Annotated in this window: 53 protein-coding genes and 3 pseudogenes (2 of these 56 cut by a window edge); 8 read left to right on the top strand and 48 right to left on the bottom strand. The window is 39.6% G+C overall.

Annotated elements, in window-relative coordinates; all coding sequences use genetic code 11:
- A protein-coding gene (locus MKY17_RS12415; protein ID WP_339201998.1) for a LysR family transcriptional regulator crosses the window boundary here: on the top strand, positions 1-703 show its 3' portion. It extends 206 nt beyond the left edge of the window; only the last 703 of its 909 coding nucleotides appear in the window; its start codon lies off the left edge, out of view; the stop codon is at positions 701-703.
- Positions 704-921: 218 nt separating this feature from the next.
- Complete coding sequence (locus MKY17_RS12410) at positions 922-1,239, top strand: iron-sulfur cluster biosynthesis family protein (RefSeq protein ID WP_098371958.1); 318 nt, start codon at positions 922-924, stop codon at positions 1,237-1,239.
- A 612-nt stretch (positions 1,240-1,851) separates the two neighbouring features.
- Here MKY17_RS12410 and MKY17_RS12405 read toward each other — a convergent pair.
- Positions 1,852-2,349 carry an LURP-one-related family protein gene (locus tag MKY17_RS12405; RefSeq protein ID WP_098371957.1) on the bottom strand — a complete coding sequence of 166 codons (498 nt, stop codon included), beginning with the start codon at positions 2,347-2,349 and terminating at the stop codon, positions 1,852-1,854.
- Positions 2,350-2,447: 98 nt separating this feature from the next.
- Between MKY17_RS12405 and MKY17_RS12400 the strand changes: the two are divergent.
- Positions 2,448-3,068: pseudogene (locus tag MKY17_RS12400) on the top strand (AraC family transcriptional regulator); the annotation flags it as partial.
- Positions 3,069-3,621: 553 nt separating this feature from the next.
- Here the strand turns inward: MKY17_RS12400 and MKY17_RS12395 are convergent.
- The 11 genes and pseudogenes from MKY17_RS12395 to MKY17_RS12345 form a co-directional block, all read right to left on the bottom strand.
- On the bottom strand, positions 3,622-3,999 hold the full coding sequence (locus MKY17_RS12395; protein WP_098371956.1) for a hypothetical protein: 378 nt from the start codon (positions 3,997-3,999) through the stop codon (positions 3,622-3,624).
- Between the two features lie 53 nt (positions 4,000-4,052).
- Entirely contained in the window at positions 4,053-4,535 is a 483-nt protein-coding gene (locus tag MKY17_RS12390) for a hypothetical protein (protein ID WP_098371955.1), read from the bottom strand.
- 98 nt (positions 4,536-4,633) lie between these two features.
- Positions 4,634-4,780 (bottom strand): hypothetical protein, encoded by a 147-nt coding sequence (locus tag MKY17_RS12385; RefSeq protein WP_179891085.1) that lies wholly within the window; start codon positions 4,778-4,780, stop codon positions 4,634-4,636.
- Between the two features lie 22 nt (positions 4,781-4,802).
- Complete coding sequence (locus tag MKY17_RS12380; protein WP_098371954.1) at positions 4,803-5,102, bottom strand: hypothetical protein; 300 nt, start codon at positions 5,100-5,102, stop codon at positions 4,803-4,805.
- A gap of 35 nt (positions 5,103-5,137) precedes the next feature.
- Positions 5,138-5,230, bottom strand: a pseudogene (locus MKY17_RS12375) (helix-turn-helix domain-containing protein); the annotation flags it as partial.
- Positions 5,231-7,009: 1,779 nt separating this feature from the next.
- Positions 7,010-7,195 carry a hypothetical protein gene (locus tag MKY17_RS12370; RefSeq protein ID WP_098371951.1) on the bottom strand — a complete coding sequence of 62 codons (186 nt, stop codon included), beginning with the start codon at positions 7,193-7,195 and terminating at the stop codon, positions 7,010-7,012.
- A gap of 184 nt (positions 7,196-7,379) precedes the next feature.
- Positions 7,380-8,447, bottom strand: a complete 1,068-nt coding sequence (locus MKY17_RS12365) for a tachylectin-related carbohydrate-binding protein (protein WP_098371950.1) — start codon at positions 8,445-8,447, stop codon at positions 7,380-7,382.
- 314 nt (positions 8,448-8,761) lie between these two features.
- Positions 8,762-9,048 (bottom strand): annotated as a pseudogene (locus MKY17_RS12360) (cupin domain-containing protein).
- A gap of 375 nt (positions 9,049-9,423) precedes the next feature.
- Positions 9,424-10,275: an aldo/keto reductase gene (locus MKY17_RS12355; RefSeq protein WP_098371949.1), complete on the bottom strand. Its 852-nt coding sequence runs from the start codon at positions 10,273-10,275 to the stop codon at positions 9,424-9,426.
- A 70-nt stretch (positions 10,276-10,345) separates the two neighbouring features.
- A complete protein-coding gene (locus MKY17_RS12350) occupies positions 10,346-11,086 on the bottom strand; it encodes an SDR family oxidoreductase (protein ID WP_098372018.1) in 741 nt (246 codons plus the stop codon).
- A 98-nt stretch (positions 11,087-11,184) separates the two neighbouring features.
- Positions 11,185-12,357: an MFS transporter gene (locus MKY17_RS12345; RefSeq protein ID WP_098371948.1), complete on the bottom strand. Its 1,173-nt coding sequence runs from the start codon at positions 12,355-12,357 to the stop codon at positions 11,185-11,187.
- Positions 12,358-12,751: 394 nt separating this feature from the next.
- Between MKY17_RS12345 and MKY17_RS12340 the strand changes: the two genes are divergently transcribed.
- On the top strand, positions 12,752-13,669 hold the full coding sequence (locus MKY17_RS12340) for an AraC family transcriptional regulator (RefSeq protein WP_098371947.1): 918 nt from the start codon (positions 12,752-12,754) through the stop codon (positions 13,667-13,669).
- A 115-nt stretch (positions 13,670-13,784) separates the two neighbouring features.
- Here MKY17_RS12340 and MKY17_RS12335 read toward each other — a convergent pair whose 3' ends face one another.
- The 5 genes from MKY17_RS12335 to MKY17_RS12315 all read right to left on the bottom strand — a co-directional run bounded on the left by MKY17_RS12335 (position 13,785) and on the right by MKY17_RS12315 (position 19,074).
- The gene (locus MKY17_RS12335) at positions 13,785-14,474 is read right to left on the bottom strand and encodes a DUF4405 domain-containing protein (protein ID WP_098371946.1); all 690 of its coding nucleotides are present in this window, start codon (positions 14,472-14,474) and stop codon (positions 13,785-13,787) included.
- A gap of 104 nt (positions 14,475-14,578) precedes the next feature.
- Positions 14,579-15,304: a cytochrome P460 family protein gene (locus MKY17_RS12330; RefSeq protein WP_098371945.1), complete on the bottom strand. Its 726-nt coding sequence runs from the start codon at positions 15,302-15,304 to the stop codon at positions 14,579-14,581.
- Positions 15,305-16,174: 870 nt separating this feature from the next.
- Positions 16,175-16,825, bottom strand: coding sequence for an RNA polymerase sporulation sigma factor SigH (gene sigH, locus MKY17_RS12325; protein WP_098371944.1), 651 nt, complete (start codon positions 16,823-16,825; stop codon positions 16,175-16,177).
- A 637-nt stretch (positions 16,826-17,462) separates the two neighbouring features.
- Entirely contained in the window at positions 17,463-17,966 is a 504-nt protein-coding gene (locus tag MKY17_RS12320; RefSeq protein ID WP_098371943.1) for a DinB family protein, read from the bottom strand.
- 109 nt (positions 17,967-18,075) lie between these two features.
- Positions 18,076-19,074, bottom strand: a complete 999-nt coding sequence (locus MKY17_RS12315) for a D-cysteine desulfhydrase (protein ID WP_098371942.1) — start codon at positions 19,072-19,074, stop codon at positions 18,076-18,078.
- A gap of 542 nt (positions 19,075-19,616) precedes the next feature.
- Between MKY17_RS12315 and MKY17_RS12310 the strand changes: the two genes are divergently transcribed.
- Positions 19,617-20,330: a GntR family transcriptional regulator gene (locus MKY17_RS12310; protein WP_098371941.1), complete on the top strand. Its 714-nt coding sequence runs from the start codon at positions 19,617-19,619 to the stop codon at positions 20,328-20,330.
- A 191-nt stretch (positions 20,331-20,521) separates the two neighbouring features.
- Here the strand turns inward: MKY17_RS12310 and MKY17_RS12305 are convergent, their stop codons facing one another.
- The 19 genes from MKY17_RS12305 to MKY17_RS12215 all read right to left on the bottom strand — a co-directional run bounded on the left by MKY17_RS12305 (position 20,522) and on the right by MKY17_RS12215 (position 40,375).
- Positions 20,522-21,130: a nucleotidyltransferase family protein gene (locus tag MKY17_RS12305; protein ID WP_098371940.1), complete on the bottom strand. Its 609-nt coding sequence runs from the start codon at positions 21,128-21,130 to the stop codon at positions 20,522-20,524.
- The gene (locus tag MKY17_RS12300) at positions 21,123-22,172 is read right to left on the bottom strand and encodes an XdhC family protein (RefSeq protein ID WP_098371939.1); all 1,050 of its coding nucleotides are present in this window, start codon (positions 22,170-22,172) and stop codon (positions 21,123-21,125) included. Before MKY17_RS12300 ends, MKY17_RS12305 begins: the two co-directional genes overlap by 8 nt.
- Positions 22,173-22,295: 123 nt before the next feature.
- Positions 22,296-23,570, bottom strand: a complete 1,275-nt coding sequence (locus MKY17_RS12295) for an MFS transporter (protein ID WP_098371938.1) — start codon at positions 23,568-23,570, stop codon at positions 22,296-22,298.
- Positions 23,571-23,714: 144 nt separating this feature from the next.
- Complete coding sequence (locus MKY17_RS12290; protein WP_098371937.1) at positions 23,715-26,093, bottom strand: xanthine dehydrogenase family protein molybdopterin-binding subunit; 2,379 nt, start codon at positions 26,091-26,093, stop codon at positions 23,715-23,717.
- 13 nt (positions 26,094-26,106) lie between these two features.
- The gene (locus tag MKY17_RS12285; RefSeq protein WP_098371936.1) at positions 26,107-26,583 is read right to left on the bottom strand and encodes a (2Fe-2S)-binding protein; all 477 of its coding nucleotides are present in this window, start codon (positions 26,581-26,583) and stop codon (positions 26,107-26,109) included.
- Positions 26,583-27,464 (bottom strand): xanthine dehydrogenase family protein subunit M, encoded by an 882-nt coding sequence (locus tag MKY17_RS12280; RefSeq protein ID WP_098371935.1) that lies wholly within the window; start codon positions 27,462-27,464, stop codon positions 26,583-26,585. Before MKY17_RS12280 ends, MKY17_RS12285 begins: the two co-directional genes overlap by 1 nt.
- 51 nt (positions 27,465-27,515) lie before the next feature.
- The gene (locus MKY17_RS12275) at positions 27,516-27,965 is read right to left on the bottom strand and encodes a carbon monoxide dehydrogenase subunit G (RefSeq protein WP_179891084.1); all 450 of its coding nucleotides are present in this window, start codon (positions 27,963-27,965) and stop codon (positions 27,516-27,518) included.
- A 402-nt stretch (positions 27,966-28,367) separates the two neighbouring features.
- A complete protein-coding gene (locus MKY17_RS12270) occupies positions 28,368-29,327 on the bottom strand; it encodes a VOC family protein (protein ID WP_098371933.1) in 960 nt (319 codons plus the stop codon).
- A gap of 40 nt (positions 29,328-29,367) precedes the next feature.
- Positions 29,368-30,156 carry an SDR family NAD(P)-dependent oxidoreductase gene (locus tag MKY17_RS12265; protein WP_241588720.1) on the bottom strand — a complete coding sequence of 263 codons (789 nt, stop codon included), beginning with the start codon at positions 30,154-30,156 and terminating at the stop codon, positions 29,368-29,370.
- 43 nt (positions 30,157-30,199) lie between these two features.
- Positions 30,200-30,709, bottom strand: coding sequence for an aromatic-ring-hydroxylating dioxygenase subunit beta (locus MKY17_RS12260; protein ID WP_098371932.1), 510 nt, complete (start codon positions 30,707-30,709; stop codon positions 30,200-30,202).
- A 21-nt stretch (positions 30,710-30,730) separates the two neighbouring features.
- The gene (locus tag MKY17_RS12255) at positions 30,731-32,032 is read right to left on the bottom strand and encodes an aromatic ring-hydroxylating dioxygenase subunit alpha (protein WP_098371931.1); all 1,302 of its coding nucleotides are present in this window, start codon (positions 32,030-32,032) and stop codon (positions 30,731-30,733) included.
- A gap of 37 nt (positions 32,033-32,069) precedes the next feature.
- Entirely contained in the window at positions 32,070-32,855 is a 786-nt protein-coding gene (nadX, locus tag MKY17_RS12250) for an aspartate dehydrogenase (protein ID WP_098371930.1), read from the bottom strand.
- Positions 32,856-32,871: 16 nt separating this feature from the next.
- Positions 32,872-34,317, bottom strand: a complete 1,446-nt coding sequence (locus tag MKY17_RS12245) for an aldehyde dehydrogenase family protein (RefSeq protein ID WP_098371929.1) — start codon at positions 34,315-34,317, stop codon at positions 32,872-32,874.
- A gap of 12 nt (positions 34,318-34,329) precedes the next feature.
- A complete protein-coding gene (locus tag MKY17_RS12240) occupies positions 34,330-36,018 on the bottom strand; it encodes a thiamine pyrophosphate-binding protein (RefSeq protein ID WP_098371928.1) in 1,689 nt (562 codons plus the stop codon).
- A 30-nt stretch (positions 36,019-36,048) separates the two neighbouring features.
- On the bottom strand, positions 36,049-36,840 hold the full coding sequence (locus tag MKY17_RS12235) for an SDR family oxidoreductase (RefSeq protein ID WP_098371927.1): 792 nt from the start codon (positions 36,838-36,840) through the stop codon (positions 36,049-36,051).
- A gap of 84 nt (positions 36,841-36,924) precedes the next feature.
- Positions 36,925-37,863, bottom strand: a complete 939-nt coding sequence (locus tag MKY17_RS12230; protein WP_098371926.1) for a VOC family protein — start codon at positions 37,861-37,863, stop codon at positions 36,925-36,927.
- Between the two features lie 123 nt (positions 37,864-37,986).
- Complete coding sequence (locus MKY17_RS12225; RefSeq protein ID WP_098371925.1) at positions 37,987-38,520, bottom strand: cupin domain-containing protein; 534 nt, start codon at positions 38,518-38,520, stop codon at positions 37,987-37,989.
- 291 nt (positions 38,521-38,811) lie between these two features.
- Positions 38,812-39,627, bottom strand: a complete 816-nt coding sequence (locus MKY17_RS12220; RefSeq protein ID WP_076371338.1) for an IclR family transcriptional regulator — start codon at positions 39,625-39,627, stop codon at positions 38,812-38,814.
- Between the two features lie 490 nt (positions 39,628-40,117).
- Positions 40,118-40,375, bottom strand: a complete 258-nt coding sequence (locus tag MKY17_RS12215; protein WP_098371924.1) for a hypothetical protein — start codon at positions 40,373-40,375, stop codon at positions 40,118-40,120.
- 717 nt (positions 40,376-41,092) lie between these two features.
- Here MKY17_RS12215 and MKY17_RS12210 point away from each other — a divergent pair.
- On the top strand, positions 41,093-42,382 hold the full coding sequence (locus MKY17_RS12210; protein WP_098371923.1) for an MFS transporter: 1,290 nt from the start codon (positions 41,093-41,095) through the stop codon (positions 42,380-42,382).
- A gap of 323 nt (positions 42,383-42,705) precedes the next feature.
- Positions 42,706-42,888: a YppF family protein gene (gene yppF / locus MKY17_RS12205; RefSeq protein WP_081112928.1), complete on the top strand. Its 183-nt coding sequence runs from the start codon at positions 42,706-42,708 to the stop codon at positions 42,886-42,888.
- Between the two features lie 198 nt (positions 42,889-43,086).
- Here the strand turns inward: yppF and MKY17_RS12200 are convergent, their stop codons facing one another.
- The 8 genes from MKY17_RS12200 to MKY17_RS12165 all read right to left on the bottom strand — a co-directional run bounded on the left by MKY17_RS12200 (position 43,087) and on the right by MKY17_RS12165 (position 52,208).
- On the bottom strand, positions 43,087-44,412 hold the full coding sequence (locus tag MKY17_RS12200) for a gluconate:H+ symporter (protein ID WP_098371922.1): 1,326 nt from the start codon (positions 44,410-44,412) through the stop codon (positions 43,087-43,089).
- A 55-nt stretch (positions 44,413-44,467) separates the two neighbouring features.
- Positions 44,468-45,190 carry a GntR family transcriptional regulator gene (locus MKY17_RS12195; protein ID WP_098371921.1) on the bottom strand — a complete coding sequence of 241 codons (723 nt, stop codon included), beginning with the start codon at positions 45,188-45,190 and terminating at the stop codon, positions 44,468-44,470.
- Positions 45,191-45,207: 17 nt separating this feature from the next.
- Positions 45,208-46,221, bottom strand: a complete 1,014-nt coding sequence (locus MKY17_RS12190; protein ID WP_098372016.1) for a sugar kinase — start codon at positions 46,219-46,221, stop codon at positions 45,208-45,210.
- Entirely contained in the window at positions 46,214-46,969 is a 756-nt protein-coding gene (locus MKY17_RS12185; RefSeq protein WP_098371920.1) for a KDGP aldolase family protein, read from the bottom strand. The genes MKY17_RS12190 and MKY17_RS12185 overlap by 8 nt, the downstream gene beginning before the upstream one ends.
- Positions 46,966-48,075, bottom strand: coding sequence for a DgaE family pyridoxal phosphate-dependent ammonia lyase (locus MKY17_RS12180; RefSeq protein ID WP_098371919.1), 1,110 nt, complete (start codon positions 48,073-48,075; stop codon positions 46,966-46,968). The genes MKY17_RS12185 and MKY17_RS12180 overlap by 4 nt, the downstream gene beginning before the upstream one ends.
- Positions 48,053-49,156: an amidohydrolase/deacetylase family metallohydrolase gene (locus MKY17_RS12175; protein ID WP_098372015.1), complete on the bottom strand. Its 1,104-nt coding sequence runs from the start codon at positions 49,154-49,156 to the stop codon at positions 48,053-48,055. The genes MKY17_RS12180 and MKY17_RS12175 overlap by 23 nt, the downstream gene beginning before the upstream one ends.
- Before the next feature lie 702 nt (positions 49,157-49,858).
- Entirely contained in the window at positions 49,859-51,448 is a 1,590-nt protein-coding gene (locus tag MKY17_RS12170; RefSeq protein WP_098371918.1) for a long-chain-fatty-acid--CoA ligase, read from the bottom strand.
- A 313-nt stretch (positions 51,449-51,761) separates the two neighbouring features.
- Positions 51,762-52,208, bottom strand: a complete 447-nt coding sequence (locus tag MKY17_RS12165) for a MarR family transcriptional regulator (protein ID WP_098371917.1) — start codon at positions 52,206-52,208, stop codon at positions 51,762-51,764.
- A gap of 121 nt (positions 52,209-52,329) precedes the next feature.
- Between MKY17_RS12165 and MKY17_RS12160 the strand changes: the two genes are divergently transcribed.
- Complete coding sequence (locus MKY17_RS12160) at positions 52,330-53,517, top strand: MFS transporter (protein ID WP_098371916.1); 1,188 nt, start codon at positions 52,330-52,332, stop codon at positions 53,515-53,517.
- 590 nt (positions 53,518-54,107) lie between these two features.
- Here MKY17_RS12160 and MKY17_RS12155 read toward each other — a convergent pair.
- From MKY17_RS12155 to MKY17_RS12140, 4 genes are all read right to left on the bottom strand, one after another.
- Positions 54,108-55,151, bottom strand: coding sequence for an oxidoreductase (locus tag MKY17_RS12155; protein WP_098372014.1), 1,044 nt, complete (start codon positions 55,149-55,151; stop codon positions 54,108-54,110).
- 59 nt (positions 55,152-55,210) lie between these two features.
- On the bottom strand, positions 55,211-55,639 hold the full coding sequence (locus tag MKY17_RS12150; protein WP_098371915.1) for a DUF1801 domain-containing protein: 429 nt from the start codon (positions 55,637-55,639) through the stop codon (positions 55,211-55,213).
- Positions 55,640-55,994: 355 nt separating this feature from the next.
- Entirely contained in the window at positions 55,995-57,470 is a 1,476-nt protein-coding gene (nagE, locus tag MKY17_RS12145) for an N-acetylglucosamine-specific PTS transporter subunit IIBC (RefSeq protein ID WP_098371914.1), read from the bottom strand.
- Positions 57,471-57,660: 190 nt separating this feature from the next.
- Positions 57,661-57,671, bottom strand: partial view of a DUF1343 domain-containing protein gene (locus tag MKY17_RS12140; RefSeq protein WP_098372013.1) — the end only. The gene runs 1,219 nt beyond the window's last position; the window shows 11 of its 1,230 coding nt (coding positions 1,220-1,230); its start codon lies beyond the right edge, outside the window; its stop codon occupies positions 57,661-57,663.

Genomic DNA, 57,671 nt, shown 5'->3' with positions numbered 1-57,671 from the left:
GCAAATGATCACAATCTATGAACAGACCAGACAAGACATTCAGGAACACGATAGGTCCATCAAGGGCGAATTGAAGATAGGAGCAAGTTTTACAATTGGAGAGTATATCCTTCCTTCTTTACTCATCGACCTTCAAGAGGAATATCCTGAACTTGAACTTCAAGTCGTAATCGGAAACACGGAAGAAATCGTTCAAGCCGTTCGGCTATACAAAGTGGATATTGGTTTAATCGAAGGTCAAACTAATGAAAAAGAGCTTTCAGTTCACCCATTCATGCAAGATGAGCTATTCATTGTGTCTTCCAACAATCATGAACTCGCTAATAAAGACGAAGTCGAGATTACTGATTTACATGACCAAGCATGGGTAACAAGGGAAGTTGGATCTGGAACACGTGAATACCTTAATCACGTCATACGTTCAAATGGATTGAAAATTAAATCGATACTCACGATAAGCAGTAATCAAGGGATTAAAGAAACACTTATAAAAAACGGCTTAGGACTGGCCCTTCTTTCCCAAAGTGTAATTGAAAGGGATGTACAAAATAAAATCCTTTCTATTATTCAGGTGAAAAAAGAATCCTTTAACAGAACACTTTCGTACGTCTATTCCCCAATTATGGAAGATAAAAAGAATGTCAAAACTTTCATAACTGAATTAAACAAAAAATGGCCTTTGAAAGCAAAGCCGATAGGATGATCATTTGGGAGGACTATGTTCTAAAATCGATTAATTGGAGCTTATTTATTTTGGGAAAGCCCCTTTTTTTGAAACTCTATTATATCGCTAGGAAAGGTATAACACATTAACTTATAAACAATTGGGTATACGAATAAATAGAGGATTCTTCATAGATTGATTTTTGTTTTCCTTGTATGGATAAAAAATAATATCATTTTTTTATGGGAGCGGGTTTTATGAATATTGAGATTAAAGAAGCAGCGATTGAACAACTAAAAAAAGTGGATTATAAAGAGAATGAAGGTGTTCGTATCGAAGCCATTTTTGTTGGAAGCTGTTCGATTTATGTGGAGCACGAATTGAAAATTGATAACAAGAATGAAGATGATGAGAGCTTCATAATTGATGGGGTTCCCCTATTAATATCAAGTGAGTCCAAAAAGCATCTTCCAGATAAAGTCTTTCTTAACTACAGTGATGGACTTGGATACAAATTATATTCAGACGAAGAAACATTGAGATATAATCTCCAGTTGAATAGAGTGAATTTTTAAAAATGAACATAGTAAAATGCCCTTCTGTTTCAGTTGGGCTTTTTGTGCTTATACTCAGGGAATTTATCATCGGCACTTACCTAAAGGGATTTTTATTTTCCCATGGGATAGCACTGCATTACCATTAGGCAACTGATTTTCGAGTAATTTATTTCCCTACTAGTAATAATCACAATCATTAAATTAAATTACCACCAAATAAAAAAATGACCAATTGTTCATTTTAATCCCTTATTTAGGGTCTAATATATTGTTATTCTATTATTTAGATAATTTTTCAGCACATCCAAAATCTAAAACGAGTATTGTCTAATAGGCTTCCCCAAAAAAGTTGCTTCAGTAACCTCCCTTATTGAAGCAACCTTTTGAATAACCAAATCTGCCCCGATAGTTGCATAAAGAAAAAGCTGCCTTAAAGACAGCTCCGATCTTCAGCCTGTTAGTTCTATAAGAAAAGCGAATCTTATTCAAGAATCGCGCCCGATAACTGAAGAACGAATATAAAACCTTGGTACCAAATGGCCTTGTCATTTATTTATGATACGGTTCACCGCACCTATTCAAGCAGTGATTTTTTAAAAACTGTCAGCCTTTTAATTTTACACTTCTACTTTATATCGACGCTGCTGATGAAGCAGCTGCTTGATCAGCCTTCACACAATCAATTGCAACAACGAGTGCAATAATAATGGTTTCCATCTCGTCATCTATTATTTGAACCTTGTAGCTATCGCCCCAAGTGAACCACTCCTTTCCCACTTTACCTACGATTTTACCATGCTGTAAAACTTGAAAATCCATATCCCACCAATTACCATGTACTTCAATGCCTGCCGCATCAATTGTATATCGTGCTTTTAAGAAGGAAAATTCCTTCTTTATTGTTAATACCTCCCGACCATTCACCTCAACCAAAAACTTTGGTAAAAAGCTGAACACCTTTTTCGTAATGAGTGCTACTTCATCTCTTGCTGTATTCATAATGGAGAAAGTCTTTGGAACTTGCATAAAACTTCCCTCCACATAATATATATCCTTCTCATGCTGATCCTTTACTGTAAATTTCCCGCTAAGACTGAATACCTTCTGCTTTATATAAAGCTGCCTCATACTTATGCCTCCCAACCTTAAGTCTTTTATATTACTTACGTTTGAAATGGGCATTGGTTCCAATCTTATGCATTAAATTGCAAATAATAGCCCCACTTTCGGGTTGTGTCTATATTTGCTTAAATCTTTCTCCTATTTTTGTTTTATCACAAGAACTCTATACTACATATGTAAAACCTTATATTCAAGCGACTAATTTACCTTACTTATATGTAGATGCAAATGAGATTTTTGGGGGGAATATTTTAGATGCAATTTTAAAAATCTATCAAAGTATTGAGCAAAAGCCCCAATACTATGAAATCGAAATAACCATGCAACTAACATTAATTTGGAAAAACTTAATCGATAATGGTTTTAAACTAGAATATGTCCAGACAGAAGTATTAAAGAGTCAAAGAATGAAGGAAATGTTAAGTTGGATACATCAGCATTATGCAGAAAAAATTATGTTAGAAGATATTGCGAGGGCTGGTCAGCTGAGCCGTTCTGAATGCTGTCGTTATTTCAAGCGGTTTTTAAAATGTACTCCATTAAATTATGTTATGGATTATCGTATTCAAAGGAGCTTATATCTACTGCAGCAAGGTGATTCTACTATTACTGAGGTTGCCTATCAAGTTGGTTTTAATAGTACAAGCTATTTTATTAAAGAATTCAGAAATTCCATGAACATGACTCCCTTAGCATACAAAAAAAATAAAATGTATAATGACTAAGCGACACGGACAGAATGTAGAAACGTCACATTTATTTGAAATGGTCAACAAACAAAATAAACTCACCATTCGGGAATTAAAATATTTATTCCATCATTTTTCTCATATTCTGTATCTCTAGATTAATAAAAGTGAAAGACGATAAACCTCATGGCTCCCAAGGGGTTTATTTTGGTGTAACTTCCTCTAATGGAGATGTGATTTATTTAAAAAATAATTTAATCGATAAGAGAGAATTGCTATGACTATTTTTGTGGAGTTGGTATGACATGAAGATGACCTCACTATATGAACAGGGAAAGATTTATGTTGCCTAATATTGTGAGGGATGTTTCCCGCCTGTGAAAAATAACGTGGCAAAGCTTCCAACATTTCGCTATTTTCCTTGGGACGTAAAGGTAGCCAAACAAAATAAAACCCCCGCACCAACTTTTCAGGCTGATACAAGGGCAATAGTCACGTTTTATTGATTAAACGAATTTGTTTGGGTGCAAAAAGAGTCTTTAGCCTTTACAAATCAATCCCAGGTCTTTTTTTTCATTCATTTAGTGAATTAATCAAAAAAGATTAAATGCATATCACTGTTAGTCCTTGATTTCGCAAAAAATTCCGCTTCATTTCCTCCATCAACAAAGTTACCAATACCCCGGAAAATACCACATTCGCCTCGATCTAAATATCTTACCCCTACATAATCATTATAACTGTCAGGATCATACTCCCATAATTCAACTTTTAACTTACCAGCTGGACCCACGTAAGAATCCCGACAAATCTTATAATCACCACCAGTAGAGGCAAACACATCACTTTCAGCACCATTAGAATAAAGAGATTGTTCTCCTAAATAATCCCAGCCACTTGCAAATGTAGAAGAAGGGAACAACAACGCAGCGACCAATGCCACAGCACTCATTTTAAACATTTTCATGCTCATTCCTCCTCACCCGTTTTGACTTGAAACACATTATTCTCCATATAATTTTAATCAATATTTTTTATATTATCATCTATCCAAAGATTCAATTTTTCATGAAGCGTTTTTGTAGTATCCACTACTTCATACGCTACATATGAAATTAGAGAAATAAGTGAAATGTGCTCGTCATTCAGTTTTGAAATATATTTCTGAATCATCTTTAAACTTTTAAGCCTTCCCGGATCAAGTAAACGAATTACCTCTGAATCCACCATTTGGGTAAAGACGTCCCGATTTCTAATACCAGCAATCAGCAGCATAGTTGTGGCTAAACTGACACTACAATCCATTGAATAAGCCAAGGCTGAAATTCTTTCAGGTTCCCAAGCTTTGAATCTTAAATGGAGCCTTTCCTTCTGAATGATATTCCTCTTTTGAATTACCTCTGCTTCAAGGTCTCCTCTAAAAATCGTATTATCGTTCCTGTAGTCTCTTTTGAAATACATAGACAAGCTCTCAATGCATTCCCTCGAATTAATGGCAGCCATTATTATTTTTTCCCTATATCCTTTATAGGCTGATTCAATAAAAGTCTGAAGCGGTTTTCACTCCAGCCTCACAAAAAAAGAACCTCATATGAGATTCATTAAGGTGTATCAACTAATTTATCTACTAAATTTCCATTTTCATCAAGAATGTAAAGGGATGGAGGCCAAGTTGCCCAATCTTCGGCTGCGGGAATTAAAAATACTGCACAGATAAGGATAAACGATAACCTTGATAAAATTTTCATTTACATTCCCCCTATTTAATCTTTATATAGTGTTTATTGTTTCATTTTTCCAAAGTCTACTCTTCATTTTAAAAAGAAAGCCTGAAGCGTTTTCGCTCCAAGCAATTAATGTTTCTGCGTCCATTGAAAAGACGTCTTCCCATCCGTCTTCCCTGCCTTTCATGTATGTATCTACATATAAAGTGGGTAAGAGCTGCACTTCTGAATTTCTTAATTTACGTCCAGCTAATCTTTCAACATAGGAAACTAATTTTTTTAACTTTGTACCATCTTCTAATTTTTCCAGTTCTTCGTCATAAAAAGGAAATCCCCAATTATTCATTTTTTAAGCTCCTTTGGCCTTGGCATACATTGAGTTTAATCATTTGATTTATCATTTGATTCCACTTCCTTTAAAACCTTATAAACCGTACTTCTTCCTATTCCAAACTCTTTAGCAATATCAGAAGCCCGCTCACCGCTAAAATCTTACTTCCCTTACAGCACCACCAACAAGTATCATGATTCATTCCCATTAAGTCCTCTTTAAAACTTAATTCCTCTTTTCTCTTAGGCTTGTATTTAGATTTACTCTGCTTGCTCCCCTTCTAAATTGATTGAATTTCTGAACATCTTACTAAACGTCTAGTTTTTAAACAACATTAAAACGCCTCCCCAATGGATAGACGCTTATGAAATATATTCAACGAAAGATGGAATGCTCCGCTTATCAAGACCTAAATTATAAAAAACCTGAAAAATAAAGGAGAGCACATATTAGTCATGTATAATATGTGCTCTCCTTTTATTCAATTAAAGCTCCCTATAATGGAATAACAATTGATCTTCTACTAGCTGGCTTAGTTAAAGAGACATTTGAAAATGATGACAGGTAATATCTAATCCACCTTTGAGGTAAAACCTATGAGCGTCATGTCTATGAACACCAGAATCTAAATGAGATTGTTCACAACCTTCTATTTTTGCTTGAGTTATCAACCAATCCCATAAGATTCCGGCATACCCTTGACGGCGACTAGTTTCATTTGTAATCAGATCATCTACATAAAAATAATTTCCCCACGCTAGAGATTCAGTAATCCTATATCCAGCTGCTGCTTTAACTTCATTATCTTCAATTACTGCTACTAAATTGAAACCATTATTTTTTTCTACTCGTTTGATTTTTTCTAAAAATTATCTTCTGTTAAATGTGGACGTAGTTGTTTAAAAGTGCTAAAAGTAGACATAATTTTTGAATCAGTACTCATTATTTTTACAATTGGTTGAATTTCCATGTATCTCCTTATTATTTGTTTGAATTTCCCTAAAGTAATTCGTGCTTATGACTAAATATCCTTCACAATTAGAAAATGCGGCACTTCAGTTATTGAAGTATCGCGCCCTTTTCTTGAATATCGATATTAGAAAAGGATTGTTTAAAATCTAAAAGGGATCTTCCATTAAAGCACCTGATACGAAAACAAAAAGATCTCGTTCTGAGGTCAAGTATCTAGTGAAAAAGTTGGTTCTTTTCTTTTACCTTTTGGGTACTAAGCACAAAGCTAGCGATTGCTGCAATACTACAAACATATGGGAGTAGAGAATATCCCCAAATAGATATGACATAACCTCCAATCATTGAACCAATGGTGATACCAACTAAAATTATCACTAGGATATTTCAAGAGCGCAATTAATAACTGCTTTGCATGACCTTCTATATGACTTAACCATCCATTATTACATCCTCGACAGATCGACCCGTTTATTAAAATCAAAAAGGAATGAAACGGTCCAACTTTATTTCAAAGCCACAGTTAATCAATTGATTTAATGCCATTCTGAATGGTACACAATTTCATTTTGTCACATTCAGAATTTAATGGAGAAAATGCGGATCTACAACTAATCATAATAAAAAGCCACCTTAAAAAAGCTGGCTTTACCTCTTACGTCAAATAATAAGGATTAACATAATAAGGATTAACATAATAAGGATTAACATAATAAGGATTAACATGGTAAAGGTAAGGATTAACATGATGAGGATTATCATGGTAAAGGTAAGGACTAAAATGGTAAAGGTAAACATGATGAGGATTATTACGGAAACCAAATTCATTTAGACGCCAATCACTTAATTTAAATGTCTCATTGGTAGACCATAATGTTTTTTCCAGACGGCCCATAGTCTAACACACCTTTTTTTCATATCTTATGAATGGGTAAATGTATATGATTGGGTCTTTATTTATTATTATATTCCTCATACGCTTTCTTCTGGCGCTCATTGAAAGCTTTTACCTGGTGATAGTGCTGCTCACAAAAATACCCTTCCAGCTCCCCATCGGTCCAACTATAAAGGGGTTTTAGCCATTCAACCTTTGGGAATCTTCTCTGACAATACAAACAATAATTTTCTTTACTTGTCATTGCTGTTTTCCACTTTATAATTTTTCAATACAGGGCTTTGCTTGCGGATCTGCTTTGATTGCTTCCAGGTAACGATTTACGGACTTTATATTTTCATGTGCAAAGTCCATTTCTGTTTTCGTCATGTAATCTGGGGTTTTCCCTTCATTAAGCACTTGTTCATTTAAAAGAACCCGTTAAATGCTTAAACTACTTCAATCCTACACACCCATCTACAATTAGGGGAACCTGGCGGATCACAAATCTTCACCCATCTGCAGATATCAGAATACTGCATAAGAAAATACGGATATTGGCCTACAGAATTGTACAAGTTTGAAGGATAATAAGAGTTCACAGGATAATAAAAGATTTCAGGAACGTATTGGTTTAAGGGATAGTATGAGTTTAGTTGACGTTGATTAGAAAACAAGTCAAATTCTCTTTCACACTGTATTCCAACACATTCGTGGATTCTACTGCCATCAGATGAGACAGTACCAATCTTTTTAGCAATAGCATCATTTTCCCAATGATAGGTTCCATCCCGTGCTAAATCTCGAAAGTATAAAATGTTGCCGTTATTCTCAATCGCATAGATAATTCCATCGCCACCGTAGAAGACATGCTGGAATTCGTTGAAATGATTGCCTGTTCCTTGTGCCGTCATAATAATCTGTCCTTCACCGTTATAAGCCCAGTTAGAAGTTCCGTCCCTTGCTAAATCACGGTAGTATAATAAGTCGCCGTTCTGCGCTACGGCGTAGATAATCCCATCTCCACCTGGAAAGACATGTTTGAAATTTCCCCATCCAGTTCCAATTCTCTGCCCAACACCTCCATAAGCCCAGTGATGTTCTCCATTACTTATTTCATCTCGGTAGTATAACAAGTCGCCGTTCTGCGCTACGGCGTAGATTCTTCCATTACCGTCAGAGAAGACGTGCCGGAACTCTCCCCATCCGGACCCAATTACGCCATCATAATAAATTTCTCCGAGAGAGGGAAAGAGACTGTAATCCCGGTAGTATAGCAATTCACCGTTTGGCGTAATACCATAATAGACATTATATTCTGGGTATGATGAGCTAACCCTACCACCAAAGAAAAAGCGATATGATTCCCAACCAGGACCCCTGCTCTGTCCTACACCATCATTAGCCCACCATGAACTTCCGTTTCGGGATTTATCCTGAAAATATCGCAGCACGCCATCGTTCCCAATTGCATATATAATACTTTTTTCATCACTTGTGATGAATTTGAAACCCATTTTAGAACACCTTTTTTTGAAGTTAGATTAATGTAGTAAATTCAGTTATGTTTCAATGAAAAAACTCAACATTTCTCACATTCATAAATTTATTTGGATAAATAATACACTTCTTGGATTGGTTAAATTATACATATAGTATATTTACCTGTTTGTGTTCTGGAAGTTTGTCTATAAAAAATGGCCCTTTTCTAGTCCTTCTGCAAACCTGCCGCGTTAGCAACCTATACCATGTGGTTTGAAATCCTGCGAATAAGCGAGTATTCGTGAGCATTATCTAGTAAACTGAGGGAGTTCATTAAGAAAATTTAGTTTTAGTCCACTAAAATCCTTTCATCTTTACTTGTCGGTTGAGAAGACACCCAAAAATCAACTTCATTATTAGACTTGTTAAAACATTTGGTGTGGCACCAAATGAGGAACTTCCACTCCCTTTTGCTGTTTTAAAGTAATCTCTTTACAATCTACCTCAATGGTTGCTATACCTTATAAAGATAAAGAAAAATTGGCGTGCGTGTTGATGATAATGTTTTATTTTAGATGTATTAGCAGGCATACGTTCATGAATAATACTTATGTCTTGATTTTTCACTAAATGCAACCCATCACAATTATCTCCTCATATGTAGTGTTTAGCATTGTTTTTACTTCCCCCAACTTTCTGCGAAGTTCTAACTCATTAGGATAGGTTGAAACTAACCCGTGTAGTCTATCCCTTTTAAATGATCCACTTTTTCAATCTGCCCACATCTTATCAAAAACGGTCCTACCTCTTTCGTTCCCACTAAAGCAATCTTATACCTTGTGGTTTGAAATCCTGCGAATAGGCGAGTATTCGTGAGCATTATCTATTAAACTGAGGGATTTCAATAAGAACGTAATAATTTAATAAAAACAGCCAGTTAGGTAAACGGCTGTTTTTGAAATGAAAATATACATGAACTACCATAGAATTAACGCAAGGTGTATGATTGCATTAAATATCAAGTTTACGGGTACCAATCCATTTCACAATTTCAGGATCGCGATGTGAAAAGAACAAGCTTTCTTTCGTATCTAAAGTAGCGATTCTTTCCATATCCTCTTGACCTAATTCAAAGTCAAAGATATTGAAATTTTCAATCATTCTTTCCTTACGAACAGACTTCGGAATCGCAACGACTCCTCTTTGTGTCAACCATCGTAGAATAATCTGGGCAACGGATTTATTATGGTTTTCGGCTATTGATACTAAAATTTCGTTCTGGAACATGTTATTTTTTCCTTCAGCAAATGGTCCCCAAGACTCTATTTGAACATTGTTCTCTTTCATAAACTTAGCACTTTCTATTTGCTGGCAGAAAGGATGAGTCTCAACCTGGTTTACAGCAGGGATTACTTCATTATGAGTCATCAAATCCATCAGACGGTCCATTTGGAAGTTACTAACTCCGATAGCCTTGACTTTACCTTCACGATACAAGTCCTCCATAGCGCGCCAAGAACCATATACATCGCCGAATGGCTGATGAATTAAATACAAATCCAAATAATTCAATTGCAGTCTTTCAAGTGAACGACGGAATGCTTTCTTTGTGCTCTCATAACCAGCATCCTGAACCCAGAGTTTTGTGGTAATAAACAATTCCTCTCTTGGCACATCACTCCGTTTGATGGCTCTGCCGACTGCTTCTTCATTTAGATAAGAGGCAGCAGTATCGATTAGGCGATAGCCTGCCATTATAGCGTCATAAACGACTTGTTCACACTCATTTTCATCTTGAATCTGAAAAACACCAAAGCCAAGTATAGGCATCTCAACACCATTGTTCAAAATTACTTTTTGCATATTAAAACCTCCTGTTTTTTAGTAAATCGGAACATACTATTTACAATAAACAACATTTATTGGTGTAAAATTATCTATCTTGATGTGTAGGACGAATAAGCATTTCATTAATTGCTACATCTGATGGCTGTTCAATGGCAAAAGCAATTGCACCAGCAATACTCTCAGCGTCAATCGCACCTTCATAAGCTTTATCGATTCCTGGCTTGAGGTCCATATCTGTAATGGAATTTATTAATTCACTTGTAACTGCTCCTGGTGAGATAATGGTTGTGCGGATATTATTGCTATACTCTTCTTTACGTAAACCTTCCGTAATTGCACGTACAGCAAACTTTGTTCCTCCATAGACCGTACTTCCAGCTCCAACAACATGTCCAGCTACTGAAGACAAATTAATGACATGTCCTGATTTTTGTTCTCGCATGGATGGAAGCACAGCCGCAATCCCATAAAGTACGCCTTTAATATTGACGTCGATCATCTTATTCCAGTCTTCGATTCTTTTCTTATAAAGAAATGAATGCGGCATGACGCCAGCATTATTCACTAATACATCAATTTTTCCGAACTCTTGAAGCGCATACTCAGCAAGCTCTTCCATTTGTTCATGTGACGTTACATCGGTTACTTTATAAATAGCTTTTCCACCATTTTTTCCGATGTCTTTCTGTAACTGTTGTAAACGTTCTTCACGACGAGCTGCCAAGACCAACTTCGCACCTGTAGAAGCAAGTTTTTTAGCTGTTGCCTCTCCAATTCCACTAGAAGCACCTGTAATAATCACAACTTTATCTTTTGTATTAGACATCATTTATATCTATCCTTTCTTAATAAAAAGTACATTTATTGATTCAGAGGATTTGCCATCTAAAAGCAAATCCTCTGCTGAATCTATTTTCTAAAACTTCACTGCTGTGCACTTGAGAGCTCACGGCTGCGTCTAAATGAAAACACTCCAATTAGTAGAGCAATCACGACTGATGTAGCTCCAACCCAACTGATCTCTTGTATTGATGACCTTCCCGCAACAATACCTCCAATTCCAGCACCCGCGGCAAATCCAAGTTGTACAAAGGAACTGTTCAGACTAAGTACGATACTAGAGGCTTCTTGAGTCAGCGAGACTAGGTTAAAGTTTTGGGTAGGTCCGAACGTCCAAGCGGCGATTTCCCAAATCATGAGCAACGGGAGGGTAACCATTACCCATCCAAATCCAGAGACAGTAGACAGCAATACTAGCGAGATGATGTGGACAGCCATGGATCCGACCAGCGTGCGGACGATGCCGATCCGGTCTGCCAATAAGCCACCAACCTTAGAGCCAATCAAGCTCGCGATACCCATTGCTAAGAGAATCATACTCAATTTTTCTTTCTTAGTTGGTATAACGGCGGTCAGAAAGGGAGTGATATACGTATTGAGCATTGAATAACTAATAAATACAAAGAAGGTTACACCAAGAGTGAGTGCGACTCTCGGGTTCTTCAGGAGTGCAAGACGCTTGCCCAGAGAAACAGCCGCCTCGCTTTCCATGACCGGAATCGTCCATGCAACGGCAAAAATAGCCAGTAGGCTGAAGAGTCCGATGCCCCAGAAGATGACCTTCCAATCATAAGACGAAGCAATCATACGGCCAAGGGGAACGCCAAAGACTAGGGAAGAGCTATACCCCATTGCGACATTGGCCATCGCTCCACCCTGACGTCCAGGAGCCGCCAGTTTTGCAGCTATACCATAGGCCGTGACAACGAAGACCCCTGTTCCAATCCCTAGTAAAACGCGAGAAGCCATCAGCAATCCAAAGCCTGGAAGAGCAATTACCCCAATGACGCCAAGTAATATGATGGCGAGAGCCAGTAACAATTGCTTACGCTGATCCATCTTCGAGGTTGCTACCATAACAATGGGCGTGCCGATTGCGTTACCGAGAGCGAATACGGTAATAAGCTGACCTGCGGTTGCTACCGATACATCGACGGAAGCAGCCACTTGATCCAACGTACCTACGATGACGAATTGTGAAGTACCGACCACGAAGCTAATAAGGGTCAGCATGTAAATTTTCCAAGTATTTTTCATTCTGTTCTATCTACTCCTTTATCTATGATGTGATATGTTAAGTTTTGAATTTTAGACTTTTTGTATCTTGTTTAGTTCCCAGTAAAAATCCCCGTTGACTTTGAAGCCACAGCATAACAACAGCTTATTTCCATACAATCAGCCCGTTAGAAGAAACTTCTGGATCATTTCGTTCTACTCTACGCTTTGCATGATTTATCTTTCATTCTTTGCATTATTATCGCTTTAAACGGTTATATTATTTAACCGCATCCTTATTATGCTACAAGGGAGAAAGCAAGCGGTATCCCATTCTTCTCAAATGATTGCCCAATTCTCTCACGACCATTTACGCAGAAAGTGAATTAGTTTTATAATGGGACCAACACGGATGAAGAAAACAAAGGAGGATTTTATGTTTGAACAATTATATAGACAAAGAGTTGAGCTCGCCAAAATCATAGAGGATCACACAGGACGTGACGGTACTCAAATGACTGCTATTCCGTCTTTATTTTTCTCCCGTTATTCTAATGATACTGGACCAAATTACGGAGTTCACAAGCCTTCCTTATGCATAGTGGTTCAAGGGATGAAGGAGGTTTTGTTGTCACAGGAGCTCTTTAGATACGGTCCTGCCGATTACCTTGTTGCATCCGTTAAGCTGCCAATTACCGGACAAGTCACGGAATCCTCTTTCGAAGTGCCTTATCTTGCTCTCAAACTTGAATTTATACCGAGTGAAATATTAGAGGTGTTACGTGAATTCCAAATGGGAGTTGACAAAAAGGAAAATGCAAAACGAGGTATGTATGTCAGCAAAACAGAGCCATCTTTGCTAGACGCGTTAACAAGATTAGCTCGTCTGCTAGATACTCCAAAAGATATCAAGGTACTTGCTCCTTTAATCGTGAAAGAAATCATCTATAGGGTTCTGCAAGGAGAACATGGGGATATGCTGAAACAAATAGCCATAGAAGGAAGTTCTACTCATCAAATCAGTGACGTGATTGAACATATCATGAATAACTATGAAAAGTCTTTTAAGATTGAAGAACTTGCGGAAATAGCAAATATGAGTGTTTCTTCACTTCATCGGCACTTTAAAGAGATAACCGCGATGAGCCCAATTCAATTCCAAAAACAACTGAGACTTCAAGAAGCCCGAAGCCTGTTATTATCCGAATCCGCAGATGCAGCAGATGTGGCATTCCAGGTAGGCTATGAAAGTCCATCACAATTCAGCCGTGAATATTCGCGCATGTTTGGTTTACCACCAAAAGAAGATATAAAGCACCTGAAGGAGGAATATGAACAAAGGGTAAAAGCTTGAATCTCCTTCACGTAGGTTCATTCTATGTATTAATTTAGTGGCAGCTACACTTTAAATAATATAAAAAAGTGCATTAATCTAATCCCGGATTAATGCACTTTTTTTATTCTGCAATTTACCTATCTTTGTACGCTATAGCTTTATCCTGCTTCCGAACAAATTTCAGAACATAATGAGTCCCACTGATATATATTCCCATGATAGCTAGATGATCTATTAAAAATCCCATGGAAGACTCATCAAAGCTCCAACCGAATGGATTATATATGGTTAACCTCGAAAGCATATCTCTCTCGAAGGAAGTCTGCACACCATAGACAACAATCAACACCGCTATTATACGGAATGCAATTGTGCGGATACGGCTCGTGTTGGTAATTCCCGTCATCTTTCGTACTGCATTGATTATGGTTCCCCAGGACATTCCTATATGCACAGCCATGAAGATAAATCCCCAATATGAAGCCATAACATGTATCTGTAATAGAGTCATGTCATTGTTTATAGAAATAAAGGCAAATATGTCACGAGAAATTGGCACAGAACTTATTATCACCACAGCCATGGATACAAGAAAAAGCAAATTGACCGTAATGCTCAGTATACGTTGTACATTGTGCTTTCCCTTAAAAATCGTTTTATACCATCGTCGATTTAAAATATTGTGGGCAATAAACAACAAAAACAATATAATTCCTATCAGTTCATGGATTGTATTTCCGGTAATCTGATAAGCCATTGCAACTAACATCAGAACGGTCATAGAAAGATCAATAACCAATCTGATTAACATATTTCGATTCAAGAAGTTCTCCTCTTTCTATTAATATTAATACCTGGGTCGGTTTTCCGTCAGGACGTACTATTGGTTATTACTTCGAGTTCCGTTCAAATGCTCAATCCCTATGTCTATTGATTAAAATGAATCATCAAAAGAACCTTCTGGATGATCCCTGCTTTTTCTTCATCTTCCATTAAGCGATTTCCATGTAAAATATCCAGCGAGTCCTCCAGATTATCACCTACCGCTTTTACCTTCCAGTGATTTGTAGGGATACCTGCAATCTGTGATTCTGTACTGCTGTCCTTTGATCCTGTAAAATCTTCAAGATCATAACTCTTCATTTCATCCAACGTGTTCACGAAGTCATCACGCTCCTGATTGGCGTGACAAGAAAAGCAGCGACCGATGTCTTCCTCGTAATCCACCGACTTGTCTCCATTGAATTCCTGGTATAGCCAATCGCCGTTACGCATCTCAGGGGGATTCTGATCTGCCCAGCCATCGCGCTTTACCATCACGAAGATTTCATCAAGCTTTTCATCCCTATAGATTTCGAGAGTGATGACGGTTTCGTCAGGGATTGACTGACCGTTCTGCACCGCTTCTATTGCTTCCTGGCTCGTGTAGAGCTCCTCCCTGACATTTCCTCGATTTACAGTCGTGTAGTTCACACCCTTATCGTAGTTCTCAGGGAATTTAACAAGTTCACGACTGAACTCAGACATCTCCTGCTGTGAGGTGTCACCCGATGGCCCCTTTTGAGAAATCCCATTTGTGTCATTATTGTTGTTGCAAGCAGTAAGAGTTAGGGACATAACCAGTGCAAGGAACGTAAATAATAGTTTTTTCATAATATTTTCCTCCTACAATTTTTAGTATTTGTATTGATTCGTTGGAGTCAAAGTAGTATAAGATTCTGTGATGTGGTGCTGTTTTTATGGTTATAAATTCTGTATTACCAAAGGTAATGACTATTATTGGGGACTAGCTGCTTATGTTTCTTTTCACTACTCTGTTTAGAACTTTGAGTTTTATTTCAACAAAATAATTGTTATAGAAAAAGTAGAGGCTTTTTTATTATGCAGCAAATGAAAAAACGAACGATATCCTATTCCTATCAAATGGTTGCCTAATCCTACTACAATAAAAATTAAAGTTATACGCCTGCTTATTTTGACAAAATCACAAATATCTTCGTATAGAATGAAATGACTTAACTGCTATAAGTCATAACGATACCAGTGGGATATTATTGGTGAAGAATCTATTGTTATCCCCTATGAAAAACAGGGTCAATATATTAAGGAAGAAGTGAATAACATAGGGCAAAGAAGATTTAACCAGGAGTATAAACATTTAAAATGGAGTTTGTGAAGAAATGTACACTTAAATTACCTGACCCGTTAGTTCCATAAAAAAAAGGCTGCCGCAGCAACCCCTGTTAATGAACTAAAGCACCTGTTTGTTAATAAAAGACTTACTTAAAAGTTAAATGATAGAACATACAACGCTTCAATGTTGAATTTTAAAACCACCCAGCATCCTTGTATTTATCCGCGGGATTTTCCACCTGAAATATTAACGGTTGTACCTGTAATATAGCTAGAACGGTCTGAAGCTAGATAAGATAGATTTGAAAATTTAAGTAGACCAAAATATGCGCAAAATAAAAGAACCCGTTCAGAATTGAAAAGATTCTTTATGTTTAATGATTATAGTTATTATTCTTCCAACCTCCTGGACTCGAAGTACCGCTCCAACTTCCTTTTTACCCGCTGAAGTGCATTATCAATCGTCTTTTTATGAACATTCAGTTCCTTTGATATTTCAAAATAAGTTTTTCCTTCCAAATACAAGTCCACAACACTACTTTCCAACTCACTAAGTACTTCCGTTAAAATCAGCTCAATATCGCAAATTTCTTCTGATTTTATTAAGATCGTGACTGGGTCATTTTGTGTCTGTTCAGGGATTAGATCAATTAGGGCCTGTTCCGACTCCCCTTGATAGATAGGCGTATAAAATGAAACATAATTATTTAAGGGAGAATGCTTTTGGCGAATAGCCGCTTTAACAGCCGTTATGATTTGTCTTGTAATGCACAGTTCCGCAAATGATCGGAAAGAGGACTTTTTGCAATTCTTGTAGTCTCGAATGGCCTTATATAGTCCAATCATTCCTTCCTGAAAGACGTCTTCCTTATCTCCACCCGTTAAAAAATACTTCAAAGCATTTGATTGAACGACACATCTGTATTTTTTGATTAAAAAGTCCAGTGCATCTTCATCACCATTATGGATTTTCCCAACCAACATTACATCTTCCATATGAGTATAGTTTTCCATTCGTTTCTTCTCGATGATTACACTCATTTTTTTTCCCCCACTCACTAAGTTGAGCCCCGACATAAAGGTTGCATTATCACTTCAATGTGTTAAAGTTCATTCAATATTATAATATCTCAGAAATGAAGATAATGATATTCGCAAATAACGACATTTTTCTACAAAATACTGATATTTATAAGTCCTGCTCTATAAATATATACTTTCAGTCAGCTTTAATTGTTTAGGTGAAGATCTCGTCATTATAGTAGTTTTGTTTAACTCCTAATCATTGACGGAAATAGTTATGCCGGTGGTTGTGGCAATTATGGTGGAGGTTCAGGATATGGAGGCCTAATAATAGCATAATTATAAATAATAATATTAAAGAACTATTCTGCACTAATGGTTTAACATAGCCTAATCAAAAGGAAAAGACGGAATCTATCGCATCTTTTACTTTTACTCCATTAGCTTTAATTGGAGAAACAAGTAGTATGCCATTTAAAACATCGCCTCTAAATTAGCTGGTTTCATTTAAACCCTTCATTGGCAAAATAAAAAAGCACCCTGCAAAGGATGCTTTAACATATTATTAACTCAGTTATAAAATTGAGAACTGGGATTTAATTATTCGCCAATGGCCCCTTTTGTTAAAGGTCGGAACTTAAGCATGCATAAGTAATTAAAGTGGTGGATTTTCCACACCCAAATGAATCCAATCTTCTTTTGGCGGTCCATAAACCCCAAAAGGTTTTATTCCTGCTTGACGCATCAGAACCGTAGCTTGTCCGCGATGATGAACAATATGCTTGATTAGTCCCATAAGGATGGAAGCATTTGTTTCCTGTCTTCCAAACGCTTCTTGTATTTGCTCTAGGGATTCGTCTGTCCATTGTTGTTCAATAATTTTGGCTGCGTGAGAACTTACATTTTTAAAAGTGATAGCAATTTCCTGGGCTGAAGATGGAACGTTTTCCGAACTTTCTATCCGGTCTATCTTTAACCCGAAATGAGCTAGATAATCTGGAATAGTCGTGGTGAAATGCCACGCAATTCTTCCTAAAGTGCGACCTTCAGGATAAACTTGTTGTTCTAATGAATCATCAGTCAAACTATCCAAAACATTTTGAGTCAGTATGGCTTCTTTATTCCATTCTTTAATAAAATCTCCAATTGTAATATACATATAATACCTCCCCTATTTCGATAGATAATTACTTACTCAAAGCACATTATATAATGTGAAACACACATAAATTAACTGTGAGAAACTTCTTAACGAATTTCTCAAAATTTTATCCATTAAATAGAGAAGTATTGGCATATAACGATGAAGCACCACCAGAGTGAACAAATAGGATGTTATCCTCCGGCTTAAAGGTGCCTTTTTGGATTAAATCAATGAGTCCCGCTGCCGCTTTACCCGTATATACCGGATCCAACAAAATCCCTTCTGTTCTAGCCATTAGCTTGACTGCTTCCACCATTTCAGGTGTAGGCAGAGCATAACCCGGTCCGACATACTCATCAAAACACGTAACAGCCTCGCGAGGGATCGAATTTTGCAGGGCGATGTGTGTTGAAGTTTCTCTAACAAGCTGAAAAACTTTCTCTTCTTGTTCAGCTTTTCCTCTGCTTACATTTATGCCAATTACTGATATTCCACTTTGATTTCCATGAAATCCTGCAACCAAACCAGCATGCATTCCCCCACTGCCGCTTACACAAATAACTGCTTTCAGATCAATGCCTTGCTCAAAGGACTGTGCTAAAATCTCCTGAGCGCATGCAACATATCCCGTTGCACCAATGACATTGGATCCCCCCACCGGAATGATGTAAGGTCGATGTCCTTTCTCTGATACCTCTTTAGCCACTTTCTGCATTTCTTGCATTAAGTCCGATCCATTAGGTACAACTATAATTTGGTCAGCCCCCAATAAATGATAGAGAAAATAATTACCGTTAAAATCCGGCTCTGAATCTTTTGAAAGTCCCTCTTCCAACACAAGGATGCATTTCATTTTCTCTTTAACGGCAGCAGCTAGTGTCAAGCGGCAATGATTTGATTGAATGCCTCCACATGTAATCAACGTATCCGCGCCTTTTTCCAACGCATCGGCAACAAGGAATTCCAGTTTTCTTGTTTTATTTCCCCCAGCAGTCAAACCAAGCATATCATCTCGTTTAACATAAATGGATGGACCCCCAAGAACTTCAGAAAAATGATCTAATCTTTCAATCGGTGTATATGTTGGTGTATATCGCTTCCTAGGAAATTGTGCTAAATTCATTTTAAAACTCCTCCTGTATTCTCTGTAGTACATTAAAGAAAAAAAGAATATCAATCTGATGTTCTCTTTACTTTAGATAATAAATAATAGCAAACGCTCCTTTTCCATCATAGCATGTTTAGGTAAACGAGCAACTTCATTGCACTTCTTACAGGATGGAATACATCATACATCGCGGCAAAGTGACGCATATCAAGACCCATTTTTACTGTAAGTTTGCTTCCGCTTATTATATGGTCCCCTTGTTTTCCTCAATATTATCAGGCATTTCTCCGGTTTCAGGATGGTTGGGGCTTCCCTAATTTTATACCTTGCAATAAGTACAGATAGCCTTGTAAGTATCTTTGGTTACAATTGTTTCATAGATCATATAAATCTACCTTTTTTATATGAAGTTAAATCATTAGTAGTCCGAAACATAAGCGGACTCGACCCTTTGAAATGTATAAACAATCAAAAGTCTGAAGCAGAGAATGACTTCAATCGTTTTTTAAGATAAAATATATATACTTGTATATAATTGGATTTTAGAAAGGAGCACCATGGAAACCAATCACTATCAATATATTACAGAACAAATTGAACATTATTCTTCTAAGCCCTTAAGGGAAGCAATATTTTTTGTTATTAAAAATGCGATCATTGAAGGGATATTTTTGCCCGGAGACCGTTTAACGGAAGATGATATCGCCCAACAATTCAATTGTAGCCGTACACCGGTTCGTGAAGCTTTGCGGAAATTAGAACAGGAAAATTTGCTTCAGGTGAAACCTGGTATAGGGATGGTCATATCCAATGTGGATATTGAACTTTTGCAGCAGGAATTGGAAATCAGGAAAATGCTCGAAAACTATTCTTTACAAAAAGCTTGTGAAGGAATTACGGAAGAGGAAATAAAAAAACTGGAATGGGCAACGGATAAACTGCAACAGGCCATAAATAATAATGACCGAATAGCGGCAAGTCGTGCAAACATTGAATTTCACCGCTTATTATATTCCTACTCGAGAAATACCTTTCTCCAAAAGACTACAGATTCATTATGGCTTTCTTTTCGAATTTCCTTTTTATCGGCCCGTAATGAAGATGTTACAATGGTTGATAAATCTTGGTATGAGGAACGAAACAATGAGCACTTACAGGTAATCCATGCCATTCGTGACAAAGATGCAGAAAAAGCAATAAAGGTCAATACGATCCATATCCAAAAAAACTATGATTATTACCTTGATTACATAAAACGTGTATCACAATAAAATTAAAATAAAGGGTGCCTATTTGCGAGTATTAAGTCCGCAATTGTAGGAACCCTTTTATATTAGGTAAATATTACGTATTTCAAGCAGCATTTCGGACGATTCGGGGAATATTTCGACCTTCTCTCTATTTTCCCGGCCGTTCCGCAGGATATTTTGCCAGGATTACTCGTGTGATTTTAAAGTTTGCATTATGAATCCAAATGCAATTTCACTTTTTGGAAGTCTTCAGGCGTGTCAATGTCAAATCCCCACATTGAATTGTCAAAAGAAACGGTCTCGGTCACCGCATCATATTTTTTGATAATGCTTTTACCACCTTGATCACCATTTATTGAATGGAATTCATTGAGTAATACTGCATCCACTAGTATCGGATGTCCTGCCTCCCCTTTATATTTTGGTCGAACGATCCGCACTCCTTCATCTTTACACTCAATATATTTATCTATTAAAGATTGTATGATGTTACGGGAAATAAGTGGCTGATCCGCAAGGAAGATCATGACTGCATCCACATGTTCTTTGATGGATTGAACTCCAAGTTTTAGAGAAGTGGACATTCCATCTGCATAATTCGGATTATGAATAATCTTCAATTCTGGATAGTCTTCACTATCTTGACGGATTTCTTCTATATATTTACCGGCAACCAAATAGATGGGCTGCATGCGGCTGCCAAGGATAGAATCAATGGCATGAAGAAATAGAGGTTGGCCCCGTAAAGGAAGTAACAGTTTAGGTTCACCCATTCGAATCGACATGCCTGCCGCAAGTATGATCGCGCCTACTTTAGGCATGAATCTTCACTTTTCCATGCAAGGGTGCAGGAATTCTTCCATTTCTAACAGACATCAATTCCGACACAATACTTAGTGCAACTTCTTCCATCGTTTCAGCACCGATATCCAAACCAATTGGTGAGTGGATTGGACCGCTGTTGAAGTCCTCTCCAATTGTATTAAGCATTTCCGTTGTACGGGAGATTGGGCCAAGCACCCCAATATATCGTGGATCACTTTTCAAAGCCACTTGTAGGGTTTTCTCATCTAAGGACTGGATATGATTCATGACTACCCACCATGATCCAGTAAATTCAGAAGGGTCTATTTCATCTGGGCATTTTTGCAAATTCGAAGCCAATGGAAACAAGCGATCATTATTGAAATTCTTGCGTGAATCCAATACCGTTACGGAAAACCCAGCTTTTGCTGCCAATTCGACAACTGGAACAGCATCCCTGCCAGCCCCGGCAATAATCAATTGTTCACTTGGCTTAATAGCATCAATTAGATATCGTTTTCCCTCCAGATTCACCAATTCTGCTCGAGTTTGTGCATCCATTACCATCCTTGCTTTTTCAATGACTTCAGATGGCACACTTCCATGATTTCCAATGAGGTTACCATATTTATCGACGATTAAACCTTTACCGGAAGATACATCCAATATCATGGTGAATTTCTGACCTTTCTGGACAATTTGATTTGTCATCATCCAGAATTCGTCATTTGGCTCAATAGGAAGGATAAATATTTCCAATTTACCTTTGCAACCTATTCCCAACCCCCAAATATCATTCTCGCTCAAGTCATATAGGTGTGTAACGCAAGTGTTGGTTTCCATAGCTTTTTCCGCCCAGCCATATAAATCGCTTTCCAAACATCCGCCACTTATCGTGCCAAACATACGACCGTCCGATGCCATCATCATTTTTGCACCTGGAAGTCTATATGCTGAACCCTTGACACCTATCTGCATGACCATTGCTGCTTTTTCGTGGCGCTCCCATGCGGAACTTATATTTTCCAACACGTCTTTTAATTCTTGTAACCTTGACATCTTTAACCCCCTCCTCTAAATCTGGTATTCACATATTTGGAAGCAGAAAAAGGGAGACAAATGGAAAATGCCCTATTTGTCTCTCTTCCCCATTATTCATTTTTAATGATTTAAATCAGAGCACTAATATCCTTTTCTGACTAAGAAAACACTTAAGAAAAGAGAAAGGGCAACAAAACATAAAAGGGCAATAAACCCGCCATTATATGAACCGCTCATTTGACTGAATAAACCGACAACCATAGGACCAAGAGCTGCAATTAAATAAGATACACAGCCGAAAACCCCACTGATGCTCCCCATTACCTCGGGTGATGAGACACGGTGAAGCATGGTCATGGTCAGGGCAGCTGGCATAAACAAAAGACCAATCAATAAAATGCTCAAGACGGCAGCAACTGTGCTGTTAGCAGTGAAAAGGGAGAAAAGCATGAAAATGATGATAAGCCCACACGCCCCGCCTACAAAAATCGCCCTCTTCATGAATCGATCGGAAAGAAACCCAGCCACCACTTGTACAATAATGGCTAATGCGAATCCACCGGCATTTATAACAGCGGAATTTACAAAAGCAATCCCTTTTTCTTCTGTCAAATAACTTGGTAAAAAGGTCGAAATCCCATAATAGGCAATGGAAATGCAAGAATAAACAATCGTTAAGACCCAGAACATCGGATTCGCAAGAACCGCTTTAACATTATCTTTACTAGCTGTTGGAGTTCCCCCTACTTTTTGATTACTTTGAATATAGTTTAATTCCATTGAATTAACCGCATAATGCTTAGCCGGATTATCTCTTGTCATGATCAAAAATATAATCAAACAAACGACAGATAATGCCGCAAGTATGAAGTAGCTTTCCCGCCAGCCATATGTGGACGCTATGATTGCTATTAGCGGGAGCCCAAGAACCGGTCCTATCGCATTTCCGTTATACCAAGTTGTCTGTGCCTTTGCTTGTTCATTCTGCGGGAACCAGCTTGAGGTTAATTTCAATGCCATTGGATACAGGACTCCTTCACCGATTCCCAATATGGCCCTGGACCATAAAATCGCACTGATGGAATCGGCCATTCCACCTAAAACCATCGCAAATGCCCACAGTGCGATCCCGATGAAACCGCTGCGCAGTGCACCTATCTTATCAACGATGAAGCCCCAAGCTAATTGACCAAAAGCATAAGTCACTAAAAATATGCTGCTAAGTGTTCCTTTCACTAAATTACCATCAATGCCCAGATCAGTTAGAAAAGGCTTGTTGGCAAGCAAAATATTAATATTTGCCTTATCCATCATGGAAACAGTGAAAAGAACAAGCAAAGGAAAAGCCGTGAAGAACCAACGGGTATTCGTCATTTTGCCCGATTGATCATGCAGTTGTGGATTTAAATTATTCAAAAAAATCAGCCCCTATTATCATGAAATGTTCGTAACTAGTGTAATCCCCTATTTACACCTTCCATTTTCATGCTCGTCTGTCGTTCTGTCATGGTATAGGGTACAATCCATCAACAATGAGTTCTGAACTGCTAAGCGAATTTTTTAACCTATTTCGATTTTGAACTTTTTCCTTTCCGCTTCCTTAATCCAATTACGGAGTTTGCTTGGGCTAATGGGCAATTGATTGATCGTGACTTCTAATGGATCGAGCGCATCAACAACCGCATTCGCAATGGCTGCAGGCGGGGAAATGGCTCCACCTTCACCTACTCCCTTGATGCCAAGTGGATTTCTGGTAGAGAGGAATTCTTGATGGGACTTTTCTACAGTCGGGATTTCCATGGATGTCGGCAATAAATAATCCAAATAAGATCCAGTCAAAAGTTGGCCTTTCTCATCGTAAACGACTTCTTCATATAGAGCTGCACCAATTCCCTGGGCTATGCCACCCTGCACTTGACCATCCACGATCATTGGATTGATGACCTTTCCTGCGTCATGAACCACACTATAGCCTTTCAACTCGACAAATCCTGTTTCCTTATCCACTTCCACCATGGCTATGTGGACGGACGATGAAAAAGTAACAGTGGGAGGAACGAAGTAATGTGTGACTTGCAGGCCTGGCTCCATTCCAACAGGCACCTTACATCTGTTTCCTGGACGTGCCGCTTTAGCAATTTCCTTATAGGTCACACATTTTTCTGGGTTGGTCTTAACAAAGGCTTTGCCATTTTCCATTTGTAAATCAGCGGATTCAACTTCAAGCAAGGCAGCTGCGACGGCCAATACTTTTCCCCTTAATTTCGCTGAAGCAATTTGAATGGCCGATCCAGCATTTACTGCACTCCGGCTAGCGTATGTTCCGGCCCCAAAGGCCAAGTTCGTTGTATCACCAACCCTTATTGTAATATCATTTGGGCTAAGCATTAATTCATCCGCACAGATTTGGGAGAATACCGTTTCGTGCCCCTGCCCCTGCGGAGAAGCTCCAAGGTATGCCACGACCTGACCGGTACCATCAATCGTGACATAAGCACTTTCGAATGGACCAGCACCAGTTCCTTCTACATAAGTGGAAATGCCGACACCGACTAGCTTTCCTTGCTTCTTCAACTCTTTTTGCTGCTCTCTAAATCCTTCGTAATCAATCATTTTCAAACCTTGATCCAATGCAGCGGGATAGTCCCCGCTATCATAAATCAGCTTTGCACCATCTTTAACCAAAATCCCTTGGTCATAAGGCATATCCTCCGCTTGAATCATGTTCTTTCGCATTACTTCCACTGGATCTTTTTTCAACCTTCTAGCGACCATGTCGATAATTCGATCCATTACGAAAACGACCTCTGGTCTTCCTGCTCCCCGGAATGGAACATTCGGTGTTTTATTCGTTAAGACAATCTGGCAAGTAACATCATAGTTTGGAATCTTATATGCTCCCCTTAAATGGTAGGCACTATTGTAGGCACATGTTAATCCAAAATAATTTACAGCACCACTATCTATAATGAAGTGATCTTTAATTCCCAAAATAGTGCCATCCAGGTTATAAGCAACCTCAACATCATGGATTTGATCCCGTGAATGGCGGGCACTTGTCATATGTTCTAGACGGTCTTCAATCCACTTGACAGGTCTCTTCAATAACTTTGAAAGATATGGAATTAAGATTTCTTCTGGGTGAACCCCACCTTTTGGTCCGAAACCACCACCTACGTCAGGTGCAGTCACTCTGATTTGCTGTTCAACCAAATCCAATGATCTAGCAATATAAGTTCTAACCTCAAAAGGAAGTTGAGTGGAAGAATAAACATGAAATTGATCTGTACGGTTTTCATAGGTGGAAACGACCCCCCTCGTTTCTAGCGGGTTGGAAGAAACTCTAGGCGTTTGGATTCTTGCCTTGAGGATTTGATCTGCATTTTTAAGGGACTGTACAGCATTTCCAGTCGTAACATGGAAGTCTGCCTGGACGTTATTCTGTAAATGCTCTTGAATCAATGGTGCGCCTTTTTCCAATGACTTGAATGGATCGACAACCACTGTTAGCGTTTCATATTCCACTTTTATTAAATCTGCTGCATCTTCGGCCACATACCTGTTATCTGCAACGACGACTGCAATGGGTTGCCCTACATACATCACCTTATTCTTTGCCAGGACATCTTCATAACAATAATGGATAGTGGGATTGATCGCTTCCTCTAGATTGGGAGGCAAAGCACAATGTGATTCAAATTGGACAAGAGGCTTTATGATTCCATCTATATCCATTCCGGTGAGAATGGCATGCACCCCTTCCAATGACTGAGCTTCGGAGATATCAATCCCTTTGATTGTGGCATGTGCATGTGTGCTGCGGACAAAGACTGCTTCAACCATATTTGCCATTCGGATATCTCCCACGAATTGCCCTGTTCCTGTAACCAAACGATAATCTTCCCTCCGCTTAACACTTTGGCCAACGTATTTTGTCATGCCTGTTCCCTCCTTAATTGGACACAGTTTGCGCAGCCTGCTTCACAGCTTTAATAATATTGGAGTAACCGGTGCATCGACATAAATTTCCAGAAATGCATTTTTTTATTTCTTCTTCACAAGGGTTTGAATTTTCCTCCAGGAAACCTGAAACCGTCATCAAAAATCCTGGAGTACAAAACCCGCATTGCAGGGCATGATTATCCGAAAATGCTTGCTGTAGGTGATTAAGCTTCCCATTCTCCTGGATAAGTGACTCCACCGTCTTGACTTCACATCCATCCGCTTGGACTGCAAGCATTAAACATGAGCGGACTGGATCACCGTTAACATGGATTGTACAAGCTCCGCAAACTCCATGTTCACAGCCAATATGTGTTCCAGTAAGGAACAGGCTCTCCCTGATAAAATCCGATAATAGCAATCTAGAGTCTACTTCCCTCGATATATCTTGTCCGTTTACTTTTAGATTTATCTTAACACCATCCATCACATCACCCTGCCCCCTTGTGCACGAATGGTCGCTAGCTTTAAGGCCCGGATGACCATCGTACCAGATAGTTCCCTTCTATATTCAGCAGTACCATGGAGATCGGATTCAGGTTCGATCATCTCCATTGTTAAAACACTCGCATCCTTATAAATTTCCTCAGTCGGTTCCTTTCCAACCAAAAGCCTTTCCACATCCCCTAAAGCTGTAGGAACGGAATTCACGCCACCAATGGCTAATTTAACCTCAGAAAAACTTCCATCTTCACTTAGATCAACTACCGCAGCCACCTCAACCAGACCAAAATCACCATGCCTTCTGGCCACTTCAACAAATGCCGATCCACTATTCGGCTTTAATATCGGGAACCGAATCTCTTTAACCAATTGATCCGGCTGTAAGGATGTAAGCATATAGGTAAGGAAGAACTCTTCAGGGCTTACTATTTCTTCGCCGTTTACATCGGCAATGACTACTTCTCCTCTTAAAGCGGTTAAAACGCATGGAAGCTCCGCAGATGGATCACCATGGGCGATGCTGCCACCAACAGTTCCCCGATTGCGTATTTGTTCATGGCCTACCCACCGGATCGCTTCCGATAACAATGGACACTTCTCCTTAACCAACTCGGATTTTTCAATTTCCCTGTGTTTCGTCAAAGCACCGATGACCAGTGATTCACCATCTTCTTTTATATAGCTCAACCCCTCAGCCCTGCCAATATCAATCAAGTATTTTGGCGTTGAAAGCCTCATATTCAATAATGGAATCAAACTTTGTCCGCCGGATAAAATTTTCGCATCTTCCCCGTATTCTGATAAATAGTCCACAGCTTCTTCCAAGCTCGAAGGCCGAAGGTAATTAAACGTAGCTGGTTTGATAGGAACCCCTCCATTCGTGATACACCTTTTAAATGGTTTGAATGACCGGCATTAAATTCTTTGATGAGTTTTTAACTGTTTCTCCATATCTTTAAAGAATTTACCTGCCATGAATTTTGCAATACCACCAATAACCCTGCTTCCCACACCAGCGATCATTCCACCTATATCTGCGTTGCATTCCCAAATCAATTGACAACCATCACCATCAGGAATGATTTTACAGTCCATTTCAGCAGAAACAAAACCTGGCTTCCCGCTTCCTTCAGCATTTAAAATATACTGATAAGGCACTTCCAAATCCTTCAATTTCACCTTTCCCGTGTAGTCACCTTTTACAGCTGCTACACCAAGCTTAAGTCCAACATCATATTCACCATCTGCAACTAATGAAAGGTCTTGACATCCTGGAATAGCATTCTTGAGCAATTCCGGATTATGCATGGCTTCCCAAATCACTTCTGCGCTATAATCAAAGTTTATTTTTCCGGATATCTCCATTTTTCTAGCCCCCAATTTTACAAATTTTTTTAACCTTTTGCTCCCTACTTTTTTACCTGCATACATGTATACATCTTAGTTTAAAAAAATCCAAGCCGCTAACTACTTTCAATAATATTAATATTCCGAATTGTTTGTCAATTATTTTTTCCGTTTTGTTGTTAAATTTTTCACTATTATGCCAACCTTACAAGGCCATGGTTGAAGTCCCCTTCCTGCCCATTGCCTTGTATATGCTTTTTACGGTTTCACTTGTCTAGAAAGCTAATCAGCTGATTAGGAGGGAAAATGGCTAGATTTTCGATTTAATGACCACTGGAGTTCATTATTCCTGATTATGTAAGTTCCAAGTGCTCTGGAATTTGTATCCGGAAACCTAATTAATGATCAATTGTTACATGTTTACTCATCAAAACGTTCTAATAGTTCAATAATCACTTTATAGGTCGATGTTGTATCCATATAGGCATATCGGCCTTTTCCGTTAAAAAAGTTACCTGTCTGTATGACCGGATAGCCCATTTCTTCTAACATCTTCATTTTATCCTCCAAGTCTTTTACGACAAAAGATATATGGTGAACACCCTCACCATATGTTTCAAGATGATCTTTCCACGTACTGGGTGATTCGCCCGGCTCGATCAATTCAATTTGAATTAACGGGGTATCGATGAACATATATTTTGATTTTCCTTCAGTGGGCTTCCCTTTGTAAATCACGTTTGTAATATCGGTTGAACCAGAATGAATGATGGGAGGTTTTTCAATACCCAACAACTTACAATATGCATCTGCTGCCGCATCCAGGTCTTTTACAACTAACGCAAGCTGTTCCACTTTGTTAGTCCCTAATAGCGGCTGAACGCTTGCATCTTCTGGTCTCTCCCATGCCGTTTTTCTTGGCTCTGAACTTTCAAGCAGTTCAACTAACGTTTTGTGATCATCCAGTGTATCCACATATACATACCGGCCGTCACTTGAAGTGAATTCACCCGTTTGCAAAGCTGGGTATCCGCTTTTCTCCATGATTGGAAGCCTCTTTTGGATAGAGTCAACGTCAAAAGCTATATGGTGGATCCCTTCACCTACTTCATCCAGGAACTCACGCATCGTTCCTGGATTTTTATCGGGTTCTATTAGTTCAAATTGGACGGTTGGTGTATTCAGAAAAGCCAGTTTGGATTGTGATTCCGTTGGTACACCTCTAAAAGTGACATTCGAAACAGAACTGTCACCAGTTAGAAATGGTTCTGACTTCTTAATGCCTAGCAGTCTTGTGAAAGCTATATTAGCAGCTTCAATATCTTTTACAACAAATGCGAGTTGATTAATATTCCTATTGCCCAATAGTGATTCAGCCATACTTATAAACCTTCTTCCCATAGTTTATTTTGTAATGAACTCAACCCAGTCCGCGAACTGACAATCCTCCATCACTGGAGATTACTTCGCCGGTAATTGCACGCGCTGCGTCCGATGCTAATAGGACATATGCAGCTACATGATCTTCGGGCATCTGTGCAAGCTGAAGAGGGTTTCTTTTTTTAATGCTATTTGCCTTCGTTTCATTATCCACTATTTTAACGAATGGACGTAGGGGAGGAATGACCGATAATGCTGTCAGAGTGCCACCAGGCGCTACAGCATTCACCCTAATGTTAGGAGCAAGTTCAAAGGCAAGTTGGCGCATCAACCCTATTTGGGCATGCTTGCTTGCTGTGTACCACACCCCGCCGCCATCCGGATAAAAACTAGCACCGGATACGGTGAAAATAATATTGCCATTCGATTTTTGCAATTCTTCAAGAGCGGCTTTAGCACCGAAGAAAGATCCTTTAACGTTAATATCGATCAAAAAATCATATGCTTCGGAAAGTGCATCGGGAGTTACGTCGGCAAATTTAGCAAATCCATCAAAGACACCTGCATTAGCAACGAAAACGTCCAGCTTTCCAAATTGCTCGACTGTGGCCTGGACAGCCCTCTCATTGTCTTCATATTTGCTTACATCTCCTTGGTTAATGAGAATCTCTTCACCAAATTCCTCTTTCATTTTCTTTAGCGTTTCTATCGAGCGGCCGATGATGCTGACTTTTGCACCTTCTTGTATAAAACGTCTAGTGACAGCCTCTCCGATACCTGAATTGCCCCCGGTAATCAACACTACTTTATCCTTTAACGCCATTGCCATTGTAACCAGCCTCCTCGTTATCTCTTTTAATCCAAGTCAATAATTATACGAAGATAGCAAGATTTCTGGTATTTATCGTTGATTGATCAACAATGAATATCCGTTTGGAAAGTTTCCATTTACCTTCTTCGAAAATGAATTCATCATTTCGTTCCCCCGAAATCAAATCATGTTGAATATCCGTGCTGCGGCTTCGATAGATAAGCAGATAGCTCTTGACGACTGCCTTTTCACCTTCAACAAATTCTTTAACGCGTACATTAGAGACAAAACGCCGCGTTCTTGACGGCGGTATTTCCGCCCAAGCATAATCCGTTTTCAAACGATCCACGCGCAGTTTAAGCAGCTCAATATCATCATTAAATGTAAACATTTCCGTTGAATAATCCGGGCGTTCCACTCCTTCTTTATTAACACGTACAGGCATTTGATAACGCAAGCTCGAATGCATTAAATCGAACCAATCATCAAATTCAATATCATCCAGCAGTTGAGCTTCATCATACAGCCACTGTTCAAATTCACATTTGAGCAACATTTTCTCCACATTCATTTCCGTTCCCCCTCCCGCTTATCATTTCGTCATTAATTCAAGCCAGTACTTGTAAAAATTCCTTTGGCTCGCTTCAGTGAATTTATCATCGTAAGCAACACCCGGTCCTATAAAATCAACTGGTTCACGATGAAGCCCCATTGTATAATTGTAGGTTAAATTCTTTAGGAAAGGCATTGGGCCTTGGGCTGCTTCAGTAATATCCGTAAACACTTCCGTATCATCCTGTTCGAAAATACCGGATGGGCTAAAGGTCAATATAAATGAATCTCTTGATCTATCTTTCCAATCTTGGGAGGCGTTCTTTTCCACGAGCATCCAAGCGATCACTTCCATTTTATTGTGACCGATTGGCCGCCACATTCTAATTGAAGTGTTGGATATGAATTGGTCTTTGATTTTTGTATGGGATATTAAAAATGATAAGTTGGGGAAAACGTTCCCAATCATATTCTTTAAGTTTGATAACACTCCATATTGTTCTTCAGACAAATTAGTTTTAAATTCATCTTTCAATTCTTCCGGAAAAGCGAATTCAGGGTTAGGTGTCCCTAAGTTCAGTCCATGCCCGTTTTCCGTATGGATTTGAAAACCACGCTTTGAATAGGTAGCATTGGGCACCATGCCCAGTTTGGCAATGGATCCGTGTGTGACCATCGTGTGATAGGAATCACCAACAAAGTTATCGGAACCAACTTTCCAGTTGGAATTAACAACGAATCTTTGCGGAACCCCGATTACTTCCATTTCTGCACGACCTACGAGTATATCCAAATACCATTTAATGTCTCCAAGAAACTCTTCAAGCGGCTCTGCATCTTCATTCCAAGTTCCAAATAAAAGACCTTTATAGGATTCAAGCTTCACTTTGTGAAGGCCCATTTCCGCCCGGTCAAGGTTGCCCCCATATATGTCCTTTTGTAATGGCACCCCTACGAGCTCACCAGTGTTTTTGAAATTAAACCCATGATAAGGACACGTAAATAATGACTTGTTCCCTTTATCCGCACGGCATAGTTTCATTCCGCGATGCGTGCACATATTATAAAACGCCCTGATTTCCCCTTCAGCATCACGAGTGATGATGAGCGAGTAGCCAGCCAGTTCACGGGTCATGAAGTCTCCTTTGTTGGGTACTTCAGAATCATGACCGATAAAAACCCATGTTTTCAAAAACACTTTTTCATGTTCTATATCATAAACCTTTGGGTCTCCAAGGAGGTATGCAGGTATAGCGCCTTCCTCTGGTTTAACCGTTTCGTTCAGATAGTTAATAACTTGCTGTTTCGACATTTCTTCTAAGGATTTATCAGTTTTAAGCATACTTTTTCTCTCCCTTCCAAGCTTTAAATCATAAGTCTTAACCGATTTGAACGCTCTTTTCCTTATTTTGCAGAGTAGCCAAAACACTTAATGCCGCTAGATAACTCGTTTTCGGATTATTTGGCATCGGATCATTTTCCACTTCCAGTTTCAGTTTCCCGAACGAACCTGACGCTTCTATCAGGTGATTGTTTTTTAACACATTTGGATCGGCAATGATTTTCACTTTCGTCTTTTCCGATCCAAGACCAGCCAAGGACAGCACAATCGCAACATTAATGTTTCTCGGAAACTGTTTGATCGCTTCTGCAGCAGATCCTTCAAATAATACCGTTTCTTCTGTCACTGTAGTACCTGCAGGCAATGCGTTTGGCGGTTTTCTTGTGGTGATGCAAACAGATTCAAGGCCATTCACCGCTTTTGCCGACTTAAGTACATCGAGACCTCCAATCGCACCAGACGGAAGGAGAATATTCACATTATACATTTTGCAAATCTGGCTTGATTGTTCTTCAAAGGCAGTATTCGCCATCACGCCAATGCTGCTCAGCAAGAGATCCTTCCCGCTTTTAAGCACTTTCAATGCATACTCTTCAGCTGCTTCGATCGTTGCAGCCTCTATGACTAAATCTACATCGGATTTAAGGAGTTCATCGACATCACTATATGCCTGTGTCGTGAATTCTTCAGCTAGTTGTGCCGCTATTTCTTCACGGCGGGCATAAATCGCAACAATTTTCCCACCTGGAAGTAGCCCGTCGTTATTAATGGCCTGAAGCAGAAATTTTCCGATATTACCGCACCCGATTAAACCTAATTTCATGTAGTTTCATCCTTCCTCAATCAGCAAACCCGTATGAGTCCGCAAAGAATTCCAACCCGCAATGTCTTGTTTCCCGGGAAACACCACTTTCTTTTAAGCCAGGGAAATCCAGAGCCAAGTCGCTGAAAACGGTATGATTATTATGGAAAACCGCACCAGCTTCAAGGCGATCTGCCATTTCGACAGCGATATCTTCATTCTCGGTCCAAACAGATGCACGCAGCGCAAACTCACTATCATTCGCTAATTTTACAGCTTCATCAATATCATTGAAAGGTAAAATTGGAATGATGGGTCCAAATTGTTCTACCCGAACCAATTCGCTCTGCTGATCGACACCAGTAATAATGGAAGGAAGCATATAATAACCTTTATTCCAAGTCTCAGGATTCAACTGAATGCCAGTCGTGATTATATTTCCTCCTGATTTAGCCGTACGTTCGATCAAGCCATTCACAAAGTCATATTGTGCTTTATTATTCAATGGACCCATAGTTACGTCAGGCTGAATGCCATCACCAATTACCATCCGGCTAAACTCTTTGGTCAGCTTTTCCACAACCTCTTCATAACGTGATTTTTGAACGTACACTCTTTTTACTGCAGAACAGACCTGACCCGCTGCTCGTAAAATCCCCATCCTCAAACGTTTGATAGCGGCTTCATCCATATTGGCATCTTCCAAAATGATGGCAGGATCATTTCCGCCAAGTTCCATATATACTTTTTGCAGATTTCCAGCTGATTTCTGCATGATATCTTTTCCGGTTTCCGTACTTCCGACAAACGCCAATGTCCGTACGCGTGAATCTGAACATAGTTTGTCGCCAATTGCTTTTCCTGATCCTGAGACTATATTGATGACTCCTGGAGGAAAATGTTCAGCAACTACTTTTAAACAGGTCATTATCGTTAAAGGACAATTCGTTGCAGGTTTTACGACAACGGCATTGCCTGCCAAAACAGCAGGTATAACCCGTTTAAATGTTAATATCATCGGAGAATTCCACGGTGTGATTATTGCCGTGACACCTCTTGCCCTTCTTCGGATCTGGACTTTTTGATTTCCAGGGAGCACTTCAGGCTTCCACCAATCAAGTAACTCTGCTGCACAGCCCTTCATGACTTCAACACAGCGCAGTAAATCCTTTTTAGCTTCTACAAGTGTTTTGCCATTTTCACGTACAAACACTGTAACATTTTCCTCGATTACTTTTGAAAGTTCGTCTGAAGCAGTGTTCATCCGGTTAGCCCGTTCCTCAATATCAGAGCGAGACCACTTTTCAAAAGCAATTTCTGCCGCTTCAATCGCGTCATTCACGATTTCTTCAGAGCATTTTGCCACCTGGCCAACTACTTCCGATGTATTTGCCGGATTTACTACATCGACTTTCTCCGGTAATTCTATCCATTCTCCATTAACTAGATATTTTCCTGAAACAAATGGGTATGTCGAAATCATTCTCAATCCTCCTTATAGTTTTTTGGGCTTGAACGCTTCCGCAGCTCCTGGCGGTCCGCCAAATGGCTTGGCCATAGGCCCCACAGCTTCCATATCAACAACGATCATTGAAGGTTTACGTCTTTCCTTTGCCTTTTTCAGTTCGGATATGAATTCATCTCCAGAACCAATACGGACAGCATCAAAATGCATGGACTCAGCCAGTTTCACAAAATCAGGACTCAATAAATCCACGGCTACCTGACGACCATATGCGGCTGTTTGAATATTGCGAAGAACCCCATAGCCTGAGTCATCGAACAATACGATGATAACTGGTAAGTTTTCTTCGGCTGCCGTGACCATTTCCCCGACATTCACCATAAACCCACCGTCTCCAGCCATTAAAACGACGGTCTTATCTGGACACCCCATTTGGGCACCGATTGCTGTTGGAAGACCTTGACCAATTCCGCCGCCTGATGCATGAATGGATGTTCTCGGTTCATAGATTTCAAATAAACGGCTGCCCCAAACGTTTGCCTGTACGGTTACATCACGAACCAGAATGGTATCGTCTGGTAATATCTCCCTCATGCCATCCACAAATTGCTCATAAGGCCCAAGCGTTTCCCTGAGTTGAGCGCGCACTTCATTTCTAAGCGAAAGAACTTCTTGTAAATAAGAAGGTTCCGCATGAACTGAATGTTCTTCGAGCTTTTGATTGATGGCAGCCAGCATATCTTTCGCATTGCCAACCAAACCTAACGAAGCTTTATAGTTCCGGTTAATGGCCTGCCAATCCGCATCGATCGCTATATGTTCTTGTGGCACCGGCACTTTCCAGTTGGATGTTTCATTCCCCCTAAACCTTACACCTACACTAATCAATAAATCTGCATTTCTTAAAAACTCTTTTGTTGTTTCATATGCTGCAAAATGTCCGATGCATTGTTCATGGTTTTCTGGAATCGCACCTTTTCCTGACTGACTTGTTATAACCGCTGCACCAAGGAGTTCCGCTAATTTTTGCAGCTCTTGCGAAGCATTGGCACTGATGACTCCACCACCAGCCCATATTACAGGACGGCGTGCGCCTACCATTTTTTGCACGGCTTGTTCAGGAATAAATGGCAATGAATTTGTTTCAGATGTTGAAGGCCGCAGCCCTTCGAGTGAAAGATCTTCTATGATCGCCGATTGAAAGTCAATCGGGATTTCCAATGTAACCGGACCCGTTGGTGCAGTTAAAGCTTCTTGGATCGCCTTCCTTACCACTGCTGCTGATTGGTCAGGGTTTCTAAGCCTCACTGCATTTTTACAAGCTCCGCTCATCATTGAAAGCTGGTCTTTACACTCATGTATGTATCCTTTACCTGTACCAAGATAAGAAGAAGCCACCTCACCGGTAAGATGAAGAAGGGGGACACCAGCTGCCCATGCTTCCACTAGTGAACCAGCAGCATTTCCTGCCCCTGTTCCGGTACTTGTAATCACTACACCCAATTTCCCAGTGGCGCGGGCATATCCATCAGCCATATTCACAGCACCGCTCTCACCGCGTGAACAAATGAGTTTGATGCTTCCTTCTCTAAGAATTGCATCATAGATTGGCATATTGTGAATACTGACAATCCCGAAAGCAGCTTCCACTCCTGCTTGAACAAGCTCCTTTACGATGGAATCGGCAGTCGTAAACTCTATTTCTTCTTGTATTTTCATCGCGTTATCCTACCTTTTTTAGTAATATATTTATAGTGCCTTTCCGATCGCTCCTGCCGTCTCAATCGTCGAACCCGCTACATAACTTGCTTTGTCTGAAGCAAGGAAAACGATGACACTGGCCACTTCTTCCGCTTCACCTACACGGCCAAGAGGGATATTCCGTTTTTTCGCAAGGTCTCCGTAATACTCTTCAGGGTCCATATCAGGTGCATTTTTCAATCTTCTTCGCTCCCATTGATCCGTCCGGATCAATCCAAGACTCACTGAATTAACCAATATATTGTCAAAAGCCAATTCCTGGGACAAGGTTTTGCTTAAATTAAGGAGACCAGCCCTTGCTGCTGCAGTCGCTACCATATGACGTTCAGGTTCTTTAGCAAGCGTTGCATTAATATTAATGATCCGCCCTCCTCCCCTTTTCACTAAATGGGGATGCGAAGCACGAACGGCATATATGATGGCAAAGAACTTTAACTGAATCTGTTCTTCCCACTGCTCATCCGTTATGTCAAAAAAGTGACCCATCACGCTTTGACCGGCTGCATTCACCAATATATCGATTCCGCCAAACCTCTCAGCGGTACCATTAATGAAAGAATCCACATCCGATTTTGAGGTGACATCACATGTTGATGCAAAAATATCTGCCTTTTCACCAAATGAGAGCAATTGAGTTTGTGCACTCTCCATACGCTCTGCACTTCTACCGCATATAGCCACTTTCGCTCCCTCAGCTAAAAACATTTCTGCTGTTTTTAATCCCACGCCCGACGTGCCGCCCATTATGACAGCAACTTTTCCTTGCAATCCTAAATCCACTCTCGTCACTCCTTTTCAAAGCCATTTTCCTTAAACGATGTCCTAGCTACGTACAAGAATAATGGGAGGAAATCAATATCCTCCTCATTTTTCCGCCATGACTGAATCATCTATCTGATAATCAACCCAGCCTGGATCGGGATCTCCTCCCATTGCTTTGCGGGCTTCTGGTTTCGGCGGACCTGCAATCCCCCACTGATCCATTAAATGCGGAACCCGTTTCCATACACGTGCTCTCCACTCCGATTCATCTTCAATCGTTTCCAGATAACATGTATACTCCATAACAAAACCGCCTGGGTCTTGAAAATAACAGAAAATATTGTCTCCAGGCCCATGACGTCCAGGTCCCCAAAGTTCTGACAAGCCCGCTTTTCGCACATTGCTTATTCCTCGCATCAGTTCATCCACGGAATCGACCTCGTATGCGATATGATTGACTGACGCATGCTCATCTTGATTGAAGGCAATGGAGTGATGTTTCCTGTTGCATCGCAGGAATGACATTTGGTGCTCACTCCAATCAGTAACTTTAAAACCAAGTACATCCGTGTAAAACTCAACGATCATATCCAAGTTCTTCGTGTTCATTACAACATGATTCAATTTCACTGGGTCAACATTTTTCTTGCTCCAAATAGACGTTTGTACTTCCACCCAAGCCGAGAGCTCAATCACGCGGTTTTCCGGATCAATAAACCGCAGGCCATAACCGGCACCTGCTTCATCCAAATATCCAGGTGGTTCAATAATTCGAACGCCCTTAGATTGTAATATACCCGCTGCACGATCCACTGCATTTTTATCAACCATGCCAAAAGCTATATGATGCAAACCTCGTTTTTCTCCCTTGTGAAGGCTTAAAATATGATGTTCCGGTCCAGCCCCGCGGAAATAAACCGTATTCTCCTCTTCCGGAACATACACTCTATCCAGTCCCCAAACCTTTTCATAAAACTCTGCTTGATCGTCGAAATTCGGAGTTATCATGCTTATATGTCGTAAATGAGTAATCCCAAGCATTTTTTATACCTCCCATAATTTAGATTGGCCTTTAGATAATTTGCATTGGCCATATTTAACAATCTAATCGAAAAGGGCGCCTCATTAATTTTCATAATGCAGGTGCCCTTTTCGGCTAAATGATCAGTCTTTAATGATGGCTTCTCTTTCTTTAGAGCGTTGTTTACGCAGTTCTTCCAGTTCACTGCCTTCAGGATATGTCGGTAAATTAGGCTTCACTGCCCCTAACATCACGAGCATGCGCGCTTCTACATCCCCGTCATTCCTAATTCCCCGATAAACCCCTGGTGGGCTGCTGATGCAGTCTCTCGCACTTAATTTAATTTCATGCACTTCACTGTAGCTATCCTCTTGAATTAATGCAGTGACTTCACCCTCTAGAATAAAAAACACTTCTTCAACATCGTCGTGAAGGTGCAAAGGACCGATACATCCCGGAGGCAGCACCATTGTACTTAAAGTGAAATGTTCACCTGCAATTACATTCGTATCGTTATTGGCAGTGGCACCACGTCCTATATATCTCATCTGTGCGCGTCGATAAGCGGGATCGATTTCTTCTTGGAACTTCAAGACATCCCAATCAAGCGAACGGTCTTTCAATCGGGCAACATATTTTTTTTCAAAATCCTTCACTGAAAAAGCTTCTTTTGTCATTTTAAAATTCCTCCCTTATTTGCTGTTTCTAAATCACATTATGTTTCATAAGCAAAACATTGTTTTGTCTATGAATTAAGTCTAAAATGAAACCGCTTCATTGTCAATTAGTTTTTAGAATATTTAAAACTATTTTTATAATCCGAACGCTCAGCGCTTCGGGATAAACTTGAAACTAGTTAATCTAATATCCGCTTTTCTTAAACACAAAAAAGTGTGGATACCCTATTGGGAGATCCACACTTTTGAAAGAGGTTATTAACTTATTGATAGATTGGGACTCAAGTATGTTCAGACATCTTCGTGTTGATACGGCTTAACCCCACTATATCCCATATAAACGGATAACTGACGAGAAACTTCCAAAAGTTTCGGCAAAGCAATTTTATCGATGAAATCCTCCTGATAAGCAGACTCTGTTGCCACGACATTCAAGGCAGCTAATACTTTTCCAGTCCTGTCAAAAATCGGAGCTGCAACAGAACGGATGCCCGGGTGGAATTCCCCGCTAGTCATCGAATAACCATTCTGCCGAATCGAATCCAGCTGTTTTTGAAACTCACCCGGCGCGGTGAGTGTTTTGTCTGTATAAGGTGTTAGATTTGAGATTTTGAACATTTGCATTAGCATTTCTTTCGGTTGATATGCCAAAAGTAATTTTCCATTGGCCAAAGCATGTGCCGGCAACCGCAAACCTATGTTCACATTGACAGCGGATACACCTCTGATTGGGGCACTTCCAACATAAACGACTTCCTGACCATCCAAAATGGATAGATGGCAGGAGGCTCCGATTTCATCACGCAAGTTCTCCATATATGGTTGGACAATTTCCTGGAATTTCAAGCTATTCAAATAGCTGAATCCCAATTCAAGAACCTTTGGCGTTAAACTATAACGTTTGGTATGTTCATCCTGAGACAAATAACCGATATTTTGTAATGTGAATAATAAACGATATGGTACCGTTCTGCTTACTCCCAGTTGTTTTGCAATTTCTGAAAGAGACAAACTCGGCTGTACTTCATTAAAGAGCTTAATGATTTCCAAACCTCTAACCAATGAATTAGCACTATATTTCTCTTTCTCTTTTTCTTCGCTTGCCATTCGAGTATTCCCCCCGTTGTGAATAAATCTCATTTTCTCCTGAATATAACCCATTCAGTAAAGCTTTCTTCATACCTAGAAAGAAGAACTTGCAGTATATGTACATTTTTTTCTGGAAGTTCATTTGGTGAATGTTTTTGATGCACACTTCAATGGTTGCATACCTTTGTCTGTAAAACCCGTACCATAATCCTTGAACACACATGGATCCTGCTGATAACATAAGTGGCCGAACTTCCGAACAATGAAAAACTCGGAATTAGGAATCAATGTCCAAAAAATTTTTGACTCACTATCTGTTCACCACACAAGATCAAAGGCGGAACAGATAATGAAGATAGGATGTCCACTTGGTTTAAACTTGATAAAGAGAAAGAAAATGACCGGTATCCTGACGGAAGTATTTGCGGCCAGATCCGTTTCGCTTCCTTACTAGACAGAAACATGGGCGCCAGTAGTGCACTGCCTCTGATTTGCAAGTTCATCTGATTTACGTTTCGATGGAATGTAATCTATTCAGAAATTTCCGTTCACTTTCTTCCATACTAACAACAGCTGCCCAACGTGTCGCATCAGATATGATCAACGCTTTCACCACTTCCGGAAAACGGCCAGTAGAATCGAGAGCATAGCCGAGCCAATCGAAAGACCGAGCTGCTATCTCCTTGTTTCCCAAACACTGCAGGATAACAAGCGCTTTTACTTTCCTTTTTTCAGATAATGAATCGAGCATTCTTCTAATTGGCATTCCTTCTACCCTTATTCTTCATGTTTAAATAGAATAGTGTATATGTGTCAATTAAAGCATATTTACATATATAAAACTATTTGGAAGGCCTAGCTTAATTGACGTATCGATAGAAAAGATCGATTCAACCAAATATAACCAATATTACAAATGAAAACAAATAAAGAATTATAATACATCGATATTTTATGCCAAATCATGTTTTTTTCCATATTAAGTATTTCATATACAAAACAATATAAATGAATTATAGATTTTCCTGATTTTAAATTCAATATCAATAAGTCAGAATTTTTGATAATTTGATAATAATTTGTTTTTTTGACACAAAAGATTAAATGCTTCCATTTTTAAGTCCGTGATAGAGGTCCTTCCACTCATTTGATTAAATATATCTCAAAGAAAGTACAAAAGGGTGCAATGGAGTTCTATTCAATATGAAAGCGCTTATAAATCTATTTATTCTAAAGATATAAAATAGTCGAAATATTAAATTGACAATCAAATTATTTTAATTTATCGTTAAGAAAGTAAAACTTTGTTTTCCTTACAAAACATTTCCGTGACTTTTTATCTATCAAAATTATAAAGAAAGGCGGGAAAGCTCTAAAATGAACAATCAAAACTAGTACCTTTCTAAAGGGAAAACCCGTAATTCACTTATTCTCAATGGTAAGTGTTTTAAGGAATGCTAAAAAGCGACAAGGAGATGGTATTATGTTAAATGGGCAAAAAAGATGGTTGTATATTGCCGTTCCAATTTTTTTCTTTTGGTTTTTCGGACAAATTGATAAGGTTGGCATTTCCATCATTCAAACAGATCCTGAATTCTTGCATGCACTCGGTATGACAGGCGATGACAAAAATGCAAAGATCGGTCTTCTATCTTTTGTATTCACCATTGCCTATGGAGTTTCCAATCTTTTTTGGGGCTTCATCATTGATAAATTAGGTGCCCGAAAAACAGCCATTGCCGGTTTATTCGTTTGGACACTCACGATGATTATGTCAGGCCTGGCAAATTCATATGAAATGTTTTTAATAAGCAGGATCATTCTTGGTTTTGGTGAGGGGATGATGATTCCGGTTTCCGGCAAATTCATTTCTAACTGGTTTAATAAACGCGAATTGGGGAGGGCCCAGGCATCATGGCTTACTGGTAACTATTTAGGTCCGGCAATGGGAGCCGTTGTTTTGGTGCTCGTGATATCTTTACTCCACTGGCAAGCAGCTTTCTTTATGCTTGCAGCGTTCAACTTATTTATAAATATCCCGATGTTCATCTTTATGACACGAAATACACCAGAAGAGCACCCCCGTATAAGTAAGGAGGAATTGGCTTTCATTCGCCAAACGGATGATGAAGTGAAAGAAACCGCTGCCTCCGAGAATAAGAGTTTCGCCCAAGATTATCGTTTCTGGATTGTTTGGTTTGGCATGCTTGTATGCTCCTTCTTATTTTTCGGTATCAGCATTTGGCTTCCTACATACCTCATTGAAGCAAAAGGATTCGAAAAGGAAGGAATGTCGAGTATTACTTCTCTTTCCTGGCTATTCGCTTTAGGATTTGTCTTGGCATGCGGTTTTCTGGCTGACAAAACCAGACGTCCAAGTTTGATGGCCACGATTCTATTTTCATTGACGGCAGTCTTTCTGACTGTAGCGATTTTCATCCCCAATCCTATTTTAGCCGGACTATGTATGGGACTGGCAATGGGATGTCAAGGCGGTGTGTTCCATTTAAGTAATATGCTCATGGTAAAATACTCAACACCTGAAACGGCAGGACGGGCCGCTGGTCTAATTGGATTCACGAATATCATGGGCGGCTTTTCGAGCTATATCATGGGATGGCTTCGTGACTTGTCTGGCGGGGATTTCAGTTCATCGATCGCCATGCTGATTTTTACAGCCATATTAGGTTTGGCAGCTTATTTATTCTCCATTAAGAGAGAGGCCGCAGAGCTGCGTTTATCACCTATACCTGTACAAAAGATACAAGCATGAAGCTGAAGCCCCATGTAAAATCAGCGCCAACATTTTTTATCACTTTGATGAACTATCCAACCCTTGAATTTCAAGGGTTTTTTCTTGAGCCGACTTAAAAACAACACGGTAGAATAAAAGTTAGAAAGAGTCCATACCAGTAGGTATCGCTCTATTTTTTGCATATCCCGATAATATTTTATCAATTTTCCAGCCCTAGCCCGAATCATTCCTTTTATTTGTATAAATATGTCGATAGTTAAAATATTCTAAAAATGATATTTTTTTGAATTACCATGTTATATTGTTAATGGAAAAAAATACTTGTCAAGTAAGGTGAGTGTGTGAATATAGAAGTTTTAATCCTCCATTATATTCAGGAAAAACGTCAAAAGCCTAACCATGCCAATGAATTACTGGATTATATTCAGAATGAATATGTAAACGGGAAGCTGTCAATCTTTCAATATAGAAGTCTCTGTCAGGACTTATATCTTAGAGGAGCAAAACAAACGTCTTCCGGATGAAACTACACCCTTGTCACTGTCATACTACTTCCTATTCTGAATGACTTTTGTTTCTGATTTCCCATCGACCTATCTTTAAGAACTAAGCCAGTCATTTACTCCCTCCCCAACATGTTCAAAACTAAATAAAAGCCTCCTTGATCTGTCACCCCAAAACAGATCAAGGAGGTAAATGCCCTTATTCAGACCCTTTATTTACTAAATGAATATATCCAAAATTAAAACCAAACCGAATGCCACGAAGGAAAGTAAGGTTTCCATGACTGTCCATGTTTTGAATGTTTCTTTAACGGTTAGTCCCATATATTCTTTTACTAACCAGAAACCGGCGTCATTAACATGGGAAAACATAAGTGATCCTGCGCCAGTGGCAATAACGAGTAATTCTAGATTTACACCTGTCATATTGGCAACGACCGGTGAAACGATTCCTGCTGCCGTGGTCAAAGCGACGGTTGCAGAACCCGTGGCAATCCGAATCAATCCGGCCACTAGGAATGCAAGAATGATCGGTGATAAAGAAATTTCTTCAGACATGGAAGCAATTGCAGTCCCTACGCCACTATCAATTAAAATTTGCTTGAATCCTCCACCAGCACCGATAATAAGGATTATGGAGGCTAATGGCAATAAGCATTCTTCCGTCAACTTTTTAATTAGCGATTTGTCCATTCCCTGTCTGTAGCCCAAGAAATAGTAAGCAGCAAAACAGGAGATTAATAGGGCAATCACCGGACTTCCGATAAACAATAAGAATTTTTCAATGGAACCCGGTAGCGGCAAATAAGGCGCCAATACAGTTAAAACCATCAACAATACAGGCAAAAGGATGATGAAGAACGAAACTCCTGTCCCTGGTAATCCACTTGACTTTGTTACCACCCGGATCAATTCCGGTTCACCAACAGGAATAACCCGTTTTTGAACCCATTTTGCGAATAGAGGTCCGGCAATTACAGCAGTCGGGAATGCGATGATCAATGAGTACAGAAGTACGTGTCCCATGTTTGCATTATAGATCCCAATAGCTGTCATGGCTCCCGGATGCGGAGGTACCAACCCATGTACGATCGATAAACCAGCAAGTACTGGAATACCAATTAACAAGATGTTCACTTTAGTTGATTTCCGAATGGAAATGACCAAAGGCAGCAATATTACTAAACCAACCTCAAAAAATACCGGAATGCCTATGATGAAACCAGATAAAAGCATGGCCCATGGCAGGTTCTTCACGCCAAATTTATTAATGAAAAAGTCAGCAACCTGCATACCGGCTCCAGAGTCGGACATCATTTTTCCTAAGATGGTCCCTAAAGCCAATATTCCAATAAGGTGACCAAGGACCGCTCCGACACCCGTTTCATATGCTCCTACAATCTTGTCCATCGGCAGTCCAGAAAAAACCGCTAAAAATAAACTGGCTACAGTCAAGCTAATGAATGCATGCCATTTCCACCATGATACCCCCAAAATAACAATTACGATAGCTATCAGCGTGATTCCTAATAAATATAGATCCATATGTTCTCCCCACCCTATTGAAATCGCTTACAATCAAACCAATACAATAATTGAATTATTGTACCGGCTCATTATATGTCACAATGTAGTTCTGTTTAGCCGTGTTGTAATACCCTTCACTGTATTCCATAACATTTCCGTCCCCATCACTGGAAATCCGAATCCTTTTTAGTACAGGACTATTGTTTTCGATTTTCAGTGTTTCGCAAATGTGATCCGGAGCGATAGCAACGGCAAACTCATCTCTGAATGTTTCAAGTTTGACGTTTTGATCTTCCAAAAAGCGGTACAAAGAATTGATCTGGACCTCTTTCATATCTTCTTCGTTCATATCGAGTGAAACATAATGTGTAAAGTAAATATAAGGTTCATTGTCCAATAAATATATCCGTTCGATACTTATGCAATGGTCACCAAATAGAGAATGCAGCTTAGAGTCTGAAGAAAGGTCAATATGACTTATGTTTAACACCTTTTTTAAAATGGAGTGCCCTTCCTCCACCAACAGCTCTGTGAAACGCTTTCCTTTGGAAAGTTTGACAATCGCACCATTAGCTATGACCCTAGTGCCCTTGCCGCTTTTCTTTTCAACATACCCCTCTTGCACGAGTTCTTTGATTGCATTACGGACAGTGACCTTACTTACGTTAAATTCTTCTTCCAAAAGAGGCTCAGAGGGAATGTTTGTGTCAATGGCATAAACCCCATGTAAAATACGATCCTTTAATATTTCTTTTATCTGCAAATACATCGGTCCATTTTTTCTGTTCACATTCATTCCTAATCTCCTGCCTTTTATCTCTTAATATCTTCCATTTTACCTTCCATTGCCGAGAGTATCTCCTTTTCGGTTGCCAAAGGAGTATCTCCAACGACAGTACATGCCAGCATTCCTGAAACAGCCGCAAACCGAACTGTCTTTTCAGGGGTATATCCCAGTAATTCTCCATGTAAGATTCCGCTGGTGTAAGCATCGCCTGAACCTATTCTATCATATACGGAAAATGATAGGATATCGGAAAAGTAAAATGTTTCTTCCTTGTATATATACCCCCTCAACGTATGGCTATTATCACTGTTGATTGAACGATGTGTCCCTGCTATCGACTGAATATTGAATTTCTTTGCCACCTCAGGGATCAACTCGATTAGCTGTTCTTCCCTTGTGGAACCTTCAGACTTCATTCCTAAAATATATAGGGCGTCTTTCTCATTCATCATGACGATATCAGCCAAAGAAAGCATTTCTTCATAATGAGGCTTTGCGTCAGCATAACCTCCCTCCCATAAAGAGGGGCGGTAGTTGCAATCGAAACAGACTGTACCGCCTTTTTCTTTGACTTTTCTAGCCAGCACCTTCATACTTTCCCGTACATTTTCCGCCATTGCAAGCGTGATTCCGCAAAAATGGATGATATCCGTACTTTCCGAAATCATATCCATGTCATAATCGGATAAGGAGGCTGTATTAAAACTGCTTTCCAATCGATTGGAATATGTGACACGGCTCGCCCGCTGTCCAAAACCATTTTCCAAAAAATACATCCCCAAGTATTTGCCACCTCTAGAGATGAAGTTCCTTCCAATTCCTAATCGCTGCAAAGATGAAATCGCGGAATCCCCAAGGGGGTTATCCGGTAACTTTGTCACAAGATTCCCCTCATGTCCTAGCTTTGTCATCGCAGAAGCAACGTTTACCCCCGTGCCTGAAAAGGAGTATTGCAGAGTATTGGCCTGTGATAGCAATTCATGCCCTGGTACCTGCAAACGCATCATTACTTCCCCGAATGCCACAATCCTTTTAAGCATATTTTTCAACCAATTTTTTAGTTATGGCTAATAATTTCCGTACATCCTCCCCATTCGTTTTTCCAGTCTCTTCATCGATGATGGAAGAATATACATGGGGAATGACTTTAGGCACTTTTGCTTCTAATGCGATTTCTAGTATAGTCTCGAAATTATTTAAATCGATTCCACCTGTTGGTTCCAAAGCAAATCCCTCTTCACCACAAGCTTTTGCCACAGCACGATATTCATCTTCATGCTTCAGGCCTTTCATCGGGAAATATTTCAGAGCATTTCCTCCCATATCGCGAACCAGGGCAATGGCAGCTTTGATAGGCACAATGGCAGTTTCACTTGCACCTGCACTTACTGGACCAGTGGATATATTCACGTAACCTACTTTCCCAGTTGGAGAAATAAGTGAATTTATCCAGCTGTCCTTCTCACCTAAATTGGCCCTCGTAGCACCAACAGCAGGAAAAACCTGGTTAATATGACTGCCTGGATAGTATTTTGCTATTTCTGCGACAACCGCTGCCTGTCTATTATCGCCCGCGCCCAATCCTATAGAAACGGCCTCATCAATGGCTTCCCCGTATTCTTTCATTGCTATAACACCAGCTTCCACAGTTGGATAATCCTTTGAGAGTACACCAACCAATACATGGCCTTCCGCTGCTTCAAAGACTTCCACTGCATTTTCTACACTATTTGCCAGTACATTTAAGGCTACACGATCATTCAATAACCGTTTGTTTATGTTTGTCATCCCTGTTTTCCTCCTAATATGGTTCTTAATTGTGCTTCAATGACATGTATATCATCACCTTGCAATGGACGCGGATCTATATCGAAAAAGCCTTGCCGTATCCCATAATCACGTGTGTAAATGGCGATATCTCCATTTCTGAGCTGCTCGTTCACTTCCTTCGCCGTTGTTTCCGTTATTAAAGGATCAATGGAAATACGTGCTCTATATATGGCACGGCCGGCTTCATCCTGAACTATCGTTACTTTTACGCCCTCAATGGATTCAAGTGATGTGAGAACTTGTAAACTAGCTTTTTCTTTTTCGCTATTATCCGTCTTGACGAAATACTCATCCAATGCCTGAAGCAGCCCAAAGGTAGTTTCCTTTCCAACCTTCATGCTCCTTCCGATACAGTGCAATTGAACCTTTACCCATTCGATATATTTTTTTCTGCCAGCAACGATACCAGATGTGGGTCCTTCAATGGCTTTTGATCCACTATAAATGGCCAAGTCGGAGAATTGTACATATTTTTCCAAATCCTCCTCCGCTGCTGCATCGACAATCAGAGGGATATTATTCGTTTTGGCCACTTCCCATGCTTCTTCGACCGATATCATATTTTTCTGAACAGCATGATGCGATTTCACGTATAAAATGGCAGAAGTATTTTCATTTATGGCATCCGCAATATGTTCTGCCTTCCCTTCGTTTGCATAACCAACTTCAACCAATTTTCCGCCACCAAGATAAATCATGGTTTCAACCGGTGCACCATACTGAACGTTATGGCCTTTAAGCATGATGATTTCATTTTTTTGAATGAGATCTTGATGAAGCCTTTCGCTTTTCCTTCTATTTCCTTCAGTAACGATCGCCGCTACTGAAAGCGCAATTCCACTTGATGCTGAGTTTACGACGACAGCTGCTTCAGAATGAAGCAAATTCGCTATATGCTGGCCTGACTTATCGACTAAATCAGAAATTTCAACATAATTTTGCCCACCTTTTTTCATCGCGTCCATCACTGTGTCAGTTGGGGCAGAAACCCCCAATATACTCATTCTTCCGCTTGCATTTATGACTCTTTTCAAACCGTATTTAGCATTCAATGAATTCTCCATTTATAACCACTCCTTTTACGACAACTCTTTTTTCTGCCATCCTTTTTTCTCCTTCGGAATCCATTAAAAGGGTCGGCTCATTCTTGATCGAGAATAAGGTCAAGTTCGCAATATCCCCAGCTGAAATCCTGCCAAGCTCGGGTTTATGCAACCAAGCTGCTGCATTGACCGTAACGGCATCTATTACTTCCTTTAATGGATAACCCAGATACAAAAATTTTGTAAGCACATTTGCCATATTAAAAACTGGCCCATTCTCTCTGTTTTTCCGATATATATCCGTACTGATCGTATTGAAGTGTATTCCCCGCTTTTTCGCCATTTCTGCAGTTTTAAAAGAAAAACTTGCCGTTCCATGACCTACATCCAAATGAACACCACGTTCAATCGCCTTACTGAACTCAGGCAGCGGCTCTTCTCTTTCATCAAATAAATTATTCGCTTTACCATTTAAGAAATGTGTAATAATATCCTTTTCCTCAAGTAATTCAAGGACTTCTTTAATATCAGGCGGCCCTGAACCGATATGGACCATTAATGGTAAACCAGTTTCAGCCGAGAACTTCCTAGCGATTTTTAATGGTTCGACACCATTTGGACCAACCACGCTTTTACTTATTCTCGCTTTAAGTCCAACGACAAAATCCCCGTACTTGGAAATTGCCTTCCTTAATTCCCCTTCGTCCAGCCATGAAATATCCGATAACTCATCAATCCTTTTCAGGCCAATCCGCGAAATATTCAGAAAGGCGAAAACATTCGTTTTGGAATTTTCACAGCTGTTAACGAGATCAGATATCCTATCTGCCCCCGTGCTTCCCGCATCAATGACCGTTGTTACACCCGTTTTATATCCAATCTCATCGACCTCATCACCATAAGGATCGAATTCCGGGAAAGCATGTACATGTATATCAATCCATCCGCTGGAAACAAAAACTTTTTGATCATAATCTATTATCTTATCCCCTGTTGCAGTTCCTGGAAGTGCGATTTCTTTAATCATCCCATTTTCCAGTATGATATCTGCTGCATTTCCCTCTAATATCTTTACATTCTTCAGAACTAACGTATCTGTCATTTCCCTCATCCTTTTCGGTACATCCTATCGATTGCAAGTACTTTGTATACGGTTACACTGAATTGTGTAAGAATTCATTTCATTTCTCTTTACAAAAATAGATTATCATATTTTGTTGAACTAATCAATATAACGTTATAATGTTTGATTTAAATTTACAGAATTTTTAATGGATTATCACTTATTTTTCTATGTGCTTATTAGTTTCTTCCTTATAGCGTGATCTCATTTAGGTTTTTTTAAATTTACCGTCTATTCTTTACGAATTGTTACAAAATAACGATTGATGTAAGTCTCTACTCTAATTATCCAGAAATAATACTTTTAAAGAGAACTTTATTGAGATAAGTACAATCATCACTGTTTTGAAACTTATACTGCACTGGCATCACACCCGCTGGCAGCCCTAATAGTTTAATAGCAGCTTATTTTTCCGGTAAAATACGCTTATCATGTATCAGTCTATGCTAATGGTAAAAAAACAAGTTTATCTAAAATAACGAATATATATTGCACTAAGTCAAACCTTTCATTGGGACCCTCGTTAATTACTCTACCTGGTTCCCAGTAATACAGAGGATCTGGTGCTTTCCATAATAATAAAGACCAAGGATGCTATTTTAAAAGCATTCTTGGTCTTTTATTTGCCGTACTTTATTCGATATTAACTTTTTTTGACAACTGTTCCTATAATGCAAGCCTTTAATTTACCTTTTTCGATCCTTTCCAATGGATTTCCCTTAAACGGTATTTTTGTAGCTTACCTGTTGCCGTTTTCGGTAAAGACTCTACGAATTCAACTGTTGTCGGTGCTTTAAAGTGAGCCATTTTAGAGCGGCAAAAGGTAATGATCTCATTTTCTGTCACTTCCGCATTGGGGTGCAGCACAATGATTGCCTTAGGCGTTTCTCCCCACTTATCGTCTGGGATGGCAATGACCGCCGCCTCCAAAACATCTGGATGTTTATACAATACCCCTTCCACCTCTGTAGAAGAAATATTTTCTCCCCCGGAAATGATTAAATCCTTAGCCCTGTCCTGTATTTCAATATATCCATCAGGGTAGGTCACCGCCAGATCCCCTGTATGAAACCAGCCATCCCTAATTGCTTCGGCCGTCTTTTCCGGATCCTTATAATATCCTTCCATTACAACATTGCCGCGAGTAATGATTTCCCCCAGTTCCTTTCCATCCCAAGCGACTTCTTTCCCATCTTGATTGACTACCATCGTTTCCCCATTGAAAACCAATTCAATCCCTTGTCTTGCCTTTATTATTGCTTGTTCGTCCGCCGATTTAGCCTCAAACTCATCCTTCCACTCGTTATATAGGATGAAAGGTGAAGTTTCTGTTAATCCATATACGTGAATCATATTCAAACCAAGGATTTCTTGTGCCTTTTGTATAAGCGCTGCTGCTGGAGGTGCACCTGCTGTTGCCATCCTTGGGCGCACTTTGATATTTGTTTCTTTTGCTTTAGGATCATTCACTAGCATATTGACGACAGTAGGTGCCCCACATAATAATGTAATATTATGATGGGCGAATAATTTTAGGATAAGAGGAGGATCGACTTTCCTTAAACATACATGAGTCCCGCCAGTAGCCGTTACCGACCATACACCTCCCCAGCCATTAGCATGAAACATCGGCAGGGTATGTAAGTATACATCGTCATGATTCACTCCAAGGTGATAAATGAAATTAGCTGCGTTCATGTAATTCCCGCGATGGGTTAACATTACCCCTTTTGGTTTTGAAGTCGTTCCACTCGTATAATTTATAGTCAAAAGTTGATTTTCATCGATTATAACCTCTGGCAGTGCTTCATCAATTGCATATAAAATGAAATTTTCATAGTCTATTCCAGGTAAAGTGGTTTCATGTCCTTCAACAGGCACGATAATGATTTTTTCCAATGAAAGTCTAGTAATGATCTTTTCGATCGGAGCGGTGAATTCTTCATCGACAATCAACATTTTTGAATCGCTATGCTTGATGATATATTCCAAATCCTCTGCAGCAAGTCTATAATTCAAAGGAACCATTACCGCTCCCATTTGACAAATGCCATAAAAACATTCCAACATATAATGCGTATTTGGCAACATTACTGCAATATGGTCGCCTTTTTCAATTCCCGAAGAATACAGTGCTTTGGAAAGTTGATCTATCCGCTGCCCGAATTCCTTGTATGTAAACTCTTTCTCTTCATCGATGACTGCCACTTTATGAGGATAATATTTTACGGCCCTGCGCTTCCAATCCATTGGGGTTAATGGGGAAAACATTTTACCATCTCCTTCTTTTGTGATTCTCTGCTTACAGCACACTTCCTCTGCCTGGTTCGCCATGATGAGTCATTGAGAAAAAAACTTCTTAACCTTTTTGATACATATTCATTTTCCAAAAGTCATATCTTCTTTAATGGATTTCTTACATCATTTAAAGAATCATTGAATAAATCTAACCGTTATACTCAGGGGAATGACTAATTCGGATATTTTTTAATTATTCTGATAATTGACCTCCTAAAAACAGTGGAATTCACTGCTTTAGTCTTTCTTCTTTCTATTATAATGGAAACTATACACGTCAGGAAGACTATATTTTATTCTCTATGCAAGACGATGCATGTTCGGTCAGTTTCCCAACGATTTGTTTGAGCCGTTGCGTTTCCTCTTCATTTAGGACGCTATAAAAGTCACGAAAGATTTTGGCAAAACACTTATTTATGGAATGATAGGTTTTACTTCCACTTTCGGTGGATTGGATAAAAACGAACCGCCGATCATCCTCACTGTGTACCCTCTCAATCAACTTCTTCCGTTCAAGCCGGTCAATTAGTGCAGTTCCTGCTGCAGGTTTGATTTTTAAATGATTCGAAACATCTTTTACCGCTATGGATTCAGTCAAGACAATTAATTGCAATGCGCGATACTGTACAGAAGTTAAATCATATTTAACCAATAAAGGTTCCACCAATTCCTGTGAGAGGCTGCTTAGTTCCTTGATTTCTAGATGTAAATTATACAATTCACTTGAATGCATGTTTGACAATCCTTTCTTATTGACACTATCTATCTAAAACTATAACATAATTAACGTATCAAAAAATTAACCATGCGAATTAAATTGGTTATTGATTTTTAAAGAGAGAGAGAGGCTGTCCATGTCAGCAGAACAACGCAAAAAGATCATTATCCTCATGATCAATATGTTTATAGCAATAGGAAGTTTCGGTATCATCATTCCCATTTTACCAGCATACCTGGCCTCCATTAATCAAGGAGGAACCGCCGCTGGCCTAATGATTGCCATTTTCGCAGGTGCACAACTTATCTTCTCACCAATTGCCGGAAAATGGACTGACCAATTCGGGCGCAGAAAAATGATTATTTATGGATTGGTCGGTTTGACATTATCCATGTTTATTTTTTATGCAGTCAATTCCATTTGGTTATTATATGCTTCTCGCATCATTGGCGGGATCGGGGCAGCTTTGCTTATACCCGCAATTTTTGCTTATGTAGCCGATATCACCACATTTGATCAACGCGCTAAAGGCAATAGTTTAGTATCTGCCGCCATGTCACTGGGAATTGTAGTCGGTCCAGGAATTGGAGGTTTTTTAGCTGACTTTGGCTTGAAGTTTCCCTTTTTGATTTCTGCACTGGTATCCCTATCAGCTGTGGTATTTTCGATTTTTGTTTTAAAAGAAAGCGAAACGGCACAGGTTACTCAAGCCATGGATGCAAAAACCGAAACGATGGTTCGGAAGATTGCCTTATCCGTGAAAATGCCCTATTTCATCCCACTCATCATTACTCTTGTAATGAGCTTTGGCTTAATGGCATATGAATCTGTCATTGGTCTTTATCTTGATAATCAATTCAATTCAAGCCCTAAGGACATCGCCTTCATGGTTACAGCCACCGGTATCGTCAGTGTAATTGTACAACTGTTTGTCGTCGACCGGATTGTACAGCGTTTCGGGGAAGTGAATGTGCTGAATATCTTTATCAGTGTTGCAGCCATCGGTTTCCTCCTATCACTATTTGCTTCAAGTTACCTAATTTTCTTTTTAATTTCACTGGTCATCTTCCTTTCCACCTCCATCTTACGTCCAGTTCTTAACACACTGATTTCCAAGATGGCAGGAAATGAGCAGGGCTTTGCAATGGGTATGAATAATGCATATATGAGCATCGGAAATGTGCTCGGACCTACACTTGCCGGAATGATGTATGATGTACACATTACCTATCCGTTCATGTTGGGCCTTATCCTCTTATTCATTACTTTGATGATTACCATGGCTTGGCAAAGGCGATCTCTTCATGCAAAGGCATTATCCTAAAGCTTAAAGAGGTATTTCAAGTTTTTACCTTAATGAAACCCCCGAGTAGCAGTCGCTATTATCGGGGATTTTCATTAAGATTTTCATATCAATTTAAATCCTCCAAAACAGTATAGTATATCCACACGTACAAATACTTCAATCTCTCGAATGTTAGCTCCAAATTCCAGGCGGAAACCGCTCAAAAATCTTGTGTGACATTTGAATTCACGAATAAATGCGGTAAATTCACGAGTAAATGTATGAATTTCACGAGTATTTGCTCCAAATTCACGAGTAAATGGCACTATTTCACGAGTAAACGCCCAATCTCTCGAATATTTGCTTCAATTTTATGCGTAAACCGCTCAATAATCTTGCGTAACATTTGAATTCACGAGTAAACACTCAATTTCTCGAGTATTCGCTCCAATTCTATGCGTAAACCTCTCAATAATCTTGTGTAATATTCGAATTCACGAGTTTTGATTTACCTAATAAACCGGGAAATCATGTATTTGACCAAAATAAAAAGCGACCTTATTTCTGAAAATAAGGCCGCTTAACATTCAGTTTTCTCAATTCATATTGTTATAAGGAGATATTGAATTTCATTTAATATAAATGGCTTTCTTTCCTTTACTGCTTTCAAAAGCCGCATCAATGATTTTAATGACCGATAACCCCTCTTGGGCAGTGACTGGAGCTTTTTTCCCGCTCAATATACTATCGGCAACTGCCTGGTAATACGTTAAATAAGAACCATGCAGTGTTTCAATGGTTTCATGTATCTCATTTTCTCCTTCAACCGTAACCAGCTTACCATAGAATTCGGGATCATCTGCACCCCAAGAGTCATCCAGCGGTTTTTTCCCCTCACTTAGGGCCGCCTCTTGGCAATCAAGACCGTACTTGATAAATGATCCTTTACTTCCATGCACCTGATACCGCGGTCCATTATTCGGAACGATTGAGCCTGAATGTAAGATAACTCTCAGCTTTTCATATCCTAATATCACATGAAAATAATCATCCGTTTCTGCATTTTCTTTTTGGGAAAATACATCTGCCCAAACGAATTGCGGCAATCCAAACAAATGCAGTGCTTGATCGATGAGATGTGATCCTAAATCATAAAGCATGCCTGATCCCGGGCCTGGTTTTTCCCTCCATCTATCCCTGACCACAGGCCTGTATCGATCATAATGGACTTGGTATGTATTGATTTCCCCAAGCACTCCATCATTCATAAGTTTTTTCACGGTCAAAAAGTCATTATCCCATCTCCGATTATGATAGACACTTAATAGCAGATCCTTTTCTTCGGCAATCTTAATTAGTTCCTCTGCCTCCCAAGCTTCCACTACCATCGGCTTTTCGAGGATGACATGCTTCCCGGCTAACAAGCTTTGCTTGGCCATTTCATAATGCAAACCACTCGGTGTCGTAATAACAGCCAAATCAATGGACGCGTCTTCAAGAATTTCCTCTAAGCTGCTTACCACTTCCACATCTTTCAAATCTTTTTGGACTTTTTCCTTATTGGAGCTGACAACTTTCGCTATTTGAAACTGCCCTAAAACACTTAGTAATGGCGCGTGAAATGTAGCTCCTGACAATCCGTACCCAACTATGCCCACTTTAATTTTTCTCATTTTCGTTCCCACTCGCTTTCTTGTTCCTCTTAAACAATTATAAACTGATATACGTTCTATTATTTTTCATTGTCCGGGTACTTATCTCTCAAAAACTTGACAGACTGATTAATCAATTCTTTCAATACATTAATATCGATATCTGCCACTTTATTGATGTACACACACCCTTTTCCGGAAGTGTGTTTTCCGAATGCCTGTAATAATTCTTCCCTTTTTTTATCCCCTGGAGAGAAATATAAACTGATTTTTGCTTTTCGAGGGGAAAAGCCTACCAGGGGGGCATCGCCTTCGTGACCTGATTCATATTTATAATGATAGATACCGAACCCAATGATGCTCGGTCCCCACATCTTTGCCTCATAACCTGTCGTTTTGGTAAAAACATCCAGCAATTCATATGCATCTTCACGTTTTTTTGGATTGTCGACGTTCTCAATGAACTCAATGACACTACTGTCAGTTTCTTTGGTTTTTTGTTTATACAACCGGAACCCCCCCATACTAAAAGTTTCAGAAATGCAAAAAATATCCCTTGCTCAAAACTTAGTACACTATATGATCGTGTCTCTAGATTGACGTGTATGTATACAGCCTTCATTACCGCTGATTTCCTAATTATTCAAATGATTGGCGGACGAGCTTCATTACTAATTCTCCAAGCTTCATGGCAAATCCTTCATTCAATACCCTTATATATTATAGAACATTGATTCGTTTTATTCTATTTTAAGAGCAGAGTTAATAAAGATAAATCTTTTGCGCGTTTATAATCAGTACTTTATCATAAAAATCTCTACGATCAGAAAATATAATCCTGATCGTAGATTTTTAGTGTATCAGCTATTGTCGCCGGATCTTTTCAATTTCATCAGCTATGAATTGTACTTGTGTCCCTACGATGACTTGAATGCTTTGGGGACCCACGATATTGATTCCAGCAACCCCTGTTGATTTGATTTTATTCTGATCGACAGCTCCCATATTCTCCACCTCTACCCTTAATCTGGTAACGCAGTTATCTACAGATGTTACGTTAGCGTCTCCGCCTAAACCCTCATAAATAGCGGAAGCCATTCCAAAGAATTTACTCTCATCATTCCCGCCATGACTGCTGTCTGCTTCCGAAATCACTCCTCCGCCATCAAGCTCATCTTCTGTATCATCTTCTCTGCCAGGAGTCATTAAATTGAACCTTTTTATCAAGAAACGGAATAAGAAATAGTAAATGACAGCAAAAGCCAGTCCTTGAAGAAGTAGCATATAAGGTTGATTTGCCAATGGCAATCTTGAACTTAAAACAAAGTCAATGAATCCTGCACTAAAACCGAACCCTGCTGTCCATTGGAAAGTGGCAGCAATAGCCAACGATATTCCTGTTAATAAAGCATGCACAACAAACAGGGCTGGTGCAACAAACATGAAAGCAAATTCCAACGGTTCAGTAACGCCTGTGAAAAATGAAGCGAAACCGGCTGCGAGCATTAATGAGGCGACTTGTTTTTTCTTCCGTGATTTTGCCGAATGGTACATGGCAAGAGCAGCAGCCGGTAAACCGAACATCATGACGGGAAAGAATCCGGCTTGATACATGCCCGTGGTTCCTTTTATTCCTGTTCCAGCCCAGAAGTTACCGATATCGTTAAGTCCTATTACATCGAACCAGAATACGGAGTTTAACGCATGATGTAAACCTGTTGGTATCAAAAGCCGATTGAAAAATCCATAGAGTCCTGCTCCAACTGCACCTAATTCACTTATTCCTTCCCCAAATATAACTAACCAGGAGTAGATGAGTGGCCATACGAAGAATAATATAAGAGAAACGAGTAGCATGGCAACCGCAGTAAGGATCGGGACAAGGCGTTTACCGCTAAAGAAAGCGAGTGCATCCGGCAGCTCGACCTTACTGAACCGATTATACATAGCTGCTGCTATAAGGCCCGATAGGATTCCGACAAATGCATTTTCTATTTTCACAAATGCTGGATTTACATCTTTTGCATCAATTCCTTGCAGCATCGCTACCGAGTCCGTGGAAAGCAATGTCGTTACGACTAGATAGGCTACCAGCCCGCTCAAAGCGGCGGCTCCATCTTTTCCTTTCGACATGCCCAATGCCACTCCAACAGCAAACAAGATAGCCATATTATCAATTATCGAAGAACCTGCTTTAATTAAGAAAGCTGCTAACGGACTTCCCGCTCCCCATCCTGCAGGATCTATCCAATAACCGATCCCCATTAATATGGCGGCTGCCGGCAATACGGCTACTGGCAGCATCAAGGAACGTCCAATTTTTTCAAGATATTTTTTCATCCCTCTTTCCTCCTGACAATTACTGATTTAGGGCAAACCCCATATTCTATTAGACAACGGTTCCTTCCATTTTAGAACTGCATTTCATTTATTAATTTGGCTTTATTCAGGAATAAAGTCTTAGCGATTTTCTCCTCCTTCGAAAGTTCATCAAAAAAAGAAAAGTCCAACCGGACTTTTCTTTTTTCACTTATTTATAGA

This window comes from Peribacillus sp. FSL P2-0133 (genome assembly GCF_037975445.1).
Taxonomy (GTDB): Bacteria; Bacillota; Bacilli; order Bacillales; family DSM-1321; genus Peribacillus; species Peribacillus simplex_E.
The sequence above is the reverse complement of the archived record's forward strand: the minus strand, read 5'-3'. Positions and strand labels throughout refer to the sequence as shown.

Bases quoted from the DNA above. Each gene is read 5' to 3' on its own strand.
- MKY17_RS12155 (WP_098372014.1), bottom strand. From the start codon at position 55,151: ATGAGAAAAATTAAAGTGGGCATAGTTGGGTACGGATTGTCAGGAGCT.
- MKY17_RS12180 (WP_098371919.1), bottom strand. From the start codon at position 48,075: ATGGAGAATTCATTGAATGCTAAATACGGTTTGAAAAGAGTCATAAAT.
- MKY17_RS12330 (WP_098371945.1), bottom strand. From the start codon at position 15,304: ATGAAAAAACTATTATTTACGTTCCTTGCACTGGTTATGTCCCTAACT.
- MKY17_RS12265 (WP_241588720.1), bottom strand. From the start codon at position 30,156: ATGGCAATGGCGTTAAAGGATAAAGTAGTGTTGATTACCGGGGGCAAT.
- MKY17_RS12380 (WP_098371954.1), bottom strand. From the start codon at position 5,102: ATGAATAATTGGGGATTTCCTTTTTATGACGAAGAACTGGAAAAATTA.
- MKY17_RS12405 (WP_098371957.1), bottom strand. From the start codon at position 2,349: ATGAGGCAGCTTTATATAAAGCAGAAGGTATTCAGTCTTAGCGGGAAA.
- MKY17_RS12275 (WP_179891084.1), bottom strand. From the start codon at position 27,965: ATGGAGATATCCGGAAAAATAAACTTTGATTATAGCGCAGAAGTGATT.
- MKY17_RS12365 (WP_098371950.1), bottom strand. From the start codon at position 8,447: ATGGGTTTCAAATTCATCACAAGTGATGAAAAAAGTATTATATATGCA.
- MKY17_RS12165 (WP_098371917.1), bottom strand. From the start codon at position 52,208: ATGCATTCAAGTGAATTGTATAATTTACATCTAGAAATCAAGGAACTA.
- MKY17_RS12245 (WP_098371929.1), bottom strand. From the start codon at position 34,317: ATGATTTCGACATACCCATTTGTTTCAGGAAAATATCTAGTTAATGGA.
- MKY17_RS12320 (WP_098371943.1), bottom strand. From the start codon at position 17,966: ATGTATATTACAATTGGAGATTTTATTAAAGAATGGAATAAAGAAGCC.
- MKY17_RS12225 (WP_098371925.1), bottom strand. From the start codon at position 38,520: ATGACAAAAGAAGCTTTTTCAGTGAAGGATTTTGAAAAAAAATATGTT.
- MKY17_RS12175 (WP_098372015.1), bottom strand. From the start codon at position 49,156: ATGACAGATACGTTAGTTCTGAAGAATGTAAAGATATTAGAGGGAAAT.
- MKY17_RS12240 (WP_098371928.1), bottom strand. From the start codon at position 36,018: ATGAAAATACAAGAAGAAATAGAGTTTACGACTGCCGATTCCATCGTA.
- MKY17_RS12170 (WP_098371918.1), bottom strand. From the start codon at position 51,448: ATGTTTTCCCCATTAACCCCAATGGATTGGAAGCGCAGGGCCGTAAAA.
- MKY17_RS12185 (WP_098371920.1), bottom strand. From the start codon at position 46,969: ATGACAAACATAAACAAACGGTTATTGAATGATCGTGTAGCCTTAAAT.
- MKY17_RS12340 (WP_098371947.1), top strand. From the start codon at position 12,752: ATGTTTGAACAATTATATAGACAAAGAGTTGAGCTCGCCAAAATCATA.
- MKY17_RS12160 (WP_098371916.1), top strand. From the start codon at position 52,330: ATGTCAGCAGAACAACGCAAAAAGATCATTATCCTCATGATCAATATG.
- MKY17_RS12315 (WP_098371942.1), bottom strand. From the start codon at position 19,074: ATGAATTTAGCACAATTTCCTAGGAAGCGATATACACCAACATATACA.
- MKY17_RS12220 (WP_076371338.1), bottom strand. From the start codon at position 39,627: ATGGCAAGCGAAGAAAAAGAGAAAGAGAAATATAGTGCTAATTCATTG.
- sigH (WP_098371944.1), bottom strand. From the start codon at position 16,825: ATGAGTGTAATCATCGAGAAGAAACGAATGGAAAACTATACTCATATG.
- MKY17_RS12260 (WP_098371932.1), bottom strand. From the start codon at position 30,709: ATGAATGTGGAGAAAATGTTGCTCAAATGTGAATTTGAACAGTGGCTG.
- MKY17_RS12255 (WP_098371931.1), bottom strand. From the start codon at position 32,032: ATGCTTAAAACTGATAAATCCTTAGAAGAAATGTCGAAACAGCAAGTT.
- MKY17_RS12195 (WP_098371921.1), bottom strand. From the start codon at position 45,190: ATGAATGTGAACAGAAAAAATGGACCGATGTATTTGCAGATAAAAGAA.
- MKY17_RS12355 (WP_098371949.1), bottom strand. From the start codon at position 10,275: ATGCAAAAAGTAATTTTGAACAATGGTGTTGAGATGCCTATACTTGGC.
- nagE (WP_098371914.1), bottom strand. From the start codon at position 57,470: ATGAAAAAATATCTTGAAAAAATTGGACGTTCCTTGATGCTGCCAGTA.
- MKY17_RS12215 (WP_098371924.1), bottom strand. From the start codon at position 40,375: ATGCCAATTAGAAGAATGCTCGATTCATTATCTGAAAAAAGGAAAGTA.
- MKY17_RS12300 (WP_098371939.1), bottom strand. From the start codon at position 22,172: ATGTCAAGGTTACAAGAATTAAAAGACGTGTTGGAAAATATAAGTTCC.
- nadX (WP_098371930.1), bottom strand. From the start codon at position 32,855: ATGAAATTAGGTTTAATCGGGTGCGGTAATATCGGAAAATTTCTGCTT.
- MKY17_RS12410 (WP_098371958.1), top strand. From the start codon at position 922: ATGAATATTGAGATTAAAGAAGCAGCGATTGAACAACTAAAAAAAGTG.
- MKY17_RS12350 (WP_098372018.1), bottom strand. From the start codon at position 11,086: ATGTCTAATACAAAAGATAAAGTTGTGATTATTACAGGTGCTTCTAGT.
- MKY17_RS12285 (WP_098371936.1), bottom strand. From the start codon at position 26,583: ATGGATGGTGTTAAGATAAATCTAAAAGTAAACGGACAAGATATATCG.
- MKY17_RS12305 (WP_098371940.1), bottom strand. From the start codon at position 21,130: ATGCCTAAAGTAGGCGCGATCATACTTGCGGCAGGCATGTCGATTCGA.
- MKY17_RS12395 (WP_098371956.1), bottom strand. From the start codon at position 3,999: ATGAAAATGTTTAAAATGAGTGCTGTGGCATTGGTCGCTGCGTTGTTG.
- MKY17_RS12345 (WP_098371948.1), bottom strand. From the start codon at position 12,357: ATGAAAAATACTTGGAAAATTTACATGCTGACCCTTATTAGCTTCGTG.
- MKY17_RS12210 (WP_098371923.1), top strand. From the start codon at position 41,093: ATGTTAAATGGGCAAAAAAGATGGTTGTATATTGCCGTTCCAATTTTT.
- MKY17_RS12390 (WP_098371955.1), bottom strand. From the start codon at position 4,535: ATGGCTGCCATTAATTCGAGGGAATGCATTGAGAGCTTGTCTATGTAT.
- MKY17_RS12190 (WP_098372016.1), bottom strand. From the start codon at position 46,221: ATGCTTAAAAGGATTGTGGCATTCGGGGAAGTAATGATGCGTTTGCAG.
- MKY17_RS12230 (WP_098371926.1), bottom strand. From the start codon at position 37,863: ATGCTTGGGATTACTCATTTACGACATATAAGCATGATAACTCCGAAT.
- MKY17_RS12385 (WP_179891085.1), bottom strand. From the start codon at position 4,780: ATGAAAATTTTATCAAGGTTATCGTTTATCCTTATCTGTGCAGTATTT.
- MKY17_RS12310 (WP_098371941.1), top strand. From the start codon at position 19,617: ATGGAAACCAATCACTATCAATATATTACAGAACAAATTGAACATTAT.
- MKY17_RS12370 (WP_098371951.1), bottom strand. From the start codon at position 7,195: ATGACAAGTAAAGAAAATTATTGTTTGTATTGTCAGAGAAGATTCCCA.
- MKY17_RS12290 (WP_098371937.1), bottom strand. From the start codon at position 26,093: ATGACAAAATACGTTGGCCAAAGTGTTAAGCGGAGGGAAGATTATCGT.
- MKY17_RS12200 (WP_098371922.1), bottom strand. From the start codon at position 44,412: ATGGATCTATATTTATTAGGAATCACGCTGATAGCTATCGTAATTGTT.
- MKY17_RS12270 (WP_098371933.1), bottom strand. From the start codon at position 29,327: ATGGCTGAATCACTATTGGGCAATAGGAATATTAATCAACTCGCATTT.